This window comes from Parabacteroides sp. ASF519 (assembly GCF_000364265.2).
GTDB lineage: Bacteria > Bacteroidota > Bacteroidia > Bacteroidales > Tannerellaceae > Parabacteroides > Parabacteroides goldsteinii.
On record NZ_AQFV02000006.1, the window covers coordinates 1,095,758 to 1,153,428 of the forward strand.

Genomic DNA, 57,671 nt, shown 5'->3' on the forward strand with positions numbered 1-57,671 from the left:
ACGGTAGGCGGTGCGATATCGGGATATTGTTCGACGGGCAGGCTCGTCAATCCGATGATACCCATGAATACTATCACGATAGAGATAACGGCTGATAGTACCGGGCGTTCTATAAAGGTTCTTAATTTCATATTCCTTCTTTCAATTATTGTTTAACCTGAATCGGGGTTCCTTCACGCAACAAACCTACGCCTTCGGCAACAATCATGTCACCCGGCTTCAAGCCATCGTTCACGATATATTCCTGTCCGCCGTTTACACGGGTGACATTCACCTGGGCAGAGGTTGCTTTGCCGTCTACCACCTTATAGACATATACTTTGTCCTGTATCTCGAAAGTCGCCGTCTGCGGAATTACGATACTGCCGGATTTCTCGGTAGACAGGATGATGTTACCGGAGTTGCCGCTGTAAAGTATGCCGTCTTCATTCGGGAATACGGCACGCAGGCTTACGGTTCCCGTACTGCGGTCAATTACACCGCTGATGGTCTCCACTTTTCCTTTTACGGGGTAAACGGATTTATCGTTCAGTTGTAATTCCACTTCCGGCATCATTTCCAGCACTTTCTGTTTGGAGCCGTACTGGCGGGTAAGTCCCAGTAGTTGGTTTTCCGTCAGGGAGAAGTAGACATACATGTCCGAATTGTCCGAAACCGTAGTCAACGGCTTAGGCAGACTGGCGCTGACCAGTGCTCCGACGCGGTAGGGGAGTGTTCCGACAACTCCATTCGACGGACTTTTCACCTCTGTATAGGACAGGTTATTGCGGGCATTCAGTTCCAGGGCTTTCATCTGTGCCAGTTGGGCCTTGGCACTTAGCCAGGAGTTTTCGGCAGTCTGTAGGTCGAAAGCGGAGACTACATTTTGTGCATGTAATTCTTTTTTGCTGTCTAACGTCAGTTTTGCAGTGCTTAACGCTGCTTCTGCTGCTTCCACATTGGCTTGGGCTGTCTGTAAAGCCGCCTGATAAGGCACCTGGTCGATTACAAACAATAATTGTCCTTTGCGTACAGCCTGCCCTTCTTCCACACATAATTGAGTGATAAAACCTGAAACCTGCGGATAGATGTCGATGTCCTGACGTCCGCGGATAGTGGCAGAATAGAGACTGCTCAGGGTTTTGTCGGTTGTAGACACTTTTAGTACTTTGTACTCATTGTTCACCATCATGGCCGGCTGTTCTTTACATGAGCTGGCAACAAGGCATAAGAACCCTACCCCGATGCCACCCAGGCATCTGGTAATTAAATTTTTCTTCATTTCTACGTACTTATTTTATTTATAATCCCGGCAGCCGGATTGTTCCAAAATAAAAAACATCAATAGGGTGATATTCAAGTGAGAATAGTTTGTTACTCTTTGATATTTACTGCCTTAACTAATAACCGGTGCAAATGTCCGACTTTTTCTCAAATGAAGTGTGGTTGAAAATTGAATATTGTTGTTCCAAAATTGAACAGGGAATATCACACGAAACCATTTTGCTGACGTCAGCAAAATGGTCGGGATTGCTTTCAGATATATTTTTTATCTTTGCCGTTCATAGAAAATTATTCATGGAACAATCCGTTTTGCAGTTAACTATTGAGGACTTGCTTTCTTTTGGTATGAATTCCAAGTCCTATCAGGATAAATTGATTATTGTCGAATTTAGTGGCGGCGACCATAAGAATCCGGGATTCAAGGAAGGGGCTTCCATCCGGTTAGATGCATTTTCTATTTTTCTGGTCCGGCAGGGAGAGATTGATATTACGATAGATGATTTTACCTATCATTTGTCGGATAACCTGCTGTTGGATATTATGGATATGCATTCGGTAAAGGATTTCCGTATTTCTCCTGATTTCAGGGGATACCACCTGATTATCGAGCGAAATTTGTTTTCGGAGATTATGCTGAACAGTCGCCGTATGCCCGCTGCCTATATTGCTTCCCGGCATAGCCGCCCGATACAGAAACTGAATGAGGAAGAAGGCGTCTTGCTGGAAAAATGTCTGCACCGTATCGAACGGAATATTGAACGTACGGAACATGCCTGGCAACGGGATATTATTATGAATGAACTTCGCGGTTTTCTGCTGGAAATGAATAATATCGTTTACCAGGCCAACCGCGGAAATGTCAGTCCGAATCCTCCCAGCCGCGATTTGCTGTTGTTCCTGTTTATCCAGTTGCTGAACAAACATTGCCGGACAGAACATTCCGTCTCTTTTTATGCCGGCGAGTTATGTATTACTCCCGAATATCTTTCACGCATTATGAAAAGTTTCAGTGGAAAAACAGTCAACCAATGGATTAGCGAGGCGCTGATACGTGAATCCGAGATTTTGTTACGTAATCCGGACCTTACAATCCAACAGGTTGCAGATATGCTGAACTTTTCCGACCAGTCTTCGTTCGGAAAGTTCTTCAAAAAGCACCGGGATATTTCTCCGTTGGCATTCAAACGGCAATTTGCAAAAGACTAGGAAAGTTTTTTGCCTTTTGAGCTTTTGTCTATTGATTATCAAAATGATATTTATGTGTGGGGTGGATGAATTGTACGGGCTGGCGGGAATGTTGGTTTGTTTTTATGAGCCTCTCGTGAGGTTGCTTTTGCTCGTTGTGTCTTGATTATTGTGCTAACTTTAGCAGAATGCTGCATATTGTTTATGAACTATAGCTAATCTGTTATGTTTTCTGTTGCTATGTTGATATATTGCTATTCGCTGTGGATGTTGGTTTTTGGTTGATCTGGAAATAAAAACTGCCTAAAAACATGTAATTTTCTCTTTTAATAGTACTGATAGTTGTATTGCGGATGTCTTAATTAACAAATTTTTTGTCTAAAAAAGGCGCAATTTCTACTACAACAAAATTTTATCTCGTTTTAAACGAAGTTCGAATTTGTTTAAAACAAAATTTAATTCGTTTAAAACGAGATAAAAAGTAGCTATTAAATAATCTATGTGTTAATAAATGTGTAATGGGCTTTTTCTGGAATGACTAAATGGAAAATAAGTCTGTTTTCATTTAGGGCTGTTGTCTGCCATAATGTTTGTATATGTCTTATTCTATTGTCGTTTTGTTTTTTATATAAACGGGTTATAATTATAGAAAACGACTTTATTTTCTTTCAGTGATTTTTTGACATCGATCAATCGCTGGTTACTGCTGCCTCGGAACAGGAGGCTTTCGTCATGGAGGGCTTGTTTGAATTTGCCGTCTACCAGAACGTCTACATATTGAAGCAGTGCGGCCTGTTTCGGGTTTTCCAGCAGTCTCTCAAATGTATATCCGGTGTAACACCAGATGTTTTTCCGGCTTTTTTCTTTGATGGCTCGTGCCAGCTTGGTGAATTCTTCCGGCTGAAACATCGGGTCGCCCCCGCTGAAAGTTACGTCTGCAAAATCGTCTGCGAGAACCTTTTCCAGTATCTCTTCAGTAGGAACAGGTCGGCCCTTATTGATATCCCACGATTCAGGGTTATGGCAACCCGGACACTGGTTTGGGCAGCCGGCAGCGTAGATAGCGGTCCGGAATCCCGGACCGTCTACAGTCGTATCTTCTATAATATCAATAATCGATAACATCGTATTTTTCTAATTATGAATAATTCTGTCATTCAACTCCGCTAACTTGGCATTGTTCCAGCGGTCGGTTGTACCTACCAGATAGCCGGTGATGCGTTGTAGCTTGTCCAGATGTTTGCTGCCGCATTTGGGGCATTCGTCCAGATGGTTTGCTGCGTTTTCGTAGCCACAATCCAGACAGCGGTTGCGGTTATGGTTTACCGAGCCGTAGCCGATATTGTATTTATCCATCATGTCGACCACCTTCATGATCACTTCCGGGTTGTGGGTGGCGTCGCCGTCTATTTCCACATAGAAGATATGGCCGCCGCCTGTCAGTGCGTGGTAAGGGGCTTCTACTTCTGCTTTATGGCGGGCGCTACATTTGTAATATACCGGGACATGGTTGGAATTCGTGTAATAATCGCGATCGGTAATACCGGGTAACGGTCCGAATTTCTTGCGGTCTCTGGCGGTAAACTTACCGGAAAGTCCTTCTGCCGGAGTTGCCAGTACACTGTAATTATGCTGATAACGTTCCGAGAACTGGTTTACACGGTCACGCATATAAGTCACGATCCGTAATCCCAGTTCCTGTGAGGCTGTATCTTCGCCGTGATGTTTGCCGGTCAGGGCAACCAGGCATTCTGCCAGTCCGATGAATCCGATTCCCAGTGTGCCCTGGTTGATAACCGGGGCAATTGTATCGGTCGGTTTCAATTTCTCGCTGCCCAGCCATAAAGAGGACATCAGTAGCGGGAACTGTTTGGCATAAGCCGTTTTTTGGAATTCCATACGTTCATGAAGTTGAAGGGCCGTGGTTTCCAGCATTTCATCCAGCTTTGCGAAGAAACGGGCAATCCGCTCTTCCTTATTTTCAATGTCCATGCATTCGATTGCCAGGCGTACGATGTTGATCGTCGAGAACGACAGGTTGCCGCGTCCGATAGATGTTTTCGGTCCGAAACGGTTTTCGAATACGCGGGTACGGCATCCCATGGTTGCCACTTCGTATTTGTAACGTTCGGGATCGTCGGCTCTCCAGTCTTCATGCTGGTTGAATGTGGCATCCAGGTTCAGGAAGTTCGGGAAGAAGCGACGGGCTGTCACTTTACAGGCCAGTTCATACAGGTCATAGTTCCGGTCTTCCGGCAGATAACTTACGCCCCGTTTCTTTTTCCATATCTGGATCGGGAAAATGGCGGTTTCACCGTTGCCGACACCCCGGTATGTGCTTTTCAGCAATTCACGGATAATGCAGCGGCCTTCGGCTGACGTATCCGTCCCGTAGTTGATGGAGCTGAATACCACCTGGTTACCACCGCGTGAATGGATCGTGTTCATGTTGTGGATGAAAGCTTCCATGGACTGATGAACGCGGCTGACGGTTTTATTGATAGCATGCTGTACGAGCCGTTTGTCTCCGGTCAGGCCATCCAGCGGACGGGTTACATAATCGTCTATTTCTTTATTATAAAGGTGTGAATAGTCTACGCCATTCAGATCTTCCAGATTTTTGACTTCTTCGATATAGCTGTTACGCACATAAGGTGCCAGGTAAAAATCGAAAGCCGGGATCGCCTGTCCGCCATGCATCTCATTTTGTGCAGTTTCTAAAGAGATACATCCCAGGATACTTGCCGTTTCGATACGTTTGGCGGGGCGTGATTCGCCGTGTCCGGCCGAGAATCCATATTTAAGGATGCGGTCCAGCGGATGCTGTACGCAAGTCAGGCTCTTGGTCGGGTAATAATCTTTATCATGAATATGCAGGTAATTGTTGGCAACCGCCTCTTTTACCTCTTCGCTCAACAGGTAATCGTCAACGAACGGTTTGGTTGTCTCACTGGAAAATTTCATCATCATACCTGCGGGGGTGTCTGCGTTCATATTTGCATTTTCGCGGGTAATGTCGTTCGACTTGATATTGATGATTTCCAGGAACATATCGCGGGTTTTTGCTTTACGGGCAACACTGCGCTGATTGCGGTAGGCAATGTATTTCTGAGCCACATCCTTGCGGCTACTGTTCATTAGTTCCAGTTCGACAGCGTCCTGAATCGCTTCGACTGTCATTTGCGGTTCTCCTTTGAATGAAATATGATCCGTGATCTGGCGGATCAACTGCAAATCTTCTCCATTTTCCGTATGCAGCATCGCTTTACGGATCGCCGTTACTATTTTTTCCTCATTAAATCCGACGATACGTCCATCCCTTTTGATAACTGTCTGAATCATGATAATTGTATTGGTGTATTACTTTTTATTCTCCTGCAAAGGTATACTCAATTGTTATATAGTTTTCTTTTTGGAAAACTTTTAACGGGTTAAATTATGTCAAATGATTGATAGTCATATATGTTATTTGTAAAAACGGAAAACTTTGAAGATTTTGATGATAAAAAGTTTTCCCAAAAAGGCTGCTTGGTGATAATTGGGTATAATGTGAAAGGTATCAATTGTTTATGCAGAAAAACAGAGAAAACAGGGGCGATTCCGGTCAATCGCCCTGTCTGTCGATAGTACGAAATATCTATAATTGCTTATTTGGATTGCTATTTGTCTTTCAGTAATTCGATAAACATGGTTGTCGTCAGTAATATCCCAATGGCAACGCAGACTAGGATAAGTAATAAGTTTACATATTTCGCATTCGGCTTCGAGCCGGTGTGCAGGTTGTTGGCGAAATATTCTTTGAAGAAAAGATATAACGCCGGGACGGAAGCACTGGCCAGCAGGAAATCTTCCGGGATATTGAAGTAATATGTTTTTGACAAGCCGATCAGCGACCAGTGTGTCAGAAACAGGACTATGAACATGTTGATATTCTTAGAGAAGAACAACAGGAGTCCGATGGTGAAAACAACGACCGAACAAGGCATGATCGGCGAAGTTATTTCCGGGAAAGTCAGTCCCCGTGCCATCGATATCAGCGGATAGATAAACGGCATGGCAAACAGGAAGTACGCCAACCAGTCATATTTGCGGGTACGTTCGAAAGTGGTGTATCCTGACAAGGCATCCCACCCCCATAGTATCGCCATGATCGCCCAGAATAAGGCCATCACTTCGTTGTAGCTGCGCTCGGCACAGTAGATGTAGTAGTAGATGACCGATATCCACAGATAGACGGCAATCAGATAGATTTTCATTCCGTTCTTTACCCACGGCTGAGGGTTGCGGGTCAGCAGGACGGTCAATATTATCCCGATCAGGATAATTCCCAGTTGCCATTCCCAGGTTGCTGCATTGTAGAGTCCTATCGTTTTCCAGAAAATTTCCATAGAGTTATTCGTATGCTGATGATTTTATTTGCGTCGTGTTAATGAAAAAGCCTTACCCGGCAGGAGGAAGATCGGCAGTGTCGCACCGACCGTCAGCATGAAGATCGCGGTGAAGGTAACGAAACCGTTCGACATGAACATTTCAATATATTTCGCTTTCTGTACCGGTTCGTCCATCGTCTGGAGGAACATGATCAGCGAGAAAACCATGTTGTAGGCAAATTTGCCTGGGATCATCGGCAATAAAGCCGGGATATAAAGCACTGTCATCGGGCAGTAAATCCTGCCTCCCAGCCACAAACTACCGAATCCGATCACCAATGCCCCGAACAGGGAGGCGGTGGCGATATCCACACCAAAGAAAGTCATCAGGCAGAATCGGCAGGCATGGCCTACGGCAGCCAGCAAGGCAATGTAAGGAAACGCCCGCATAGGTGGGTCGGAAATCGCACCGAAACCAATACCTGCAATGGCTGCAAAAAGTCCGTCTAAAAGAATATCCAATACTATCATATCAAATTATTTTTTACCATCATTAATGTGAAAGAAAGCCCGATCGCGATACAGATAATCAGCATCAGTGCATTGACCAGCCGGGCAAAACCGGTCAGTATATACCCTTCGACAATATCGATGACCCCATTGATCAGCGGTACGCCCGGTATCAGGAACAGGACGCTCGTTGCCAGTGCAATGTCCGAGGTCGTGTCGAATATCAACGCTGTAGAGGCACAAAGCGATGCAATAAAGGCCGATACCACGAAGATTATGTAATGATTGAATTTCCGTATCTGCATCTGTTGTTTCAGGAAAAAACCGGTGATAGTCGCAGAAAAGACAATCCCCATCGAAGTAATATCTCCCCCGAACAGGCGGCAGAAAGAGGCATTGGCAAACCCTACCAGTATCAGAACGAAAAGCGGATCAATGTGCGGGCTGGCGATAATCTCCTCATATTTATCTTTTAATTCTTCCAGCGACAAATGTTTGTCATACGTTTCCCAACTCAGAGCGCTCAGTTTGGCGTTCTTCTCGAAACTTATCGGAAGGGCGGGGATATCGATCACCTCGCTGTATGTTTCTTTCGTATCATTGTCGGAGATCGTCAGAATAATATTTTTCTGAAAAATGCTGATTTTAACATCAGCGCCATATGCTTCTCCTATTCGTTTGGAACTCCGGACTACCCGGGATGTGTGTACCCCGCATCCCATCATATGGGCGGAGTACTCTGCGATGAATTTGGCTACGGGTAGCAAAGATTCATTTCTACTCATGTCGTATTTTTTATATATGAACCGGATTCTATTCCGGAATGTTTCTTTTTGCTGGCTGAAAAACGGGCGATAAACCTAAACCGGGGCGCAAAAGTATAAAAAACTTATTTTATATCATTGTTTTGTCTTTTATTTTTGTGGTTTTTCTCGTGGGCAAAAAAACGCAATGATTTAAATATAGAAATAATTGAGCTATCAGTTTATAGCGACGGGAGTAACCAATTCCCCTCTCAAGAGGGGAGACAGGTACAACCAGTCACTATAAATAGCTCAATTCTGATAAGATCTGAACCAATGACACTATCTTTGTTGGTTGTTATTGCCCAGAGCCTCCCATAATATCCAGCAATTCATTGGTGATGGCCTGCTGGCGGTTTTTGTTGTATTGCAACGTCAGTTCCTGGATCAGGTCGTTGGCGTTGTCGTTGGCTGTCTGCATGGCAAGCATGCGGGCGGCATGCTCGGAAGTGACAGTGTCGAGCAAGGTCGTGTAAATGTTCAGATGGAGCACTTTGGGGAGCAGTAAGGCAAGCAACTGTTCGGCAGACGGCTCCAGAATATAGTTGCTCGAAGCACTTTCCGGGTCTGCTTCCGGTAAGGAAACCGGAAGGAAAACCTTTTCGGTCAGTATCTGCTCCGCCATATTCTTGAAATGATGGTAGAGTAGTTCCACCCGGTCGACCTGGGCAGAGATATACAACTCCATCAGGGCAGTTGCCAGTTGCGAAGCATCCTCGTAGGCCGGTTTGTCGCCGATCGTAAGGAAGCTGTCATTGGTTTGATAACCAGCTTTATGCAATTCGTCCGCCACCTTTTTGCCGATCGGATAAATGCGCACGGTTATACCGTCCGCCTCATACTGGTGGAGATGGACTGTTAACTCTTTCCATATGTTCGCATTGAAAGCGCCACACAACCCGCTGTTGGAGGAAAAAGCGACGATAGCCACCTGTTTGACCTCGCGAACAGCTGCGTAGGGCGAACTCATATCACTTTCAGCCGACAGCGTGCCCCTTAATATGGCGCTCAGCTTACTCTCGTATTCGAGCATATGTTCGACAATCGTCTGCGTATGATGCAGTTTGGCAGAAGACACCATCCTCATGGCGGAGGTGATCTTCTGCGTGTTTCTGATCGACGCAAGACGGATTTTTATCTCTTTCAGTGATGCCATAGTCTAATTTCTGTTATCAACCTGCTTTATATGCCCCGCTGACCTGGTGGGCTGTTTCTTCCAGGATACGGCTGACTTCATCATTTATCACACCCGATTTTAATATATCGAGTACGTCTTTCTGATGATTGGTGATCAGAGTCTGTAAGAACGCATTCTCAAAATCGTGTACCTTATCCAGCGGAACCTCTTTCAGTAAACCTTTGGTACCGCAATACAGGATAGCGATTTGCTGTTCCACAGGCATCGGGTTATACTGGGGTTGTATCAATAGTTGTGTATTCTTCTGTCCTTTGTCGATCGTGAAGGCGGTTACCGCATCCATATCGCCGCCGAATTTTGTGAACGATTCCAGTTCGCGGAACTGTGCCTGGTCGATTTTCAGCGTACCGGCCACCTTCTTCATCGCTTTCAACTGTGCGTTACCACCCACACGGGATACGGAAATGCCCACGTTGATAGCCGGACGGTTTCCCTGGTTGAACAGGTCTGTTTCCAGAAATATCTGTCCGTCGGTGATGGAAATTACGTTGGTCGGGATATAAGCCGACACGTCACCCGCCTGCGTCTCGATAATCGGCAGGGCAGTGAGCGAACCGCCACCTTTTACCTTATCTTTCATGCTATCGGGCAGGTCGTTCATCTGGCTGGCTACTTCCTGTTGGTTGATGATTTTCGCTGCACGTTCCAACAGGCGTGAATGCAGATAGAAAATATCACCCGGATACGCCTCGCGGCCCGAAGGACGACGAAGGATCAGGGATACCTCGCGATAAGCGACTGCCTGTTTCGACAAGTCATCATAGACAACCAATGCATGACGTCCGCTGTCGCGGAAATATTCGCCGATGGCAGCTCCGGCAAAAGGAGCGAAATATTGCATGGCAGCCGGGTCGGAAGCAGTGGCACTGACTACGATCGTGTAATCCATCGCCCCTTTTTCCTGTAAAGTGTTTACCAGAGAAGCGACTGTAGAACCTTTCTGTCCGATCGCCACATAGATACAGTAAACCGGATTGCCGGCTTCATAATTACTGCGTTGATTGATGATCGTGTCGATGGCGATCGAGGTTTTACCAGTCTGACGGTCACCGATAATCAATTCACGTTGCCCGCGTCCGATAGGGATCATGGCATCTACGGCTTTGATACCAGTCTGTAACGGCTCGTTTACCGGCTGGCGGTAGATAACGCCCGGAGCTTTTCGTTCCAGCGGCATCTGGCATTTCTTTCCGACAATCTCGCCTTTACCGTCGATCGGGTTACCCAGCGGATCGATTACACGACCGATCATGTTTTCGCTTACGTTGATGGAAGCGATGCGACGTGTACGTTTCACCGTGTCGCCTTCTTTTACCTGGTCGGTCGGTCCGAGCAATACGGCACCTACGTTATCTTCTTCCAGGTTCATCACGATGGCTTCCATTCCGTTGTCGAATTGCAACAATTCATTGGCTTCGGCATTGTCCAGCCCGTAGATACGTGCCACACCGTCACTGACCTGAAGCACAGTGCCCACCTCTTCCAGATGGATCGTGGTGTTGATACCTTCCAGTTGTTCGCGTAAAATGGCGGAAACTTCACTTACTTTTATCTGGTCTGTCATACGTTTTTCTTTTTTAATTTTTTTCGATTAGCTGATTTCTGATTTCCCGCAGTTGCCGGGCGTAACTGGCATCTATCCGGGTATTACCGATACGGAGCACGAAGCCACCGATCAGTTCCGGCTTGATCACTCCCATGAATTCGATGGTGTTGCCGGTTTCTTCCTTCAGCCGTTTCTTTAAATGTTCCTGTGTCGCTTCATCTACCGGAGCCGGCGTCTTGAACAACACACGGGTGATCTTTTTGTCTTTCCGGTACATATGGATATAAATATATGCCATTAGCGGTAACAAGCTCTCTCTCTTGTGCTGAAGTACCAGGCGGATAAAACGGGTGAACAACTCGCATACTTCCAGGCCGGCGGCGGTAGTCAGCAACTTTACTTTCTCCTCCAGGGGAAAGATGGGGTTGTCGAGCACCACTTTCAGTCCCGGCTCCTGCTCGAAACTGATGGTCAGCATCTTCATGTCATCATATACCCGGTCCTCCTGCCGCTTGTCTTTTGCCAGCGAAAAGAGTGCTTTGACGTACCGGGAAGAGATTGTACCTACGTCCATATCTTATGATTTACTAAACGAAACATTGTCGAGCAGCCCGTTGATGATCTTTTCCTGTTCATCGGTACGGCTGATTTTCTCTTTCATCACTTTCTCTGCAATGGCGACTGACAGGTCGGCGATTTCGGTGCGGACTTCGCGGATGGCTTTGTCCTTTTCTTCCCCTATCCGGCGTGTCGCTTCCTCCAGTTGCAGATGTGCCTCAGCGGATGCCTTTTGCCGGGCTGCGCTGATAATCTGTTCTTTTTCGGCCAGGGCTTGTTTCAGAATCTCATTCTGCTGCTCTCTTGCCTGGGCAAGAATCTTTTCGCTTTCGGCCTGGATGCCGGCAAGTTGTTCGTTTGCCTGGCGGGCCGATTCGAGGGAATGATCGATGTATTCTTTCCGTTGTTCCACGGCTTTGATGATTACCGGGAAACCATATTTGGAAAGAATAACAAAGACGATTCCGAAAGAAAGGATCATCCAGAATAAAAGCCCTGCGTCTGGTGTGAGCAATGACATAGTTTACTTTTATTTATTGGAACAATCCTAAGAAACATACTACGATCGCAAACAGGGCAACACCTTCTACCAAGGCACCCATGATAAGCATGGACGTACGGATGTCACCGGCTGCCGACGGTTGGCGGCTGATACCTTCGACGGCACCTTTACCGATCAATCCGATACCTATACCTGCACCGATAGCAGCTAATCCTGCTCCTACTGTTGCTCCAAGTTTAGCGATGCCTGCACCGGCTGCTGCTTGTAATAAAATTGCTGATAACATAACTCTCAATCTTTAAAATTAGTAATCTTATTATTAATAAATATGTTTGTTCATTCCCGTACTTTGGCCAATCCGATATAGTTGGCCGACAACAGGGTGAATATATAGGCCTGAAGGCATGCCACCAACAGTTCGAGGCAGTTCATAAACACGGTGAACAATACGGATACGATTGTCATCGTGCCGTTTATGGCTGTTCCCATCGAGGCGGTGATGAATATCAGGCAAGTCAACGCCAGAATGATTGTATGTCCGGCCATGATATTGGCAAACAGACGGATCATCAGGGCGAACGGCTTGGTGAGTATGCCGAAAAATTCCACGAAGGGCATGATCGGCAACGGTAACTTCAGGAAGATAGGGGCATTGGGCCAGAATATCTCCTTCCAGTATTCCTTGGTAGCGAACAGGTTCACTGCCAGGAACGTACATAAAGCGAGCACGGCGGTAATGGTGATATTACCGGTGATATTGGCTCCTCCCGGGAAAATCGGAATAATACCGATCAGGTTGTTTATCAGGATGAAGAAGAAGACCGTCAGCAGATAAGAAGAGAAAGGCTTATATTCTTTGCCGATTCCTTCCTTCACTACGCCGTCATGTATGAACATGACCGCCATCTCCATCAACCCGGTAAATCCTCCGGGGGCTTCATACGGATGCTTTTTATACCAACGGGCGGTACGCAGCACGATGAAAAGCAGTAAGCCGCAACTGAGAAGCAGGCCGCATACGTTTTTGGTAAGCGACAAGTCCCAGGGTTTTACTTCTTCGCCTCTGCTGTTTTTCTCTACCACCTTTCCGGCATGTTTCCCTTCCTTGGAGATGTAATAGTTATGATGCACATTACCATGATGCAGGTGTGAGGAGAGGAACAAGTCCCATCCGCGTTCTTCGCTTTTCAGCAGGACGGGCAGCGGTATGGAAATCTCTTTTCCGTTCCACTCCGTGATGTGCCAGGTGTAGGCATCCTTGATGTGTGAGAATACGATATCCTGCACATCTACCTCACCTTGTTTCGCATCCGTGGAGGCGCTTACCGGAAAGCTGATGCAAACCAGTAACAAGAAAGTAAACCAAAACAGGCCGTTATTTTTTATTCTGTTCATCTTTTTCTTTTTTCTCACTAATCATTCTCTTTTTCTCAAACAGATACAATGTATATGTTTCCAGTACAAGATAAATGAAATAGAACAACATCATCGTGAAGCCGAAGGCTTTCAGGTTCTGTCCGACCAAAGCGGCATAAAGCCACAGGAAAACCAGTGCGAGCGTGAATTTGCAGAGGCGGACTACCATATAAGTAACAACTGTGACGTCTCCGTGTTTCCGTTTGACATGATCCAGAAAATAGATCATTAACATACTGCTTAACCAGTAAAACACCGGTATCGACGGATACCACTCAAAATAATGCGAAGGCCAGATGGTGTATAACAAGCCTCCCAGGGAGACGCCGATAACTACATTAATAAAGGTAGTCAAGCCCATTAGCTTCATTCTTAATCTACCGCTCATGATCGTATTTTTTTATTCGATGCATACGGACAGGATATCGTCTTTTATCTCGACGAATCCGCTCTGTATTTTTATTTCTTGTTCTTTCTTTTCATCTGTCTGGTACCGGATAACGCCTTCTTCCAGGGCTGCGATCATCGGAGCGTGATGGGGCAGGACGTCGAATGAGCCTGCCGTACCCGGAAAGGATACATAATCTGTCTCTCCTTTGAATAAAACACCACCAGGGGATATGATTTCCAGTTCCATACGTTTTTAATTTGCTTGTTCTGCCAGTTTCTTTCCTTTTTCAATCACATCTTCAATCGTTCCTACATTCAGGAAGGCCTGTTCAGGGATATCGTCGGTTTCACCGTCCATGATCATATTGAATCCGCGGATGGTGTCTTCGATAGAGACCATTACGCCCGGTACGCCGGTGAATTGTTCCGCCACGGCGAAAGGCTGCGACAGGAAACGTTGTACACGGCGGGCGCGGTTAACCGTCTGGCGGTCCTCGTCCGAAAGTTCCTCCATACCCAGGATGGAGATAATATCCTGCAACTCCTTGTTACGCTGGAGTATCTGTTTCACACGCTGTGCCGTTTCGTAATGTTCCTTGCCTACGACCAGCGGGTCGAGGATACGGGATGTCGATTCCAGCGGGTCGACTGCCGGATAGATACCCAGTTCGGTAATCTTACGGCTCAGCACGGTGGTAGCATCCAGGTGCGTAAAGGTCGTTGCCGGTGCCGGGTCGGTCAAGTCGTCTGCCGGCACGTAAACAGCCTGCACGGAGGTGATGGAACCTTTTTTCGTAGAGGTGATACGTTCCTGCATGGCTCCCATTTCGGTAGCCAGTGTCGGCTGATAACCTACTGCCGACGGCATACGTCCCAACAGGGCGGAAACTTCGGAACCGGCCTGCGTGAAACGGAAGATATTATCTATAAAGAACAGTATATCGCGAGTCTCGCCTTCCGGAGCCAGGTCGCGGAACGATTCGGCGATGGTCAATCCCGAGAGGGCGACCGACGAACGTGCTCCCGGCGGTTCGTTCATCTGTCCGAACACCAGTGTCGCCTGCGATTTAGCCAGTTCTTCGTGGTCTATCTTCGACAGGTCCCAATGACCGGCTTCCATACTTTCCTTAAATTCTTTACCGTAACGGATTACATTCGACTGTATCATTTCGCGCAGCAGGTCGTTACCTTCACGGGTACGTTCACCCACGCCGGCGAAAACAGAAAAACCGTTATTCTTTTTGGCAATGTTATTGATCAGTTCCATGATAAGAACCGTCTTTCCGACTCCGGCGCCACCGAACAACCCGATTTTACCTCCTTTGGAATAGGGTTCCAGCAGGTCGATCACCTTGATACCGGTGTAGAGCACCTCTTTGCTGGTTGTCAGATCTTCAAACTTCGGCGGCTCACGATGGATAGGGAGAGCTCCTTTTTTATCCAGCATTTTCATCCCGTCGATCGGATCGCCTGTCACGTTCATCAAACGCCCCTTTACCTGATCGCCGACCGGCATGGTAATGGGCGAACCGCATGATACGGCTTCCATTCCTCGTTGCAGTCCGTCTGTCGTATCCATAGCGACTGTACGGACTGTGTTTTCCCCAATGTGTTGCTGAACTTCCACGATCAGTATTTTCCCATTAGGACGGGTTATCTCCATGGCGTCATGAATACGGGGTAGCACTATTTTCTCTTCTTTTTCATTATCGAAGTGAATATCCACGACTGGACCGATAACCTGTGAAACATAACCTTTTGTTTCTCCCATACAATTCTTTTTAAACCTCGTCAATATATTTTTTCAACCGTGCAATATTACGAAAACAACCTGTCGGAAACCCGAACATATTACTTTTTTGGCTTTTTTGCATTTAGTTAAACTTTAAACTAATTTTATAGTCATTCTGAAATGAACCAATTGTTTTGTGATATGGAACAATTTGAGGAAAAATTACGCTGTTTTTTGAAGAATAAGGAGTGGCATTTTGTGTGCGGAGTGGTTTGGGGGATGGTGGTCTGATCTGTTAAATTATATTACCAGGAGTAGTATTTTAAATTATCAGGTATAGTAATTGATATTATTTGTATTTTTGTCACCGGATTATGGTGTAACGGTTTGGCTTCCGCTGACCGTTAGTAATAGGGAATCCGGTGCAAGTCCGGAGCTGTACCCGTAGCTGTAAGTTCTGCAACCCCGGCAAATCTTGTTGCCACTGAGGATTTTAGGATCCTTGGGAAGGCGGCCGATCATGGGAGAACAAGTCAGAAAACCTGCCATTATTCTATATATACAATGCCTCGGGTAAGGTGTTGATGGAACTTGATATATGCGTACATTATTTATTATAGTATTTATATGCCTGTCAGGCATATTTCTGTGCGTGCCTGTTCTGCACGCACAGCAGATCGATACGACTGTTTATCACCAGCTGAAAGGTGTTGAGGTCGTGGAAAAGGCGCGTCCTTCCACAACCCGCGAAGCTACACCTTTACAAGTTATGGACCGAGCCGGTTTCGATCGGCTGGGGTTGCATGATTTGTCGGAAGCAGTAACACATTTCTCCGGTGCTGCCGTTAAGGATTACGGTGGAATAGGAGGGTTGAAAACAGTTTCCGTACGTAGCCTCGGAGCACAACATACGGCTGTCAGCTATGATGGCGTAACGATCACCGATGCCCAGAGCGGGCAGGTAGATATAGGCCGTTTCTCGTTGGATAATGTGGAGAGGGTGTCGTTGTCGATCGGACAGACAGATGATATTTTCCAGACGGCACGGATATATGCGTCGGCAGGAGTGTTGAATATAAAAACGATGCAACCGGATTTTACAATCCGTCCGTTTCATGTAAAGGCACAGGTAAGGGCCGGTTCATTTGGTTTGGTTAATCCGTATCTGCGTTATGAGCAGAGGCTTGGAAAGCATTTTTCAGCAACAGGGCAGGTCGATTGGCTCCGAGCGGATGGTAATTATCCCTTTATCCTGAAAAACGGGATGCAGGAAGATAAGATGAAACGTAAGAATAGTGATATAGAATCTGTAAGAACAGAGTTGAATATCTTTGGCGATCTGGGCCGGGGCGGTAGTCTTTCTTTAAAAGGTTATTATTTTGATTCGGAACGGGGATTGCCTGGTTCGGTAATTTTGTATAACGACTATTCAGGCGAGCGTTTGTGGGATAAGAATGCTTTTGCACAAGCTTATTATCTGAATCGTTTTAATTCTCATTTTGTATTGCAGGCACAAGCTAAGTTTAATTATACCTGGAGTAAATATGTGAATGTGAACAATAATTATGAAGATGGCTCGCGGGTAGACCTTAATACTCAACGTGAATATTACGGTTCTGCATCAGCTTTATATTCTCCTCTTGAACATTTGTCTTTTTCGTTAACTACCGACTTTTCTCTTAATACATTGGATAATAATATCCCGAACTGTCCTTTTCCTACACGCTATACTTCTTTGTCGGTACTGGCTGCCCAATATCAGGACAGCCGTTTTACAGCAACAGCCAGTTTGTTGAATACGTTCATAAGGGAAGAAGTGCGACGGGGCGATCGTCCAGATGACCGGAAGCGCCTTTCTCCTGCAGTTAGTATCTCCTGGCGTATTTTTTCTGATCAGAATGTTCGTATCCGTGCTTCTTATAAGGATATTTTCAGAGTTCCGACATTTAACGACCTGTATTATCTCCGGATAGGGAATACAAATCTGAAACCCGAGCGCGCTACCCAATATAACCTGGGTCTTACTTGGAGCGGTGAACTCTTTTCGTTTTTGCCTTATGTAAATGCAACTGTCGACGGATACTATAATCGTGTTCGCGATAAAATAGTTGCACTTCCTACCCTGTACATATGGAAAATGATGAATATGGGAGAAGTTGCAATTAGTGGCATCGATGTGAATCTGTCTGCCGAAATACCGCTTTGGCAGCAGTTTAACCTGATGTTACAGGGGGGCTATACCTGGCAGAAAGCGATCGATATAACAGACGAAACAGCAAAAAACTATCGCAATCAGATCCCTTATACTCCTCGTCATGCGGGTTCAGCTTCTTTGTCCGTTAATAATCCGTGGGTGAATGTTACTTATAGTTTGACTGCAGCCGGCGACCGGTATGCTCTGCCACAGAATATAGAAGATAATTTGATAAAACGGTATGTAGAACAGACTATCTCTATTAATCGCGAATTTTCAATCCGTTCCTGTAAGCTTCGCCTGCAGGGGGAAATTGTTAATATAGGAAACATCACGTATGATGTTATTAAATTTTATCCGATGCCGGGACGTTCCTTCCGGGTAACGGTTTTGTTCAGCTTTTAATGTGTAAACTAATATATTTAAATATTTATTTTATGGAAAAGAAAAAGTTTCTGTTTGTTTCTGCCTTGTGTGCATTGATGGCAATGCCTTTTGTTTCTTGTAGTGATGATGACGATCCTAAGCCGGAAATTCCCGGGGAACAGGAAACGACAGGTGTTTATATACTGAATGCCGGGAAAATGAACTCTAATAATGCGACGCTGGATTATTATAATCCTGAAACGAAAGACTTGACAACTAAAGTGTTTTCCTCAATAAATGGTTGTGGATTAGGTGATACGGCCAATGATATGCTGATTTATGGTTCCAAAATGTATATTGCAGTGAGTACTTCGGCTAGTATAGAGGTAACAGACCTTGCAGGGAAGTCGTTGAAAAAGATCAGCCCGAAAGATGATGCTGGTGTTCCCCAACAACCGCGTATGCTGACTACTTATAACGGAAAAGTGTATGTGACCTTGTTTGACGGACATTTGGCTTGTATCGATACGACTTCTATGGATATTACACAGAAGGTAAAAGTTGGACCAAATCCTGAAGGTGTTTGCGGACTGAATGGTAAATTATATGTAGCAAATTCGGGTGGATATAATGAAGTGCCCGATTCTACTTTATCTGTTGTTGATGCAGCTTCGTTTACTGTAACATCAGAAGTAAAAGTGAATGCAAACCCTAAAACGATTCAGAAAGATAGCGAAGGTCATCTGTATGTGCTTTCTTTAGGTGATTATCATATTATGGAAAACAACACATTACAACGTTTAACTGTTTCAGGAGACAACGTAACCAGTTCTGTTATCGAATCAAATAGCCAGATTGTTTCTACAATATGCAATGACATGGTGTATATATACAGTGCAAAACAAGAGAATTGGGTGGTTACAGGCTATGAATTCAAAGTGTATGATGCCAAAAAGGACAAGATGGAAGAGAAAGGTTTTATCACTGACGGTACAGTTGTGGATAAAACTTATTGCATGAGTTCCGATCCTGTTACTAACAATGTTTACATCGGAACTTCTGACTATACAAATACAGGCGATATGTATATTTTTACATCTGAAGGTAAGCTTATTAATAAGTTAGTACTTTCCGGTCTTAATCCGATGGGTGCTTATTTTATAACAGCGGAATAATCCGGTTGTTTTGAAATATGAAGCAACTCTTGTTTATATTACTGATTTTTTGGACTGTGTCGTGTACCCAGTCTGGGAAGTCGGTGTCTGGGAATGAGGCCCATTCTTCTGATTCCATCCTCTATGCCCGTGGTTTCACCATACAGCACTTCACTGACTATACATCGGTAGAGGTCCGCGACCCTTGGGACAGCACCCGCATCCTGCAACGTTATCTGTTGGTGGATCGCGGTGCGTTGATGCCCGGTGATTTGCCTAAGGGGACAGTTGTACGGACACCGGTGAAGAATATCGTGGTTTATACCTCCGTTCATGCGGCTATTATCGACCAGTTGGAGGAAGCCGATAAGGTGATCGGCGTGTGTGAACCCCGGTATATGGATACGCCTTCCATTCAAGAGGGTTTGCGTGCCGGAAAGATTGCCGATCTGGGAGAGGCGACGGCGCCGAATATCGAAAAGATTATAGATATAGGGGCAGAGATCATTATAGCTTCTCCTTTTCAGAATGCAGGATACGGACCTGCCGAGAAACTGGGTATTCCTATCATTGAGGCCGCCGATTACATGGAGTCGTTGCCGTTGGGACGGACTGAATGGATACGTTTCTATGGCTTGTTATTCGGTAAGGAAGCGATGGCGGATTCAATCTTCCGGGAAACGAAAGGCCGTTATCTGGAACTGAAAGAGCTGGCAAAGACAGTCACTAACCGTCCGACAGTCATCTCCGAAAAGAAATTCGGTTCTTCCTGGTATATGCCGGCAGGCGATAGCTATGTCGCCCATCTCTACAACGATGCCGGAGCCGATTATATCTTCAAAGACCTTCCCGGAGCGGGCAGTACCCCTTTGGCTTTTGAAACCGTACTCGACAAGGCGATCCATGCCAATATGTGGCTGATCAAATATAATCAAACAAACGACATGACCTATAAAGACCTTCGTACCGAGTATACGCCCTATGAAAACTTTGATGCCTTTAAGAACCGCCGGATTTATACCTGTAATACGGGAATAGTACCCTATTACGAGGAATTTCCGATACATCCCGATTACCTCCTGAAAGACCTTGTATGGGTATTCCATCCGGAGTTATTGCCGGGTTATACGCCCCGGTATTATCGGAAGATGGAGTAATCCTACTAATTATTAAGACTAACCTATGGACTAACTAATTCAAAGGTTACGACTTAGTGTTTTCAGGGTGTACACCGTAGTTGATTATGGTGTACAGGATAACTAGCCAAGGTGTACAGGGTAATCCACTACCCTGTACACCCTGATAGTAGTGGGTAAGGACTTTCGTTCTAGTGAGTAAGGAGTTTCGACTTAATAAGTGGTAGCCTTCCTTTTAGTTGTAGGGTGGGTAGGGGATAATAAAACAAAATCCCCGGCTCAGAGATTGAGGCCGGGGATTTTCTGTAGTTTGGCATTTGAATTATAGGGAGTTGTTATTTTGGTCCGTTATGCGTAACCGTTCAGCATTCCGTAGAAATACATCGGTTTCAACATGTAAACTTTCAGTAACCAGGCCGCCCATTGTTCCTTGGATGTGTCCAGCATGCTGAACGGGAACGAGTGAACCGGCTTTTTATCATAGTCGAACTCGCACAACAGTACGTGTCCATAGTCTGTTACGATCGGGCAGGCAGCATATCCGTTGTATTTCTCAACAGGTTCTTTGCCTTCCATCAACGAGATCAGGTTTTTGGCAGCGATCGGCACTTGCATGCGTACTGCCGCAGATGTTTTACTGGTCGGTATCCCGGCAACATCTCCCAGGGAGACGATGTTCGGATAAGTTTTGTGAACCAGTGTCGCTTTATCAACCATCACCCAGGCATCGGCAGCCAGTTTGCCTTCCGTCCATCCCAGACCGGCCTCGCGAACGAAATCGGGAGCCGACATAGGCGGAGTGAAATGAAGGAAATCGTAATCTTCCACGAATGGAGTATATACTTTCTCTTCTCCGACTGTTTCAACCTTTTCAAAATGTACCTGTTTGGCTGCCGTATCGACACCTTTCACGCGAACGTTGAGATTGATGGGAATATTACGTTCCTTGTAAATCTCCAGCAGACGGGGAGTATAAAACGGAATATCGTACAGCTCTTTCGCTGCTGTGAAGTAATCCAGTTTCAAATTGTCCCGTGTGCCTTGTTTGCGGCTGTAATCTTCTGTCAGCAAACAAATCTTTTTCGGTGCTCCGCCACATTTATGCTTTGTGTATGTATCTGTGTAGATACCACGGCCGCCTGTCTTTGCGAATTCCTGAAGCGCTTTCCAGGTTTTTTGTGCACCTTCGTAATCATATATACAGTGAGCATTTCCTGCTCCTAATGTATCGTGTGTAATCCCTTCCACCTTTTCCCAGTTAATCTGTATGCCTGGTGTCAGGACCAAAAAGTCATAAGCGACTTTTCCATTGTTGTTCGTTGTTACCAGGTTCATGACCGGGTCAACGGCGGCAACAGAATCTTTAATCCATTTTACGCCGTCGGGAATGCAATCTTCCTGCTTCTTCCATACTTCGTCCGGTTTATAAACACCGGAGGCGATCAATGTAAAGCCGGGTTGGTAGAACTGTCGGTCGCTGGGGTCTATCAATGTAATGTCCGGGCTATCCAACCAGTGCATCAAACGTGCAGCCATACTAATTCCGGCAGCCCCTCCACCGATTATCAGGATTTTCCCTTTTGCATTGCTAGAGAATGCATGAGCTTTTTGTGTACCCACAGCAGTTATAACTCCTGCTGCTGTTAATATTTTGAGGAAATGGCGGCGACTGATACCCTGCCTTTCCAACTCTTCCAGTTGTTCTTCCAAATCGTGCTTCATCATGTCTATAGAAATTAAGATTCAATTGCACTGGCAAAGGAAACACATTTAGAAACATAACGATTAAAAAGTACTACTACACTACTTGCGCAAATGTTTTGTGTGAGAGGAAATACTACATCAAGCCTTTCTCATGTCTACTACAGTGGCGGGTAATTAATTGTATAATAGCAGTTTGGAGGAATACTGATTCTAGAAAATACTTTTTAGAAATTCATGAGGAAATCAATGAGATTCGTATCGCTGTCGAGTGACAGGCGCTTTCTTAACCGGTACCGTCGTAATTCTATCGCACGGACTGATACGTTTAACAATGATGCGATTTCTTTGGTGGAAAGATTCATGCGGAGCAGGCAACAGATACGTAAGTCGCCGGTGGTAATGTCGGAGTATTGTTGGCGTAACCGGTCAATGAAATTCTGATGGGCGCTGTTGAAATGCGTCTCAAACAACAACCAGTCCGCCTGGTCGTTCAACGATTCTTCCATCAGGTTTTTCATCCGGGTGTACAGTTTGTTCGGATACCGGTCGCCCAATGTCTCTTTCTGTTGCTCCAGTTCGTCAAGCAGTTTCTGTACCGCCTGGTTTCTTTTTACCAGGGCAGAGGTTTGCAGGGTCAGTTCGTTATTCTTGTTTTGCAGCTCGGCTTCCAGCATCCGGCTTTTCATCTGCTGGATTTTCTGTTCTTCCGCCTGCCTTTTTGCATCCAGCTTGCTCTTTTCTTCCCGTTGCAGGTTTTTCAGATGGTAGCTGAGTGTGTATTTGCCTATTACGGCGATGGCGATGATATAGATCAGCCACGCCCATATCGTGTTGTACCAGGCCGGGCGGACGGTGATCGGAATGGCGATTTCAAGGTACGGCCCTTTTACTACATATTTCCGGATCTTGAGTACGTATTTTCCTTCCGGAAGTTGCAGGAAAGAGATCTCCCCGCCTTTTTGCCAGGGCGACCAGTTTGAAGAAACACCCTCTATCATATAACTGATCTGATGGTTCGGGGTAAAGATCGTGCTTCCTACATAGACGGAAAGTTCCTGGAAATTATGGGGGAGGGTGATCTTTTCCGAATTGACCGGCAAGTTGTGTACGCCATCTTTGTCGATATACTTTATTTCGGATATTTGCAGGGGCGTGGCAGGGCCGAGGCTTCCCTCTATCAGGTCGCGTATATTGATCAGCAAGGCTCCCTGCATGGCCGAGATCAGGTGAAGCGTGTCATTCAAAGGATATATCCTCCGGTCTCTGCTCACCATATTCATATTGTAGTTATTGAGCAGAATGCGGCATTTCAGTGTCCCTTTCCCGTTATCGTTATGGAACAGGCCGGCTTCGTTTTTGGCACAAAGCCAATAGGTGTTATCGCCGATAGGATAGATCTGTTCCGCATGGGCAAACTCTCCCAATGATTCGGTGTCGTAGAATACATTGCTGACACGGAGCGAGTCGTACACACTGTTCTGTGGCAGGAGGTGGAATGTCTCTTTCTTTATATCGACCGGTTCAAAATGATCACCGGCGTCTAATGTCCTTTTGAAATATCCGATATTCGTCTGGATATATAATGTGTCGTTGAAGAGCGTAGCATTTTTCAGTTTTCCTATCTGGCTTCGCTTCCCCAGCAAAGTGATCGAGGGGTCGAATGTTATCTGTGAGATGCCATTGTCGAAAGCCAGCCATATCTGTTGCGCATCCTGGATGCAGATGGCGCGCACGATATTGTCGGGTAATGACTGGTCGTGGGTTGACAGATGGCGCAGGATAGTCCCTTCCGGGCTTGTTATATATAATCCGTTGTTGGTGGTACCGATAAAATACAGATCGTTTATTGTCGTAAAGACAGAGGGTTGTGCATGCAGTATCTCGTCGGGCAGGATGAACGGAATGGGAGCGGGCGGTTCTTTAAACTTGACTTCTGCCGGTATCGTGGAGAGCTTATGGTAACGCATAACACCTAAATGGTCGAGGGTCCATCCTCCGAAAGAACCTTCACTGATGGTATAGATCGTGTCGTTGAGGAATGTTACGCCGTTTATAACCGATTTATCGGGTGTTTCATAAAGCTTCCAGGTGTTTCCGTCAAATGTGAGCAGTCCGGAATTATTGGCTACATAGAGCACGCCGTCGGAGGCTACCGACAGTCCCCAGTTCTGACAACTGGCTTTATAATCATCTACCGAGAAGTTTTTTACGAATAAATTAGGGACGACTACCGATGCATGCGCGACCATGAATGTCACCATGAATATCAGGAATAATAACGGTAGTCTGTACATGGGCATGATTTAAAATTAAACAGGTAGAGACAAGGTAATACCCTGTCTCTACGTATTATGGTCACAAATATAATAAAAATATTTGCTTATTTGTAATCTTGCCAGTCTTTGATCTGGATATCTTTTACATCCATCGTGCAGAATGCTTCGATAAATGCGCTAGCCAGACGAGCGTTGGTGATCAATGGTATGTTATGATCGATCGCAGCACGACGAATCTTGTAACCGTTGGTCAGCTCGCGTTTGCTATGATCTTTCGGGATGTTTACAACCAGTTCGAATACGTGGTTGCTGAACATATCCATGATATTCAGGTCGCCCTGTTCATCCGGCCAGCATACGGCAGTCGCTTCGATTCCGTTCTCATTCAGGAACTTGGCGGTTCCGGCAGTACCATAGATCTTGTATCCCTTTGTGCTCAGCAGGCGGCAGGGTTCCAGCAAATCTACTTTGCTCTTGGCTGCTCCCGAAGAAACCAGGATATTCTTTTTAGGAATGTTGTTGCCAACAGCGATCATGGCAGACAGCAATGCTTCGTTGAAGTCGTCGCCGATACAACCTACTTCACCGGTCGAGCTCATATCCACACCCAGTACCGGGTCGGCTTTATGCAGACGGGCGAATGAGAACTGAGATGCTTTTACACCGATCCAGTCGATATCGAAAGCGCTCTTGTCCGGTTTGGTATAAGGAGCATCCAGCATGATGCGTGTAGCCGTTTCGATGAAGTTGCGTTTCAGCACTTTGGATACGAACGGGAAGCTACGTGATGCACGCAGGTTACATTCGATTACCTTCACGTCGTTGTTCTTAGCCAGGAACTGGATATTGAACGGACCACTGATGTTCAGCTCTTTGGCGATCATCTTGCTCACCTTCTTGATGCGGCGTGCTGTTTCGAAATAGATTTTCTGGGCCGGGAATACCAGTGTAGCGTCACCTGAGTGAACACCGGCAAACTCGATATGTTCGGAGATTGCATATTCAACCACTTCGCCGTTCATGGCTACAGCGTCGAATTCAACTTCTTTCGCTCCTTGCAGGAATTCGGATACGACAACCGGATATTCTTTGGAAACCTTGGCGGCCAGATCCAGGAATTCGATCATCTGTTCCTTGTTGTGGCAAACGTTCATCGCAGCTCCTGAAAGTACATATGACGGACGGATCAGGATCGGGAATCCTACCTTTTCGATAAATCCGTCGATCTCTTCCATACTGGTCAGCTCTGCCCAACGCGGCTGGTCGATGCCCAGTGTATCCAGCATCGCGGAGAATTTGTGACGGTTCTCAGCGCGGTCGATCGACAGCGGAGAAGTACCCAGCACCGGAACATTCTGGCGATACAGTTTCATTGCCAGGTTGTTCGGAATCTGACCTCCCACGGATACGATTACACCCTTCGGCATTTCCAGGTCCATTACATCGAGTACACGTTCGAAAGAAAGTTCGTCGAAATACAGACGGTCACACATATCGTAGTCGGTAGAAACCGTTTCCGGGTTATAGTTGATCATGATCGACTTATAACCCAACTTGCGGGCTGTCTGGGCTGCATTGACCGAACACCAGTCGAATTCTACGGAAGAACCGATGCGATAAGCACCTGAACCCAGGATAACCACGCTCTTGTCGTTCTTGTAGTAAGGAATATCATGTTCGCTGCCATCGTATGTCATGTACAGGTAGTTCGTCAGTTCCGGATGTTCGGAAGCGATTGTGTTGATACGTTTTACGCTCGGCAGAACGCCCAGTTTCTTACGCAGGTTACGTACACGGATGTTTTCTTTTTCCATGTTTCCTTCCGGATTTTCAACGTAACGGGCGATCTGGAAGTCAGAGAAACCTAAACGTTTCGCTTCTTTCAGTACATCTTCGGGCAGATCTTCGATCTTATTGTATTGAGACAATACTTTCGTATAGTCTACGATATTTTTCAAACCGTTCAGGAACCACGGAGTGATCTTTGACAGTTCGTGGATACGTTCTACGGTATACCCTTCTTCCAGCGCTTTTGCTACGGCGAAGATACGCAGGTCGGTCGGGTTTGCCAAGGCGTCGTCCAGGTTGTCGAATTCCAGGTCGTTGTTTCCTACGAAACCGTGCATGCCCTGTCCGATCATACGCAGACCTTTCTGCATGATCTCTTCGAAGCTCTTACCGATCGACATGATTTCACCTACAGATTTCATGCTTGAACCGATCAGGCGGCTTACGCCAACGAACTTAGTCAAGTCCCAACGCGGGATCTTCACGATCATATAATCAACTTCCGGAGCTTTGTATGCCGAGTTCGGAGTACCCATTTCGCCGATTTGATCGAGGCTGTAACCCAATGCAAGTTTAGCGGCAACGAAAGCCAGAGGATAACCGCTTGCTTTAGATGCCAGGGCGGAAGAACGGCTCAGACGAGCATTCACTTCGATCACACGGTAGTCGCAAGTATCTGAATTGAATGCGTACTGGATGTTACATTCACCTACGATACCCAGGTGGCGGATCGTCTTGGTAGACAGTTCTTTCAGCAGATCCAGCTCCTTGTCGGTCAGTGAGCAGGTAGGGGCAACCACAATACTTTCACCGGTATGTACACCCAGCGGGTCGACGTTTTCCATGCTTACAACCGTGAAGCAATGGTCGTTTTTATCGCGGATTACTTCGAATTCAATTTCTTTCCAGCCTTTCAGCGATTCTTCCACCAGGATCTGTGAAGAATAAGCGAAAGCGCTTTCTGCCAGTGTGCGCAGTTCTGCTTCATCCTTGCAGATACCGCTACCCATACCGCCCAGTGCGTAGGCAGAACGGATCATTACCGGGAAACCGATCTTGTAAGCAGCTTTCACTGCATCTTCCATCGTTTCAACAGCCTGGCTGATCGGAGTTTTTACGTCGATTTCATTCAGTTTCTTTACAAACAGGTCGCGGTCTTCTGTGTACATGATAGCTTCAACAGAAGTTCCCAGTACCTTTACGCCATATTTGGCAAGTGTGCCGCTGGTGTATAACTGAGTACCGCAGTTCAGGGCAGTCTGGCCACCAAAAGCCAGCAGGATTCCGTCCGGTTGTTCTTTTTTGATTACTTCTTCAACAAAATACGGAGTGATAGGCAGGAAATACACCTTGTCTGCTACCCCTTCCGATGTTTGGATAGTTGCAATGTTCGGATTCAGCAAAACGGTACTGATACCTTCTTCTTTCAGTGCCTTCAATGCTTGTGAACCGGAATAGTCAAACTCTCCGGCCTGTCCGATCTTCAGGGCACCCGAGCCCAGAACAATCACCTTTTTGATTCCAATCTTCGACATAGTAATTGGGTTGTTTTGTTTATTAATATATTATAGAATGTTATATCTTACTTAATCGCCACTTGCGGGACACAAAAAAAATGCGTTAGTAAAAATAACCAACGCATCTTATATAAAGAAATTATTATCCCGTAAATTAAAGAAATGAGCTTCGATATCCGGCGTTGAACCGGAAATAAACATCGGATTACAAGTATGTATCTTATTCGTCATGAAACTCTTCCTTCCAAAATTTCGGCAAAGATAGGGGATATAATTTAAATGTGCAATAAAAACAAAGGGATTGTTCTATTTACTGTTTGCCATTTGTTGTAAAAGAAGTTGATAGACTTCTTCTTTCATCTGCCTGGCGGGCTTGAAGCAGGTGTCCGGCTGTTTGGTCAACACGGAATGGGCGGCTAGCCTGAGCTTGTCCGGGTGGTAGTAGTTTGTTTCCGCATATAATTTGGTTAGCAGATAATAAGTATCTATCTGTTCCGGAAGAATATGCAGGCATTGCAGTAAATATTTCTCAGCCAGCTTATAAAGTCCGAGTTGCTGGTGGCTTTGGGCAAGGATATAGTAGAATTCGGGATCAGCACTTAACCGGATGGCCCGACGACTCCAGATGATGGCATTCGAATACTGTCCGGATTGTTGCAGGCACCGGGCGCCTTCCAGCAGGAACTCGGTCCGGTGGGAGAGGCGCGGGTACAAGCTCATATATCCTTGTGCGGCAACCTTCTGTTCCTCCTTTTCTACCAGGATCCGCAAAGTCTTCCATTCTTTGTACGGTTCGTAATAACTTCGTTGTCCGAAAAACAGGATACAGGCGACTAAGGCAGCGAATGTCCCGATGTAAGGAAAACTTTTCACAGACGGTTTCTGTTGTTTTTCCGTCCGGGTGACACACATTGCCGAGAAGAAGATAAGCAGAACCCAGAATGACGGTAGTTGCAGCGGATAGGAATACATGGAGAAGAAAAGTAACGAAAGGATACCTCCCGTTGCCCCGACCTGTTTGTTTTTCAACCCGTAATAGAGGCAGAAAGCAATCCATAACGCAAAAAGGAGTAGTCCGGCGATACCGAATTCGAGTCCTATCTGCAAATAATCGTTGAAGGCGAAAGGGGGACAGGTCGCAGCCATCCGTTCCGTATCGGAGGCTTTCGTCGACGCTAGGTAGTCGGCCTGTGTCTGGGCGAATGAGACGGGGAAACCTCCCAGACCAGTGCCGGTGACAGGCTTGTTCAGTATGGCCTGGGTCGTTACGTTCCACATCAGCATCCTGTTGGCAGATTTCTCGGTATTGAAAACACTGCCCAATGTCGGAAGTCCGGAAATAACGATAAATAAGACAATGCAGCTGACGATCACTGTCTTATTATGCTTTATAACCCTTTTCTTCAATAACTGCCACCCTGATTTCCGGAGATAGAAGACCCAGCAGCATGAGATTCCGGCTGCCAGCCACGCTGAATGGCTTTTCCCGCCGGGAAGTCCTATCAGGATGAGTATGATCGTGAATGCCGACAGGTAGAATAGCATCGTCCTTGTTTCCCACCAAGCCAGTTTGTCGCAATCGCGAAACCGTAAAGCCAGGTTCAGGCATACAGGGAGTACGATTGCCAGATAACCGGAGAAGGGGGCGGGGCTGAAAATAAGTCCGTCACCTTTGAGTAGCGGATGGTTTGTCGATGCTCCCCCGTACAGTTGCCCCATTCCCCAGGCCGCTTCGAAGATACCTGTACATATAATAATGGACAGGAAGAAAAGCCTGAGTTCCGGGTGGGCTTGCAACGTGGCTCGCAGCATAAACCATAAGGTCGTAATTTGTCCGACGAAAAGAAGTCTTTCCGGTTCCGGGTCCAGCTCATAGTTGTAATTTAGCAAGGCCAGACCGGCAAAAAGTAATAAAAGTCCGTCGGGTAATGAGAAGGTAAAATTGCTTTTTTTCACTGTGGCTTCCATAAACAATACACTGAATGCAAGTAATAAAATAGAGAAATGAAACCAGAATACTTTACCTGTGATGGTTCCTTCAGCAATTTCGGGATTTGCAGCAAATACAATGCACAAAAGTAACGCTCCGCTCGTAGAGAGGGATAATAGTCGTAGATACTTAAATAAAACTTTCATCTTTAAATTATTTTTAGGGTGATATCGGACTTTCAACTTCTGCAACTTTTCTGCTCCTGCATAAAACATTTAAGACGTAAGAAGGGTTTGGATAATTAACAAATCGTCCAAGAATATCACAAAATTAGGAAAGAAAAACAGTTATTGGCGGTTAAGTATTAATAAGGTGATTATTTCTTCAAAGTAAAAATAGGCAGGTATATGAAGATACCGAGGATCGACATGGTCAATCCGCCGATGGTCCCGGCTGCCAGCGGAAACCAGAACGCTTCTTTATCGGGACCTAACATAAACGGAATAAACCCGAGTATGGTAGAGATCACGGTCAGGAAGATCGGTGTGATCTTGGCATTCCATGCTTTCAGGTAAAGGCGCCAGGCGGGCATTTTGGGCCTGGCTTCGCGAAGTTGGTTATATTCGTTTAATATATAGATACTTGCATTTACCGTGATACCGCATAGCAGGACAAACGACGCAAACCCTCCCTGGTCGAAATTCAGCTTGAACCAGTAGAATGTCAGGAACACCCCAATATAGGAGATAGGGATGACGAAGATAACAGCCAGCGGTTGTTTCAGCGAATTGAACAGAATACTGGTCGTAAAGAAAATAATGGCAATGATCAGCAGTAATAACAGATACTGTTTATTGTCTTTGGTGTTCCAACTCCAGTAATTACTATCCGATTTGGCAGTGTATCCCATTGGTAACGACGCGTTGAATTCTTTCAGTTCACGTTCTTGTATCTTGCTCCCCTGATTGGATGCGCCAATATATTCATATTGAAGGCACAGGCGGTATTGCTGGTTCACCTTGGCTACTTTCTGCGGCATCTGCCCTTTTTCGACGGTGGCCAGCTCCGACAGTTTATAAGGTTTGCCCTTAATGCTCTGGGGGACGTATTGCATGCTCCAGACATCATAATCTTTTGACTGGCGCGAACTTAGTTTCAACTTTTCCGTTTCATTGTCGACAACGATCGTACCGCTGTAGATATCTTTCCCGAACACCGGGTTGATGGAGGCGAACAGTTCGATCGGCAGGATATTTTCCTGTGCCATCCGTGCCTTGTCCAGATTGAAATAGAATTCCTGATAATCGTCTTTCCACCAGGAGAATTCGGAGTTGATCAGTACTTCCTTGATACGGCGGTAAGTAAGCAATCTTGCTTTTAGCTGTTCCGCCCATTCATATAATTCGTCATAGTTATAGCCGAACATTTCAATACGGAACGAACCTGCTCCTTCCCGTACGTCGTTGCTGAAGCCCTGGTCCTGGAGTCCGTACACACCCCAGCTACCGCCGCCCAGTTCCAGCGCCTTGCTGATAATCTTGCTTTTCAGTGTATAAGGGAATCCGCTTCGCTCTGCCGCTTTGGTGAAATAAATACGTATGCCCGCCTGCCGCGCACTGTAAATGTTCGTCTGGAACTGGCGTATGTCCTTGAATGTGCTGAGGTAAGCCTCCATGCGTCCCATCAACTGATTCATCTGTTCCAGTGTAGTCCCGTTGGGAAGTGAGGCAGTGACCGACAGGACCGTTTCGTCGTTGCGGGTAAAATAACTGCCTTCATACACTTTTTGCACGAACAGGCGCAAGGTTCCTCCCAATGCTTTGTCCATTATCGGCTTGACTTTCTCCTTATAGGTCTCGCTTGAGACAATCTTGTTGTATTTTTCAATGAGTAGCGAGTCTGTAGCCGTATATACCTTGTCCTTGTCATCCATTTCTATTTTTTCGGGGAGCAGGAAGACCGGCAATCCGAAAGCCAGTAGCAACAGGAAACATGCGGTCTTTTTCCATCGGCAAAGGAAGCTGATCTGTGCATGGTAATATCTGTTGAAATAGACCGGGAACCGTTTGATTACCCTGTTGCCCCATTTCCGGAACCGGACGAATCGGCTGCTTTTAGCCCCAATTAATGAACGGACCTTTTTCTTGGCATGTTTCTTTTGTCCTAATCCTAACTTTTCGATCATAGCGGGAACGAAGAACAAGGCAATTGCCAGTGATACTGCCAGGTTGATGATCACCACGGCCGCAAAATCCTGTAGGTTCAACCGAATCTTTTCATCGAGGAAGAAAATGATGACAAGTGCACCGATAGTCGTCAATGTAGCCGTCAGGATGGAAAGGAAAGCCTTCCGGTTGTGGCGGTTACGTATATGGTCGGTCATTACGATCGTGTTATCTATCACCAGGCTTAACGAGATAGTGACACCGGCCAGTGAGTAAAGCTGCATTTCAAGTCCTGCCAGATAGAAGAAAATGACGGCAATACAAAGATTCACACTCAGGCTGACCACGATCAGGAACAGATAGCGCACATTCCGGGTGATCAGCAGGACGAACAATAAAAGAATCAGGATCGTAAGTCCCGTACGTACATATATCTTATCCAGTTCATTCTGGATAAACTCGGTCGCGTCATAACTGGTATGCACCTCATATCCCTGTGGTAATAACTGGCGGATATGTTCCATCTCCTCTTTCACCTGCTTGGCGAGTTCCAGCTGGTTGGCTGTCTCTTCCGCACGGATGGAGAGATAGATCGAGTTCAGTCCGTTGATACGGTAATAGCTTTGGGGAGCCTCTTCCTGGCGGGTGACTTTCAGCAACTGGTCCAGGCGTATCAGCTTCCCTTCTTTACTGGTGACGGTTATGTGGGAAGCCTCGAAACCCTCCCGTACATCTTCCGGTATCAGGGCGAGGCGAATCCATTCCTCCTGTTCGTTTGTATTGACATTGCCGGTTCCCAGGAATTCTTTGTTATAGTATTGAGCGATCGCATTCTGTATGTCATTGGTGGTAATACCGAGCGACACGAGTTGCCGGCTGTCATATTCCAGCCGCCATTCCATCGGTGTGGCCCCGCGTACATCGATCCGGTAAATACCCGGGATACCGGCGAGGCGCGGTTTGATCTGGTCCTCCGCAAACCGTTGGATAAAGATCGGAGTTGCCGCCGCATTCAGCGTATAGGTCATGAACGGACCGGATTCCTTGTCGTCCGGGCGGCTCATCTCCAGTATCGGATAACTTAACCCGTCGGGCAGGCTGGGCCATGTCTGGCGTACGATCGTGGATGCCTCGAAACGGGCGGCATCGATATTGGTATGTTTGTCCAGTTCCAGTGTCACATATCCCCAGCCATTTCCGGAAGTGGAGTTGATCTCCTTGATTCCCTTGATACGTGCCAGCATCGATTCCAGCCGCGAAGTGACCTCCATCTCGATTACACGTGCCGAGTTGCCGGGCATATTATAGCTGACGGTCAGCCGGGGCAATGTGCGTGAGGGAGACAGCTTGATCGGCAGGAGAGGGATGAAAGCCAGTCCTGTCAGCGCCACACAAAGGAAGGTGACGATGATCGTAAAGGATGATATCTTGGGAGATGTGCTCATTGAATCTGTTACTTATAGTCCGTGCGTAAAATCAAATTCCCGTGCCAGTGATATGCCGGTTTCAAAATCATGCAGTGTCAGTTTCCGTATTTTAAAATAACTCAGCCAGTAATTTTGCAGGGCGGAGATATAGTTGCGCTGTGCTTCCTGCTGGCGGTTCAGCGATAAGGTCAGGCTGTTGATGTCCGCCTTCCCGATCATAAACCGTTGCTTTGTCTCACTGTAAGCCATAACAGCCAGGTCGAGCGCCTCTTCTGCGCTTGAGATCAGGTTTTGCTGGATATTGAAGTCACCGACAGTCATGATCACGTCTTCCTCTACCGTCAGTTCCTCCTGGCGGGCGGAAATCTGTGTCACATTCAGATTATTCTTGGCAATGTTATGTTTCCCTTTTCGTACGCCCCAATCGACGAGAGGGATAGATACGGAAACGGATACCATATCTTGTTGCAGCGGGTCGCGATATGCGTCACTCAGTTTGGTCGCAACCTGGTTGAATCCTATGCTGGCGTTGATGGAGGCATTGAACATGGCCTCTTTTTTTGTCTTATCCACTTGCTGTTCGGCTTCAAGTACCTGTTGTTTGGTGTCAAGGAACTTCGGGTTGTTTTCGCGGGCAAGTGTCAAAGCTTCGTCAACAGAAATATGCATATCTTTCGGACGTCCCGGCAGGTTTAGTCGTATTTCCGTGTTTTTGTCGAAGTTGAGGAAAGAAGCGAGACTGAACATCGCTCTTTTCAGAGATATTTCCGCGTTTTGTAATGTATTTCGTGCGTTGACGGCATCCAGTTTCAATGTCAGTAGCTCTGCTTTGTTGATCGATGCAATCTTATGTCGCTCCTGTCCTGTCTGGTATAAGGTATCGGTTGACGCTACATTTTCTTTAGCCAGATCATATTCCGCCTGTGCCATGGCCAGGGCAAAGAAGTAGGAGGTAGCCTGTTCACTGATATTTTCAATATTGTACAGTAATTCCTTTTTCGCCTTCTCATATTTGAGTGGCTCGATTTTCCGTTCCCACCGGAAGGGGTTATATCCTAACAGACTTTGGTTATAACCGATTCGGATCGGCACGGTCGTAAACTGGTTATAAGCATTATCTCCGAAATTACGCATATACCCTAAATCCGAATCCAGGTAGAAAGTACCTCCCAACAAGTCGAAATTCTGTTTGATGGCGAGGCCGCCCTCTGCATAATAAGATTGCTGTTTTCTGTAAACATCGATATCATTCTCGGAATCATATCGTCGTGTGATATCGCGATAATACTGTGCCGGAGTCAGGTTCAGCGTCAGGCTTGGCAATCTTCCCGCCTTGAATGTCCTGTATTGCCAGTATCCGGCCAAAAACATATTCTTTGTCCTGAATGCCTCCAGCGAACTATCCGCCGCCAACGTGATTGTTCGCTCCAGCGACAATGTAAGCGGCTGGGCGTTCAGATAGACTGAGGTGAATAACAGGAATGATAATAGTATCTTACATATCTTCATAACGGCATTATATATAATTCGTTAAACTTCAGTTTGTTTTTGAGGGATCACTGCATTCGGGTCGTGCTTACGGTAAATGAACCAGTATACCAACGGAATGATGAACAGGCTGACGGCTGTACCGATCAGCATGGCTGAGATCATGGCGATGGAAAGGGGTTTTTGTAACTCGCTACCCATGTCGAATGAGAACAGCAACGGGACCATACCGAAGATGGTGGTCAGCGAAGTCATGATGATCGGGCGCAGACGGCGGCGGCCGGCTTCGTGGATCGCTTCCATCAACGGAACACCTTCCTTACGTAATTCATTGATCGCATCCAGTTTCAGGATGGAGTCGTTAATAATGATACCGCAGGTCACCACGATACCGATGGCACTCATCAGGTTCATCGTATGTCCGCAAATCCAGAGTACCAGCAGTGATGCAGCTACGTCGATCGGAATCTCGATCAGTACGATCAGCGGCTGCAGAAAGCTTTCGAACTGGGCTGCCAGGATGAAATACATTAGCAGGATAGAGATCAGCAGGATCACCACCAACTCATTCAACATCTGTTTGTTGGAGAAGAAACTACCGGAGAAATCGATCTCCCAGTTCTGTTCGCCTAACTTCTTCACCTCTTCCATCAACGGTTCCGCCTTCTTGACATCATAGAAGCTGAACGGGATATATTCGCCGTTCTTACCAGCCGTAACCGTCTTCAGGTCTTCCCCTTGCGTCACCTTAACCAGTGACTGCAACGGGATGTACTGGCTTTTTCCCTCTTTGTCGGCCTGCGTCCGGACCAGTGTCTGCTGTAAGACTTCGTTCACCGTCTTACCGTCGCCGGCCAGGGCAATCGGCAGATATTGCTGGTAGGAACGGAGGGTCGCCACTTCATTTTCTTTGAAAGCCGTTTTCAGCAGGCGGTATACTTCATTGTAATTTACATTATAAAGTAGTAACTTCTGCCTGTCGACCGATATATTCAGTTGGTTATCGAAGGCGACTCCCACCGGTGCAATACCGGTAGACGCTTTCATCTGCGATTCCAGTTTGTGCAATGCCTGAGCCTCCGGAGCTTCCGCTTTGTTGCGGGCATAAAATTCTGCGACCACGTCAGCTTCTCCCGTCACGAACAACTTTTCGAACACCGTGATCGGCGGAGAGAAGGAGAATACAGCCTGCGGATAATTAGTATCCAACCATTGCGTGATCTTTGCCTGCAAGGGAGAGATGGCAGATGATTTTTCTGTCTTGAAATATAATTCGGCTTCCGAAGAAGACAGTTCCCGGTCGCGGTTCAACAGGAATTGTTGTTGACCGACATAGGAGGTATATTCCTGTACATCGTCTGCGATCTGGGCAAACAGTTTGTTCACCCGTTCCCGGTTTTCGTCGATATGGATGTTTTCGTTCCACTCGATATGGGCGATCAGTTCGTTCTGGTCAATCTCAGGCATCCTGCTTTTAGGTACTTCATAAAACAGCAGGGCGCATAATGGCAATGTAACGAAGATAAATATGATATTCGACTTTTTATGACGGAACACGAAATTGACTCCAGCATCGTAGAAGCGGTCCAGCGTATGTTCTTTGATCAGGTTGTTGATCCGGAGATTGAATCCCGTATGTTTGATATCGGGAATGCTGTAAACCAGCTTGTAAAGTACCGGAAGCAACATGATACCCGTGAAATAGGAGACCATCAGCCCGACTGTCACCGCGAAAGCCTGGTCGTAGAATATAGCTCCTGCGATACCACTCATGAATACCAGCGGCACGAATACGGCGATTGTCGTCAGTGTGGAACTCAGCATCGGGGTGATCACTTCGCTGGTCCCCATGTTACAAGCCTCTTCCAGCGTATACCCTTTCGACCGGTACTGCATGATATTCTCCGTCACAATGATCGAACTGTCGATCATCATACCCAGTGCCAGGATCAGTCCGGAAAGGGAAATGATGTTCAGCGACATCTTGAACATATAGAAGAAAAGGAAGCTGATAATCAGACTGACCACCATACTCAGGCCGATCACTGCCGGACTCTTGATATCCCCCAAAAACAGGATAGCCACTATACATATAAATATAAAGCCGAGCGACAGGTTCTGTTTCAGGTTTGAAATCGTATAATCCAGCAACTCCGTCTGGTTCCGGCTGACGCTGAACTCTATATCCGGATAAACCGTTGCGAAATACGCAGTAACTTCCTGCAACGCCTCCTTCATGTTATCCATATTCTCGTCCGCCTGCTTGATCACAGCCAGTGTAACCGCCCGTTTCCCGTTTGAAAGTGAGGCGCCTGTCTCCTTTTCCGGTACCACCGCCACCTTCGCCAGGTCTTTCAGCTGGAAGATACGGTCATTTTTATGGAGATAGATATTTTGTACGTCTTCCGGTGTGCGCAGTAAAGTTGAGAATTTGATGTTGTATTCATAATATCCGTCCCGTACGGTCATACTTCCCGGCTCGATATTGTTCGAATTCAGGGCCGATTCCAGGTCATCCAGCGTGATACCGGCCATTTCCAGTGTTTTCATGTCCGGCACGATCTGCAACTGCCGTTTCATCATCCCCGTGATATCTACCATTGCCACTTCCGGCAACTGCTCGATACGCCGTTTGATAACCGATTCGGCAAACTGGCAAAGGTCCAGGAAAGCAGCCTCGCTGTCACCTGTTTTCAGCGTCAGATTCAGGCAAAAGACCGGTATGTCCGTTGCGCTCGCCTTGATCACCCGCGGACGTTCTATTTCGCGCGGCAGGTAGTTCATGGCAGCGTCTATCTTTTCGTTCACCTCGATGAATGCCAGGTCCGTGTTAGTTCCGAAGTCGAAACTCAGTCGGATGATGCCGGCACCGTCGCGTGTCTCGCTGTGTATATCGCGCAGGGCAGCCACCTGCATCAGCTGTTGCCGGATCGGTTTGACTACCGTATTCTCCAGTTCGCGGGCCGACGTATTCTGTCCGGACACCTGTATGGTGATCTCCGGTATCGCAATATCGGGCAACAACGATACCGGGATGGTAAAGTAAGTCACCAACCCCACGATAAAACAGGCTGTAAAGGCCATCAGTACCGCGATAGGACGTTGTAGTAGGAATTTGACCATAACAAATTTTTAATTTTCAATTATCGTTACCGGTGCCTCGTGTGCCAGATTGATATTACCGCTGGTAATGACGAAATCATCCTCTTTCAGGCCGTCCCCTTCCGAACTTGTAATCGTGTAGCTGTCTGCATTTTCCAGACCGGTATGTACATATACCCAGCTAGCCTTGGTTCGGGTGCTGTCGAGTTTGAACACCACTTGCTTTCCGGACCGGAGAACGACGGCACTTTTCGGTACGACCAGTTGTTTGCCCAGCGAACGGTGGATGCTGACACGGACGTTCATTCCCTCGAATAACTTCCCTTTGTCCGTTACCGCCGCTTTCACCTGCACCATGCCGTTTTCATCGACCAGCGGGTTTATTTCGGTGATGCGTCCTTCGGCTTTTGTGTCGTTCAGGGCAAAAGGAGTGACCTCCACCCGGTCGCCGTTCTTGATCAGAGGCAGTTCGCTCTCCAGAACAGTGAACGCTGCTTCCAGGCTGCCCGGATCGATGACCGTGCAGAATATATCGGAGGTAGAAGCTGTATTATATTGTTTGGCAAACAGATTGGCAACGATACCGTCGAAAGGAGCCGTCAGTACGGCATTCCGTTCTTCATATTCTGCCAACTGGTATTGGATAAGCGCCTGATCGTAACCGCTCTTTACCCGGACAAGCTGCATGGTGGCGGGAGGGACTTTGGCCGAGTCTGCCAGCGCATATCCCTGGCCGATCAGCACGTCTTGCAGTTCCAGTTTCGCCCGTTCCAGGGCATCTTTGGAAGTGGCCGTTTTGTTTTTCAGCCGGAAGGTCGACAATTCAGCCAGCTTTTGTCCTTTGCTTACCCGGTCGCCGTTCTTTACATGAATCGTAGCGATCGGTTCGGCCGACTGAAACCGCAGGTCGACATGGCGGCGTGCCGACAATTTGCCGTTACTCACCAGTTCATGGTTGAAGTCGGTAGCCTTTAGTGTCATCACGGTCACCTCGTTGGTTTCGTCCGGTAAAACCGTTTCAACAGTTTCTTCTCCTTCACTGCTGTCTTTTTTGTCACCGGAACAGGCTATCATCCCGGAGAGGAGCAGTATTGCCAGCAAATTGTAGTATTTCATATTCATATAAGCTATGATTCAAATTTTAATTTCCAAATATACAAAAATATTATTACGATGTTATCGTAAATAGCATATAAATAAATTAATTACGATCTGATCGTATGTTGTTGAGCATATTTTTAACATCTGTTCTCATTTCCCGGATAGCCGTGCTCTCTACTTTCGGTTCTTTTTTCAGTACGGCGTCAGCCGCTTTGATAAACTTATCTTCCTGAAAGAAAGTAGGTTCCGAGTAAAGTTTGGTAAGCAGGTAATACGGATAGATCCGTTCCGGTAACATATCGATCGCATGCAGCAATAAATTTTCCGCTTTTTGATAGTTTCCCATCGACTGCTCATTTTTTGCCGCCATATAATGTATCATCGGATCACCGCTCAACTTCATTGCCCGTTCCAATAACCGGTTCGCTTCTTCAAACCGTTCCGATTTGCTCAGGCACTGTGCTGCCTCGAACAGCAACTCCGGTTTATGTCCCATCAACGGCACCAGTTCCTCATATCCTTCACCTGCCGCCTCATAAGCCTTACTATTATACAACATCTTCAACGTATTCCATTTTTTATATCCTTCATAATACCCTTTCTGCTGCCGGAAAATCCACCCGCAACATATAGCCAGCACCCCTATCATAGTGACAGAAAGTATCTTTCTCCCCTCTCGAGAGGGGGTAGGGGGTGTGTCAGTGTCAACCGAAATATCAGCGTCAACCGGAGTCTTACTATTAGCCACCCCCATCAACACCACCAACACCACCCAGAACTCCGGCAACTGCAACGGATACGATGCCAGGCTGAACACCATCAGCGCCAATATCCCTCCGGCCGCTCCCGCCTGTCTGTTTTTCACCCCCCGGAACAAGGAATAGCTTAACAACAATACAAAAACCATTAAACCCACCAGCCCCTGTTCCAAACCAATTTGTAAGAATTCATTAAATCCGTATTCCGGACATCCGGCAACCAGCATCTCTGTCTCCGAAGCCTTTCCCGAAGTGAAATACTCCGCCTGTGCTTCTGCATAAGCAGCCGGAAAACCACCCGTCCCGGTTCCTGTCCAGGGCTGTTCCCTGATCGCTTGTCCCGTCACTTTCCATAAAAGTAGCCGGCCATTGGCAGAATCTTTCTTTAGCAGATAAATACCCGCCAATGCACCGGCTATGGAGATCAGGATCAAAATAGAAGATGCGATAGTTAAGGTCCGGTTTCCATTAATGTATCTTTTAGTCTTTTCCCATCCGATCCGTTGCACCCAATACACCCATCCGCATGAAACGGCAGCCGCTATCCATGCCGTCCGGCTCATCCCAGCAGGAAGCACGACGATGATCGCCAGTAAACCGATCCATCCTAGGTAATGCAGATAAATCTTTGTTTGTCGTAGGATCATCCACAGGCAAACCGGCAATACGATTGCGAGATACCCCGAATAAGGCCCCGGATTATAAAAATCCCCGGTCAGCTTGAACAAGGAATGGTTAGATCCCTCGAATCCATGTAACTGTCGCATTCCCGACACGGCTTCAATCCCTCCGGTCGCAACAACCACCGCCAGGAAAAATAGCTGTAACTGCGGCCATCCGGTCAATATGAACCGCAGTAGAAACCACAATACGACTAATTGCCCGCCAAACAACATTTTCTCCGGTTCGGCACCCAGTTGCCGGTTATAAGTAAGCGCAACGATAACCGCCAAAACCAGTACCAATCCGTCTGCGACCGAAAAGACAAACGGCTTTGCCGGTTTCATCAGAACAGCCGTCACCAGGCTGCATGCTGCCAGCAGCAACATCGCCAGATGAAACCAAAGAACTTTCCCTGTGACCAGTCCGTTAGCCAGCCCTGTGTCTGTGGCAAAAACGGTGCACAGCAGAAAAATTCCGCTGATGGCGAGTAATGAGTAACTTATTTTAATCATAATTAATATATCCTCATGCTGTCATTTTCCAGAAAAAATGCCCGCTGGTTATACATATGTATCGGTATATATAGCCATAATAAAGCATTTTCCGGGATATTGTTATATGTCAATGTCGTGTCGGTCTCCGATATATATTTTAGAGAGATAAAACTTTTGCTTTGCGTATCCCAGTAAGATAATGTATGCAGTTCCTTATAACCTGCCGGACGTTTGTGTATCGTATAAGACCTCTTCTTTTGCACCTCGGGGATGAATTTATGTATTTCTCCCTCTGTGCTGACATAAAATGGGGCTGTTATAAACCGTAGGGAGTTTTTGTTCGGAGCGTCTGCTATCATGAATATATTATCTCCAACGACATCGTTAAAATAGCAGATCGAATCTTTTCTGTAACCAAGAGCTATGTCAGTCCATTTATTATAGTTGAAATTGCATAAATAAACCTGGTTACTGTGTTTATTCTCTTTTAGATCTATGTCGATAGCGACTTTTATAGTGGTAGGCTTATCCAGATATTCAGTTGTAACATCCTGTATTAACGGACTTTTAAAATAAACTGCATAGCCATCGTCGTTTTTTCCGTAATCAGCAGTTAAAAACGGATCAAACCGCTGGCGATAGACTTTGGCAGGTCTAAGACTACGTGTTTCAGAAAATGATCGGGCATGAGTACCCGGTGCCAGATTTTCTCCAAAACTATGAAAGTGTCCGTTATCCAGCACGGCACACCAGCAATGTCCCCGATCCATTTTTACCCAGGTTGTCTGATCTATGGTAACGGGAATACCGACAGATCGCATAACATATGCTATGAAATTGCATAAGCCATCACAAGTGCCGATTCCCGAACGATATGTTTCGTCGATAGTCGGATATAAGTCGAGCCCGGTATCTTGATATCTAACTATTTTTTCTATCTTATTACGCAGTACGATACAAGCATCCAATGGCGTTTTTACATTCGCAGAGTCCAGTAGGGGAAGGAAACGGTCCATCAATTCTTTCCTCAGATTCGAGACTTCTTCATATTGTGCCCGATAAGGAAGGATATATCTGCAGAAGTCCGTAAATGAAATATCTTTTGCCCAGGGTTTTTTCCAGACGTTGAAAGCCAGTTCTATATTGTTTATAAGAAAGCGGCTGTCAATTGCCGATATGTCGTATTTATTATGTGTTTCAATTCTATATCCTTTGCCGGCTAAAGAGTCGCAATGCTTTTTCACAGCTTGAAACCCATCGAAAGCTGTAATATCCGGTCTATATTTTTCTTTTCCGGAGGAAGTATAATATTGTTCCCGTGTGAAATGATAAGGCATATTTTCGATCAGGAAACGGGCGGCAGCTAGCTTTGTCGAATCCTTTTTATAATGGTCGAGTACTTTTTCAAGCTCCTGCCGGTTTTCTTTCGCACGCTCAAGAGCCTGTTCCAGTTTTTTATCGTACTGTGAACTACAAGCCATTAATAAGATGGCTACTAAGATCTTTATACTTGTTGTAAATAAATTTTTCATGATTTTTGGTTTTAATGAATGACTTTTAAAAAGCGGTTCCAGCGAAACTTATCTGTATACGGGTCAACTGATTTCCAGATGATCCAGGCTTTTCCAACGATATATTCTTCAGGCAGTAATCCCCAATAGCGCGAATCCTGCGAGTTCATGCCGTTATCGCCTGCCATAAAATAGTAGTTTTTCTGAAAGCGGTAACCGTTGATTGGAGTCCCGTTCAGAAAAATTGTCGAGTCCTTATATTGAAGGCTTCCTTGTTGTTCCCATTCGATCAGTTTCCTATATAACCGGCAGTTTGTTTGATTCAACGTGATGGAATCTCCTTTTCCGGGAATATATAACGGTCCAAAATCTTTGATATTCCAGCTAATGATACTGTCGAATGGAAAACTATGAAATATACCATCCTCAAACTGTTCAGTTGTTGCGATTTTATTTTGTGATTCCATATTACCGAGAGACGTTTCTATGCCTTTCACATGAAAAAAGCCGTTTTGGATGGACAAAGTATCACTCGGTAATCCTACACATCGCTTGATGTAATATTTGAGAATATGCATTTCGATTTTATTCCAACTGTTTGGATGTGGGAAGTTAAATACGAGAATATCATTTCGTTGAATCTTTTTGATCCCTGGAATACGATAAATCTCTGTTTGTTCGTTTCGCATGGAAGCAAATAGGTTGAATACACGTGGTCCTATTGTTGGTTTTAAAACCAATATATTGTCACCGATTGTCAATTCCGGCTCCATGGAATCGCTGGGTATTTTGAAAGAAGAGAACAAGAACACTTGTAGCGTAAACCATAAAACAGTGACCATACATGACCAAAAGACGATGTCAACCGCTTTATTGATTAGATTGCGTATATGCTTCTGCTTCTTCATATAATAAAAAAGTTATTAACCAGATTAATTTGCTAGGGGATCTCCAAAAGGAGTCTGAAAAGATTTCTTCAGATTCAATCTCTTGGGTTATCGATGAAAATTCTATTGTGTGTTCACTTAATTGCTGCAAGAAAAAGAAAGAATAGACTGAAGGTTATATAAAATGGTATTAGAGTATTCATGTTATTGATTATTTTTTTAGATTATTATATGCCTTTATTAGGATTAATAAACATTCCCTTTCAGTGTGTATTTTATAGTCTTGTTGTTACTGCATTTTATTGTAACTAATTCATGGAAAAATCCTCTACTATAAGGCTCTATTAGTATTTTTACTTTTGTACTATCACCTTTATTTATGGGTTTCTTATCGTATGTGTATTTGGTGCATTTGCAAGTAGTATTTATTTCAGATATAACAATAGGGTTGTTCTCATTATTATGTATATTTAGTGTGATTGTTTTTTTCTTTGATATGTTGAGTTTTCCTAAATCAATTTCATTGATAGTGGTTTTTTTATTATTATAGTTGTTTGATAAACACTCAGGGCTTATTATTTGTTTCAAATATAACTCTTTTACTGAAATGCTAAATATCGGATTGCCAACAATAACTATATTGTTATCTTGGTCAAGTAAAAAAGTCTGTAATTCAATGTCTTTTGGAAAATTATTCGCCTTGTTGAATAAGTCATTTTTGTCAAAGCAAACAGGGTAATCAAATTCACTTTCTTCTAAAATGTAATTTATTTCTTTGTAGTTGTTAGAATTTATAATAAAAACAAACGAGATGTTATTTTGAGAAACATTACTGAATTCATTTATTAAATCTTTCCAAAGATGCATTTTTAATTTACAAGCGATACATCCAATGGAATCAATATAGGTTACTAATTTAAATTTCTTTTTTAAATTCAATGTTTCTTTCTTTTGAGATTTGTGATTGACAAATTGAATATTAGAAGGGAAAATAATGTTTTTTCCAATCAGTTTTGGTAAAATAGATTTATTAGTTTTGTTTTCAATGTTGCAACTACAAATTGAAAAGATTAATATAATATATAAATATAGATGTTTCATGCTTTATAAATTACTGATAAGTTTGATTTTTTGAAAACAAAGGACGTCATCGCTATAATTAGGGTTTTTGAAATGACTACAGCTAATATATAACCCATCTTTTCTAATTAAGTGAGCTGTTGGTACATAAGTGAACTCAGGAAATAATTTTTCTCCTATAATATTTAGATCTTTATCTAAGATTACAATCGTGAATAGCTTTTTTCCATAACGTGTAATTTCCAAATAACTATCTTTTGAGTCAACTTCTGTTTGTGGACATGCAAAACGATAATATACGTTTCTGTATTTATCAAATATAATATCTTCATATGTGGCTTCTTCACATCCTGCTTTTAGTATTTTGTTAAAATCATTATTGTTTAATCTATTTACTTTTACCTCTGGTATGTATTTACTTTTAACTTGCCTCTTTTCAACTTTTTTATGATCAAGAGAAGTTTTATAAATAATATCACTATAAAGAAACGAATAAATGAAATTTTCTCCGTCAAAAATACGTCTATACTGATATCCAAATCCAGCATTCGTTCCCAGATCTTCTAATGAAATGATTTTTGGATACTTTAATGGTGTTAATTCTATTGTGTTATTAGTTGTATCAATGATGGCTGATATACTACTTTTTTCCATTATTTCACTTCCATATGTTCTATTTAAATTTTGTGTAATGTAGAATTTATTATCAATTAATTCCATTCTTCCTAATGTATTTAGAACCCTAGTTAAAGGTTCTCCATTTTGTGCTTTTGAAAAATCAATTTTATTGATAATATTCCCATTCCCATCACTTTTATACAAGAAGGTAGTATATGGACTTAATAAGTAAATCTCATTTAAATTTTTAATATAGAAGTCGTTAATGTATCCAACAATACTGTTATCACCTTCTGTATTATATACTATTTTTTTATATATTTCTCCCTTTGAAATGTTGTATATAATTAATTGTGGTGTTTGTTTATTTACAAAAGCGATATATTCTGAACTGTCGAATTGATAGTAAGATATGTTATTTAAAGGAATATATGTGCTATCATCCAAATGTATATTTAAATATTCATTTGTTGCTTCCAAATCGTAAACAAATATATCAGTTTTTTTGTTTTTTTGATTGCAAGAGATAAAAAATATGAATGATAATATGTATAATAGTGTTTTCATATAAATCTGTAATTTAATAGAGAAAAGGCTGAATAGAAAGCTTGTCGCACTTGTTTTCAGTGTTTTATGATTGTAACAGCTTTTTATTCAGCCCGATATTCATTTTACATACCGCATGGGCATCCTAGACCAAAACCGTTATCACATTTTATGTAATTTCGGTCTTCCCAATAACAATTGAAACCACCTTCTCCTCTAGCTAATGCTTCTACATTAGCCAACGCCAAATCCGATAATTCTACTTCATTTTTGCTCTGGTTGAAGTTCCAGCTGGCTGTTAGAGCCATAGCAGCGATAATAGCTACCCCTAAGATCTTTTTTTTCATGATCTTTCTCTACTTTAAGTTATAATTTAGTTTATTTTCTATCTTTACTTATTATTTAAGCTCGGATAGTTTAATGATATTTTCTGTTGTGTCAGTTATATTTCCATCATGTACTTACCTTTCTGATCACCGAACGTTTCCCTTTATCTCAACCTTGACAGGTAAGTTGTTAATACTATTGTACTTAATTGTTATGACTTCATCGAAGAATCCTGTATCCTTTGGTGTCATCTTGATTCCCACGCGAAGGATTTCTCCGGGTTTCGTAGGTCGTTTGTCATACGTAGCTGCTGTGCAGCCACAGGTGGTGCTTGCGTCTACTATCACGAGGGGACTATCCCCTGTATTTTTAACCTCTATGGTTGTTTCTTTTATTTCAGATTTGTCGAAAGTACCAAAGTTAATTTCTGAAGGTGTGACTTTGGCAGTCGTTTTCGGTATGCTTTTATTGGGATTGTCTTTACCTGTAATCTGTTTCAAGTAAAGATCTTTCACTACTGTGTTGTGTATGGGATTTCCCAGAGCAACTATTTTATTATTTTTATTCAGCAAGAATGTTTGAAAAGTTATATCTGCCGGAAACTTGTTTAACTTGTTTAATCGGTCGTCAAAATCAATGCAGACAGGATGATCAAAACCATCACGTTTTAACAGATAACGTATTTCTTTTGTATCCTTCGGGTGTAAAAAGAAAAGAAAAGTAACTTTTCTTTGTGCTACTGAATTAGTGTATTCAATAAATGCTTTCCATTTATGTAGTTGTAGCTTACAACTGGTGCAACCTATTGAGTCAACATATACTAATACTTTATATTCTGATTGTGGAATTTGGAAATCAGTTGTGTCTGTCAGATAACGGGTGAAAATAAGATTGTCAGGAAATTTGATCTCTTTTCCCTGCCATTCATTTACCAATTCCGCAATTTGCTTTTCTTTCTCTTTCTGCTCGTTTTGGCAGGAAAAGAAGATTGGTAATAATACTAGTATGATTGGATTTAAAGTTTTCATCTTGTCCTTTAAATTTTAAATTCTATAATCGGATCATCACTTTCAACCTCGGTTGCGACGATTGTATTTGTTTTTTCGTTTATATCAATGCCATATATCGCTCTGTCAAGAGTGTATTTTTGAACAGGATTACCCTGTAAGTCGAAAACATAGATGAACCGACTTCCATCTTCCGGTTCTTTTCCTCGTTGATAGGCTGCTAGCATTTCTTTAAATTTTACTCCTTGAAATACAGCATAAATATGTTTATCTGTTACTTTTATGTCACTAAATCCCATAATGCCTATAGGAATACTTGAGCCATTTTTGCCTATTTTGAATTCAGGTTCTCCTTCCGGACCATATAAAACTTTATGAGTATTCTCTTTTAAATTGTAAATTTCTAGTGTTTCCCCTAGTTGCGTAGCCATAGCCAGTATGCCATTCTCCGGATTGTAATCCATAAAACTACGCCATGCCTGTGCTAATGCTGGACGGGATATTTCTTTATCGGCTGTTTCGCTGGGTATTTTACCTTTGCTTTGGAGCGGTTGACCATTGTTGTCTACTTCCCAAAAACGGTGCTCTCCCAGATAGTCCGGAATCAAAAAGCCCGATTCCATCGCATAAAAGTCTAGCGAACGGACTAATTTCTTATTTAATTTAATCTCCTCTACCCGCTCCGCAGAACCGGTAGAAGGAGTGATTTTCCAACGTGTAATCTCCATCTTGTTGGCATCGAGTGTCCACAAAGAGTCCAGAGAATTAAATTGGATGTTTTCTGCTGATAACATCTCTTCCGGGGCTTCCCCACGTTTTCCAAACGAAACAACGTGTTTCCATTCCGGATAGGTAAAGGCATGTAAGTAATGATCCATATTATGTAAATCCATTACTACCGCTATACTATCCCTGACCGCCACCCGGAACGGGTAGCGGAGCAGGATAGTATCCAGAGGAATTATCTGGGCACGTATTGCTTTCTCCTCGGGAAAAGTTGTATAACGGGGGTAGTGCGTACCGGGGGAACCGGTACAACAAATCAAGCCTTTTGTAATGACTATACCTATTAATATGTATAGGAGATGTTTCATGAATGCTAGTCTAAGCTGTAGTCATCGACAATATATTTTACTTTATTGCCACTGGGACAGTCAAGAGAACCAGTACCACGACAAAACCACATACTAGTTCCACCTTCACCAGCGGCCAAGGCTTCTATATTGTCCAAAGCTACATCTGATAAGGAAGTGTTTTTTTCTTCCATGAGATAAATACCTCCTGCTAGAAGTATTCCCATTACTGTTACTTTAATAAGAGTTCGTTTCATTGTTCTTTAATATTTTGTTCGCAAAGTATAGGAGGTCCCGTAAAAGACCAAATATTTGCACTGACATTTCACTGACAGCCTGAAATAGACCTGTTTTTGATCTGTTTGTACAAATTTATGCTTCAGATAGAGTAAGATTGCTTACTTTTGTAAGTAGTAATCTAAAAGAGTAAATAATGATTTTGCTAGTAAAAAAGAAGCTATTTGTTGGATGCTTGTCTCTGTGCATGTTGATGCTGCTTATCTATTTCGGATATATATTTCGCGAAAGACGAAAGTCTGTATTATCAGATATTCGTAGCCTATGCAACGAAGTTATACATCAAGATAAGGAAAATAGATTGCTAGAAACGGGTTCACAGTCTTTTTCTGGATATAGGTCGCTAGCAAGTGATAGTTCTACTATTTCATACTCTGGTGCTCAGGTGGAGAAGGTCGCTAAAAATACCAATTCTTCTGATTTAATAACTGAAGAAAAGCAGTATAGAGTTGATCAATCTTTCCTTTTAATGGAGAATCCTATTGATGTGGTAGTTTTGGACAGTCTGTTTAACTTGGCTTTACAACAGGGTGGCATGATCAATGTACATGCTGCATTGGCTTATACTGCAAATGATGATCAAACAGTATATAGTAATCCGGATTTGACTTTTTATAAGTCTGCTTGTGCTTTGCCACCAATTACTACAGGAGTAAAAGATGAAATTGTCTTACAGGCCTATGTAAAGATGCCTTTTTATTGTGTGATCAATAGGAGCAAAGGACATTTCATTATTGTCGGAGTTATCTTTTGTCTTCTTTTGGGTCTCTTAATTGCTACCAGGTATAGTAAGAAATTTGCGACGCCGGTTTGTGAAGAGCCCAGAAAGTTGATAAAAATCAAGGAGAATATACTGTTTGATGAGGGCAAAGGTATTCTTTATTATAATGTTGATATTAAGGTGTCGCTTGAAAATTATAAACTGAAACTTTTTGTTTTATTATTGAATAGTCCTGAACATTTTCAAACTTCAGAAGATATAAAGAAGATCGTTTGGGGAAAAACAGGGGCGACAAATGATACATTAAATACAACAATCAAGAGACTGCGAGCCGACTTGAAGCCAATTCCGGATCTTAAGATTGTGCATGGAAACGGAGGGTATCGCTTGGAGATCCTCTAAGATCTTACCACCATATCTGTGTACCGTTCTCATAAGTGAATATTCGTTCTTCATTTCCTCTGCTGTGGTTGTGGAGTAAATAGAGGGTTTGGGAAGGAATATCGTTGTATGTTACCTGTTCTTTATCTGCAATAACTTTTCCGGCAGATTTCCATTCTCCGGCTTCAGACCAATACATTAGTTCATAGGTATCGCCAATACGGATATTATTATCGTCATTTCTGAACTGATAATAAATAGTCGTTACTTTCTGAGGTCTTTCCAGGCTTAAGCCCGCCCAGGCCCCGTTGGGTTCTTTAGCATCATAAAATGTTAGCGGATCGTTATCGAATACCGCTTTCTTGGTCCGGTTCGGATCGTTTTGAAAAGAACCTTCCGTCCCTATAATTTCTCCTTCTAATGGTTTATCGCTTTTAGCTGTATAAAATCTGACTTCAGCCATATTGCAGCAACCATCTGTTCCTGACAGATATCGGAAGTATTTGAATTGTCCGGACTCCCGGATATTGATGATGTAAGAGTTCATTGTCGCTTCATGTGTAATGGTATATAGTGTGACTGAGTCTTTGAAATCAATGCGGTTAGCTCCCTGGAACTTTCCGTTCAATGTTCTTTTCTTATACCAGAACCACCATTTAGGGATGGAGTGCTTACGTGTTAAAGTCATATTTTGCCGATGTTCATAATCTGCTTTCAGAAAGTGCGTTTTGCCATTGTCCCCGACAATAAAAGGATCTGATGCCGGGACAAATACATTATTCTGATAATAACCTGCCATATATGCAATTCCGGATTCCAAATGTGTAAATACACCTTTATTGTTGTTTATCTCGGTCCAGGCTACTGGTATCCAGTTTTTGTTATCGAAAACACTGAGATATAGTATTTTCTCCTTTTTATTCCTGTTGGAGATTATAATGTTTGCTTTATCCTCGAAATATAGGTCGGATACGTTTTTCATGAATACACTGCTTAGAGTGGAGGGTATCGGTTTGTTCCTGTAAACTATGGGTAAGCTGCTTTTTTGTACGGAAAAGCATTTCCGGTAAATGATTCCCCTTTTTATCTCTGTCCCAGGATCGGGCTTTGAGCCGGGGCGCAGGTCGTATAACGCAAATTCGGTGTGTTTTCCGGCCGTATTAGTTACATAATTCCAGGAATGCCCTTTGTGCATTCTGTCAGGATGCTGGAGAATAAAGTCGATGCCTCCTGAGATACCCAATGCACGCATGATATAAACACTTAAATCACATCGGTCGTCACATGTCCCGAATCTGTTGTCTAATAAGGCTGTTGCCCCTAAATGTGGAAACTGATGTTTATAATTAAAGACCCAGGTTTGCTGTTCTATATGATCAAAAATGATTTTGCATGCTTTGACAGGGTCATTGTCTGTGTGTGATGAGTCCAAAAGTGGTTGGTAACGGTTATAATAAGTTTCTCTCCAGTCTTCTAATGGCTCATCTCCAATCCGGTACGGGAGTATTGTTTCGCAGAAATCGTCAAATGAGATGTATTTGCCCCATGGTCTTTCTTTCCAGACTTTAAAAGACAGATCTATATTCTTTATCAGATAGTCGGCAGTAATAATATGGGCATCATAAACTTTCCTGAATGTACTGTAAGAGAGTATCCCGAAACGTTTTTGGGCAATTCGTATTGCTTCGTCATCAGAGCATTTATTTTCTATAGCAATCTTATATAGATTGTTTTTATATTGATTGAGTTGTTCACTTTCATATGAAAAGTAGAACGGCATATTTTCAATTAAGAATTTTGCTGCTTTGAGTTTAAGCGAATCATTTTCGTAATGCTTCAATACTTTTTCTAGTTCGCTTCTGTTTTCTCCGGCAAATTTTAGAGCTTCATTCAATTGTTCCCTGTCCGATGGTCCGCAGGAAAATATAATGATCGGCAATAGTATGAAAATGAAATTTCTCATGTATACATTATTTGCGTGCAAATAAACATATTAAGTTCCATTCTCCCGGCTTTTAGTTAATGACATTTCACTGACAGTATTGATTTAAAAAGCTTTTGATTGGTTTGTTTTATTTTCTGACGCATCAGTATATACATATTTGCATTCTGCAAATACAGGTGTTTGCTCTATCTTATCTTCCAAATCCGTTTCATTGAGATCGTGGTGTGTCAATTGTCAAAAAGGTGTTTATTATGCTGTTTTTGCATTAAAAGGATTTATAATAAGCAGATAAACTTACGGGGGTATTTTTAACAGTGACCGTTTTAGTAAGTTTTCTTACACATTATTTAACATAATGCTTTTCTATACTCGTTTTTCGGTCAAATCGAATTTCGTTTAAACAAAAATTTATCTCGTTTTAAACAAAAATTCATCTCGTTTTAAATGAATATTTTTTCAGTTTAACTGAGATAGGAGTTCGGTTTAACAGAGAAAATGTTAAAAATACTTGAATTTTAAATAGTTCGTGTGTTTTTGGACTCCGAATTGTATGTTTTCTAGCATGTTTTTTCTACAGAAGGCGTCTGATAATGAGATGAAATGGTCTTTCATAAATTGCTTATAAATCAGTATTAGAGAATAAAAGGTTATAATAATTCCTATATTTCTTTCGTAATTAATCATTTATTCTCCTTTTATTGGCAATAGGATATAAGCGAACCTTCGGAGATTGGCTTGGAAAGTCCCTTGCACGTCCTCAGGTTCATATATTCAAACTATGAAGTACTTAAAATGTCATTTTGATAAAAAGGAGAACAGGGATAACGAAGTGATTACCTTGAAGCTGTTTGTAATTAATCTGGGTGAATGAGATCTACAATTAAATTATCGGAATCGTTTTTATCATGAATGTTGTCAACAAAAAGTATGATGCCGTTATTGATTGTATTCCATCCCGTGTAAGGGTTGAATCTGTTCGAAGCTAATTTACTTTCATATACTTTTTTGAAAGACTTGTCAAATAGCATCAGATACAAATCGCGTTCATATGCTATTGTGTCTAAATTTTTATGGGTGTCGAAGGTTGTACCGGCAAAATGTAAACGTGCATATATTTGATATTCCGGAATATACATTACATCGAAGAAATGCGGATTTTCAATGCCATGTATCTGCCATTTTGAATAATCTGTCGTTGAAGGACATTTGTTGGCTTTGTTGGAGGTGTATTGGCTGCTTGCATCAATAGTTGTTCGTTCTCCTGTAAGTGTATTGAGGGTATAAATATGTGATTCGATCGGATAGTTGTATAAAATTTCTTCTCCGTTAAAATTCACATTCGGTTCATTCATATTGGCATAGCCTTGACTGATATCCGGTTCTACGACTGAAGGGGAGAGATCAAATGTGATAGTCTTGCCGGTTTCATTCAAGAAAACTTCTTTCACCTTGAAACTTATTGGGGATGTCGATTTATCCTTAACCGCGAACAGTAGTGATTGGTGTTTCAGGTTATATCCTAAATGGGTAGTAGAGATTGCGTGGTTAGTATGAATGATTATTTCTTCATGCTCCTGGATATAGTCATGACAGTTTATGCGTTTTATAATATTACCTTTTTGAGAAATCAAAGAGATACGTTCGGAGTCATCGAATACCCAGATAGAATCTACGCTATGAGCATATATTCCGGCTAATCGGGAGATCATATTAGGACCATCGTTGTATAACGTTACTTGTGATATTTTCTGCGTTGTTAAATTGATATAATCCAATGCATGTTCTTTATAATTATATCCGACAAGTATTTTTGCCGGATCATTATGTACAGCAGATGACAGATAGTATGATTTTAGTTGTAATATGTCAGAAGAGGGAAAACGAATCTCCTTTTGCTGAATATCAATCAAATTCTTATCAAACTCTGTTGTCTTCTCTTTTTTCCCTGTACAGGATATCAATACAAGGCTGATGAATAAATAGTAAAGCTTAGAAAATTTCATAACTTAGTTTCAATAAAAAATAAGACGTTCAATCTGTTGTACTTGATAGTTTTGAATGGTCGTCCACATAAAACTGTCATTGTAGAGAGTGAATATTCGGTCGTTAGGAACCAAAGAATAATACAGGATTGTCATTTTCATCTTTGCATTCCGTCCGTAACTGATTAATTACATCTGATTTTATTTCTTGGTTTTCATTGAGATATTCAATTAACCAGGGCATGTCCATTGCATATATTACTTCTTTACCTGTCCTTCCGGTAGATTTATATATATTGGGTAATCCTTCCATTAATTTCGTATGGAGTGTAATTTTGTCTTTTTTTGTATCATATCTGGCAAAATAAAACTTTTCACCGTTCAAGGTGAAGAATAGATTATCATTGATAATGCTAAGGTCGCTTGGTCCGGGTATATATTTCTGTTGTTTTGCTTTTTTCAGATATTCTCCCACGTTGCTAATTTCGTTAAGCCTTTGGGGGGTGTTTGCTCCTTTATCCTGGAAATCCAGGATGATATAGGGGAATAACTCTTTTTCAGTGCTGGTCGCAAGAAATATGGTATCTGAAAAAAGACAGGAAACGAGAACTTTATCATCGCTTATTGGGGTAAAGAAGTTGCTTGATGCGAAGAACTTACTTTTTACCGGTTTCTGAAAAAAGTCTTTATTTTCTGATGTTTCTGTCAGATAGCGAACATAATAGTCCGCTTTTGAGCGGCTACCGGAATCAAATAAAAGGAAATCATTTCCTATTGCTTCCAGTGCAAAGAAAGGTTCCTGCATCGATATCTTTTGGAGGAAGTTACCCTCCAGATCATATTCTTTAATATTACGATAAAAGTCGAGGACAAACAGGCTTCTTTTATTTGCGTTTAGGGAGATATCCGTTGGATAGATAATATTTTCCGGTCCTTCTCCTTTATTCAACTTCCGGATGAACTTACCTTTATTATCAAATATATAGACGTTACCGTTGCCTAGGGAAGAAAGAATGTATAGCTTATCTTCAAATGGAATGACCTTATTTACATCTTCCAACAGACATTCATCTTTTGTTTCGAGTTTAACGAAACGAATATTTGTCAATGCCGGGCTGTCTGTTATAATAGATTTATCATCGGTGTTGATGGACAGGATAGTACCCTCCAGGTTTCCTACTTCTTTTTGATTGATACAGGAACCAAAGAACAATAAAAGGCTAAATAAGATATGGGTCTGTTTCATAAGAAAGATTTGTTTGAACAAATATATTGAAGTTCCTGGTCAAAAGCAAATGAATGAACCAATCTATGTATGATTTGATAGGTAAGGTGTGGAAAAAAGTATCCTTACAAATTTTCGTTTGGCAATTATTGAATGAAAGAAACTCAATTGTCAAACGAAAAGAACATATATGTGTTTTATTCGTTTGATATATATCAAACGTAAATTTGAATGGGAACTTTTTTAGAAAAGAATCCTGAGTGAATAGCTTTTATAACCCGCTTTTCCATAATTATGCACTGTATATAGTGCAAATATTGCTAAAGTTTGCTTCGTATACAAAGCAAACTAGTTATTTTTTGTTAGATTTTATTCTACTTTTATTAACTCTATCTTCTGAAAACAAAGGGTATTATCATCATAATCAGGATTTTTGAAATGACTGCAACTTATGTATAATCCATCTTCTCGGAGAAAATATATAGTATATCATCATACAGAAAAGAATAGATAAAACTTTTTCCATATAAGATATTTTGTACAGCTCTATGCCTCAGATTTCCATTTTTAGAAAATCGCGTACATGTAACTGTTTGATACCTTTGTCGTTTGTACCGGCATTGAATTCATCCATGCTGATAACATATTTAGGGTAATGGTCTGGAATATTCATTAAATTACCGAATTCTCTTTCCCTCGTTTTTTCGTCAAGAATTAGATAAGCAACTTGTATGTATATGCGGCTTCCGTTTTTTATTCCAACAAAATCAATTTCATAATTGCCTTGCTGACCTACTTTTACGTCATAACCGGAGCATAGTAGATGTAAATACACTGCATTTTCCAATAGTTTCTGAATGTCTTTATTCAAATCGCAACCTCTGATTACATTCCGCAGTCCTAAGTCTTCAAAATAATATTTGTCTCCGATCTCAAAAATTTTTAGTCCATTGATATCCAGCCGGGATACTTTGTGTATAAAAAAAGCGTTGAGTAATGGATTCAGATAGTTCAGAACCGTTTGGGTTGACACGGTCGTTCGTTGGGATTTGAGGTATTTGGATATATTGGAAGCTGAAAATAGATTCCCTATATTATCGGCCAAGTATTCAACGAGGTCGTTCAAAAATGAAACGTTCCGAATGTTTTCACGGGCGACGACATCTTTCAGCAAGATGGTCGAATATACATTCCGTAAATATTCAAAAGCGTATGCTTCCTCTGTTCCTATTACTCTCAGATAGGGCATACCTCCGATTGTCAGGTATTTATAAAGACTTTGATTGTTGTCATCCAAATTGAAAAAACGAAGAAATTCTTCGTATCCGAGGCTGTGGATAGGGAATTCAATGTATCTTCCGGCTAAATGTGTAGCTAGTTCTCCGGATAACATGGAGGCATTGCTTCCCGTACAGGTGATATCGCAAACACCTTCTGCCAGAAGACTTCTTAAAGCATATTCAAAGCGTTGTATTTCCTGTACTTCATCAATAAATAGAAAATTTTTTTTACCTTCCTGCAAGTTTGAATGTGCGTACTGGTATAAGTCATCATCTGTTTGAATGAACTCATGAGGCTTCAGTTCCCGATTTATATAAATGATATGCGAATCCGGAAGAGTATTTTCTATATAATCCATTAGCTGATACATAATATAGCTTTTCCCTACCCGGCGTTGTCCTATCAGGATTTTTATAATATCTTTCCCTAAAAAGGGCTTTATACGTTCTGTATAAACAGGGCGTTTTATATATTCCCGTTTGAAGTGAGTTTTATCAATCATAATGGATGCTTTTTGCAAATATACCAATTTTGTCAATTATAATTGATAAAATGGCTTTGAATTTGTGTTTTGTCAATTATAATTGATGAATTTGCTGGGGCAGGTAACTGGTATAGGGATTTTGATTATTCAATAATCCCATCCAGTTCCAGGCTGGCAAATTGTATCTCATCATCCATGCACAGAATGATCCGGTTATTTTCCCGGTCATAGCAGAAACTGGATATTTTATATTCAGTTTCCAGTGTTTGGATATAGTTGCCGTTGAAGTCGAAGACGAGTAGCTTGGTTGGGTAATAGGCATCCGTACGGTGGTCTCCTCCCGAATAACCTGTGATGATTTTGTTCCCACAGAAGACGGGTTGGCTGTAATGTGCTGTTTGCGTTGTTTCTTTTTCCCATTTAGGGCCGTATATATTGTATTTTAAATTTCCGTTCAAGTCACAAATAGTCATTAGGTCGTAACGGGAATAACATTCGACATATAATCCATATTCAGGGGAGACATCTGCTGTGATACGCTTCTTTTTTATATCAGGGTGTTCGTATTTCATTGGCTGGATTTCTCCTGTCTGCATGTTCCATTTGGCAACAAGTGATTTGAAATCATTAGTGCCTATAGGCTCTATGATACGTCCGATACATAATGTGTCGTTTATATATCGGTACGTATCAGGAAATAACCCGATTTTTATATCGGCTTTTATATTCGGGATATAGAATGGATTTGCCAGAACGCTGTCCAGGTTATAACTGAATATCTTTTGTTTGCCATGATCCGAGACATAAAATGTACGCTGGGCTTCGTCGATACCTACATGTCCCGGCATGGTAATTTCACCAGGACCTTGTCCTTTATAAGCTGTGCTGGTGATATAATGGAAGTCATTCTTATCAAATAGATGAATAAAGCGGTCGTATGAACTGTGATCGACTATAATTAGATATTTGTCAATAAGATAAGGTCGGGTAACCCGTCCAATCAGTACATCTTCGATCATTATCTCTTTTACCTTATCTTTTACGGAGATTACATTATCCCGTCTATTCTGGTATATTTCCGTATCTGTGTTTGAGGTGCAGCTCAAGCATAGTACGATCAATAATAAGAGGGAGACCTTATAGGGATTAAATAAGCAAGCGGCTGTGTTCATAACTGTTCTATTTGATATTAATTGTTTTAGAGTTCTATTAAATCCATTCTTCTGAAACTTAAAACATTTTCATTGAATTCCGGATTCTGGAAATTGTTGTCGGAAATATACAAGCCATCTTTGAGGATGAAGAACATCACTGGGATGTAGATATTTTCGGGGAATAATGTTTCTCCGATTACCTTAAAATCCTTATCTAAAATCATGATAGAAAATTTTTTTCCGGTTTTCATCAGGTCGGTAATATTCTCGTTGGGGCTTACCTCGCATGCCGGCTGGAAGAAGCGGTAATAGACTTTCCGGTATTTATCATAAATGATATTTCCGTATGAAGCGTTTTCGATAGATTCTTTCCGTATTGTTTTAATGTCGGGAGCAGTATGATTTTTAGGAGAACC

44 protein-coding genes and 1 riboswitch (2 of these 45 running past the window's edge) are annotated in these 57,671 nt (G+C 43.3%); of the genes, 5 read left to right on the top strand and 39 right to left on the bottom strand.

Annotated features, from left to right (window positions below; all coding sequences use genetic code 11):
* Positions 1 to 131, bottom strand: the start of a protein-coding gene (locus C825_RS04175; RefSeq protein ID WP_010801509.1) for an efflux RND transporter permease subunit. Its footprint begins 3,082 nt before the window's first position; only the first 131 of its 3,213 coding nucleotides appear in the window; it begins with the start codon at positions 129 to 131; its stop codon lies off the left edge, out of view.
* 14 nt (positions 132 to 145) lie between these two features.
* A complete protein-coding gene (locus tag C825_RS04180) occupies positions 146 to 1,261 on the bottom strand; it encodes an efflux RND transporter periplasmic adaptor subunit (RefSeq protein ID WP_010801510.1) in 1,116 nt (371 codons plus the stop codon).
* Between the two features lie 296 nt (positions 1,262 to 1,557).
* Here C825_RS04180 and C825_RS04185 point away from each other — a divergent pair, with 296 nt between their 5' ends.
* Entirely contained in the window at positions 1,558 to 2,469 is a 912-nt protein-coding gene (locus C825_RS04185) for a helix-turn-helix domain-containing protein (protein ID WP_228100131.1), read from the top strand.
* Positions 2,470 to 3,072: 603 nt separating this feature from the next.
* Here the strand turns inward: C825_RS04185 and nrdG are convergent.
* From nrdG to atpD, 14 genes are all read right to left on the bottom strand, one after another.
* Complete coding sequence (gene nrdG / locus C825_RS04190; protein ID WP_007655666.1) at positions 3,073 to 3,573, bottom strand: anaerobic ribonucleoside-triphosphate reductase activating protein; 501 nt, start codon at positions 3,571 to 3,573, stop codon at positions 3,073 to 3,075.
* 9 nt (positions 3,574 to 3,582) lie between these two features.
* Positions 3,583 to 5,790 carry an anaerobic ribonucleoside triphosphate reductase gene (locus C825_RS04195; protein ID WP_010801512.1) on the bottom strand — a complete coding sequence of 736 codons (2,208 nt, stop codon included), beginning with the start codon at positions 5,788 to 5,790 and terminating at the stop codon, positions 3,583 to 3,585.
* Positions 5,791 to 6,107: 317 nt separating this feature from the next.
* Positions 6,108 to 6,836, bottom strand: coding sequence for a DUF6064 family protein (locus C825_RS04200; RefSeq protein WP_010801513.1), 729 nt, complete (start codon positions 6,834 to 6,836; stop codon positions 6,108 to 6,110).
* Between the two features lie 24 nt (positions 6,837 to 6,860).
* A complete protein-coding gene (locus C825_RS04205; RefSeq protein ID WP_007655663.1) occupies positions 6,861 to 7,349 on the bottom strand; it encodes a threonine/serine exporter family protein in 489 nt (162 codons plus the stop codon).
* Positions 7,346 to 8,113 carry a threonine/serine exporter family protein gene (locus C825_RS04210; protein WP_007655662.1) on the bottom strand — a complete coding sequence of 256 codons (768 nt, stop codon included), beginning with the start codon at positions 8,111 to 8,113 and terminating at the stop codon, positions 7,346 to 7,348. The genes C825_RS04205 and C825_RS04210 overlap by 4 nt, the downstream gene beginning before the upstream one ends.
* Before the next feature lie 316 nt (positions 8,114 to 8,429).
* The gene (locus C825_RS04215; RefSeq protein WP_010801514.1) at positions 8,430 to 9,287 is read right to left on the bottom strand and encodes a F0F1 ATP synthase subunit gamma; all 858 of its coding nucleotides are present in this window, start codon (positions 9,285 to 9,287) and stop codon (positions 8,430 to 8,432) included.
* Between the two features lie 16 nt (positions 9,288 to 9,303).
* Positions 9,304 to 10,893, bottom strand: a complete 1,590-nt coding sequence (gene atpA / locus C825_RS04220; RefSeq protein WP_010801515.1) for a F0F1 ATP synthase subunit alpha — start codon at positions 10,891 to 10,893, stop codon at positions 9,304 to 9,306.
* 13 nt (positions 10,894 to 10,906) lie between these two features.
* Positions 10,907 to 11,449 carry a F0F1 ATP synthase subunit delta gene (locus tag C825_RS04225; RefSeq protein ID WP_010801516.1) on the bottom strand — a complete coding sequence of 181 codons (543 nt, stop codon included), beginning with the start codon at positions 11,447 to 11,449 and terminating at the stop codon, positions 10,907 to 10,909.
* A gap of 3 nt (positions 11,450 to 11,452) precedes the next feature.
* Entirely contained in the window at positions 11,453 to 11,953 is a 501-nt protein-coding gene (gene atpF, locus C825_RS04230) for a F0F1 ATP synthase subunit B (protein WP_007655658.1), read from the bottom strand.
* Between the two features lie 13 nt (positions 11,954 to 11,966).
* Positions 11,967 to 12,221, bottom strand: coding sequence for an ATP synthase F0 subunit C (gene atpE / locus C825_RS04235; RefSeq protein ID WP_007655657.1), 255 nt, complete (start codon positions 12,219 to 12,221; stop codon positions 11,967 to 11,969).
* 50 nt (positions 12,222 to 12,271) lie between these two features.
* The gene (atpB, locus tag C825_RS04240; protein ID WP_044215193.1) at positions 12,272 to 13,330 is read right to left on the bottom strand and encodes a F0F1 ATP synthase subunit A; all 1,059 of its coding nucleotides are present in this window, start codon (positions 13,328 to 13,330) and stop codon (positions 12,272 to 12,274) included.
* Positions 13,311 to 13,739, bottom strand: coding sequence for a hypothetical protein (locus C825_RS04245; RefSeq protein WP_007655649.1), 429 nt, complete (start codon positions 13,737 to 13,739; stop codon positions 13,311 to 13,313). Before C825_RS04245 ends, atpB begins: the two co-directional genes overlap by 20 nt.
* A 12-nt stretch (positions 13,740 to 13,751) precedes the next feature.
* A complete protein-coding gene (locus C825_RS04250; RefSeq protein ID WP_007655647.1) occupies positions 13,752 to 13,988 on the bottom strand; it encodes a F0F1 ATP synthase subunit delta/epsilon in 237 nt (78 codons plus the stop codon).
* A 6-nt stretch (positions 13,989 to 13,994) separates the two neighbouring features.
* A complete protein-coding gene (gene atpD / locus C825_RS04255) occupies positions 13,995 to 15,512 on the bottom strand; it encodes a F0F1 ATP synthase subunit beta (protein WP_007655645.1) in 1,518 nt (505 codons plus the stop codon).
* A gap of 319 nt (positions 15,513 to 15,831) precedes the next feature.
* A riboswitch (cobalamin riboswitch) is annotated at positions 15,832 to 16,037 on the top strand.
* A 34-nt stretch (positions 16,038 to 16,071) separates the two neighbouring features.
* On the opposite strand from atpD, the gene C825_RS04260 reads away from it, so the two are divergent.
* From C825_RS04260 to C825_RS04270, 3 genes are read left to right on the top strand one after another with little or no spacing between them, the layout of a single operon-like run.
* Positions 16,072 to 18,072, top strand: coding sequence for a TonB-dependent receptor plug domain-containing protein (locus tag C825_RS04260; protein WP_010801518.1), 2,001 nt, complete (start codon positions 16,072 to 16,074; stop codon positions 18,070 to 18,072).
* A 32-nt stretch (positions 18,073 to 18,104) separates the two neighbouring features.
* Complete coding sequence (locus C825_RS04265) at positions 18,105 to 19,208, top strand: YncE family protein (protein WP_010801519.1); 1,104 nt, start codon at positions 18,105 to 18,107, stop codon at positions 19,206 to 19,208.
* Positions 19,209 to 19,225: 17 nt separating this feature from the next.
* Entirely contained in the window at positions 19,226 to 20,344 is a 1,119-nt protein-coding gene (locus tag C825_RS04270; RefSeq protein WP_010801520.1) for an ABC transporter substrate-binding protein, read from the top strand.
* 327 nt (positions 20,345 to 20,671) lie between these two features.
* On the opposite strand, the gene C825_RS04275 is transcribed toward C825_RS04270, so the two are convergent.
* The 17 genes from C825_RS04275 to C825_RS04355 all read right to left on the bottom strand — a co-directional run bounded on the left by C825_RS04275 (position 20,672) and on the right by C825_RS04355 (position 48,042).
* The gene (locus tag C825_RS04275) at positions 20,672 to 22,048 is read right to left on the bottom strand and encodes an NAD(P)/FAD-dependent oxidoreductase (protein WP_007655629.1); all 1,377 of its coding nucleotides are present in this window, start codon (positions 22,046 to 22,048) and stop codon (positions 20,672 to 20,674) included.
* A gap of 203 nt (positions 22,049 to 22,251) precedes the next feature.
* Positions 22,252 to 24,321, bottom strand: coding sequence for a ligand-binding sensor domain-containing protein (locus tag C825_RS04280; protein WP_010801521.1), 2,070 nt, complete (start codon positions 24,319 to 24,321; stop codon positions 22,252 to 22,254).
* Positions 24,322 to 24,407: 86 nt separating this feature from the next.
* Positions 24,408 to 27,626 carry a carbamoyl-phosphate synthase (glutamine-hydrolyzing) large subunit gene (gene carB / locus C825_RS04285; protein ID WP_010801522.1) on the bottom strand — a complete coding sequence of 1,073 codons (3,219 nt, stop codon included), beginning with the start codon at positions 27,624 to 27,626 and terminating at the stop codon, positions 24,408 to 24,410.
* A 288-nt stretch (positions 27,627 to 27,914) separates the two neighbouring features.
* Positions 27,915 to 29,744: an O-antigen ligase family protein gene (locus C825_RS04290; protein WP_010801523.1), complete on the bottom strand. Its 1,830-nt coding sequence runs from the start codon at positions 29,742 to 29,744 to the stop codon at positions 27,915 to 27,917.
* Positions 29,745 to 29,914: 170 nt separating this feature from the next.
* A complete protein-coding gene (locus tag C825_RS04295) occupies positions 29,915 to 33,148 on the bottom strand; it encodes an efflux RND transporter permease subunit (RefSeq protein ID WP_010801524.1) in 3,234 nt (1,077 codons plus the stop codon).
* Positions 33,149 to 33,160: 12 nt separating this feature from the next.
* Positions 33,161 to 34,639: a TolC family protein gene (locus C825_RS04300; protein ID WP_007655624.1), complete on the bottom strand. Its 1,479-nt coding sequence runs from the start codon at positions 34,637 to 34,639 to the stop codon at positions 33,161 to 33,163.
* Positions 34,640 to 34,660: 21 nt separating this feature from the next.
* Entirely contained in the window at positions 34,661 to 37,741 is a 3,081-nt protein-coding gene (locus C825_RS04305; RefSeq protein WP_010801525.1) for an efflux RND transporter permease subunit, read from the bottom strand.
* 9 nt (positions 37,742 to 37,750) lie between these two features.
* On the bottom strand, positions 37,751 to 38,836 hold the full coding sequence (locus C825_RS04310; RefSeq protein ID WP_044215204.1) for an efflux RND transporter periplasmic adaptor subunit: 1,086 nt from the start codon (positions 38,834 to 38,836) through the stop codon (positions 37,751 to 37,753).
* Positions 38,837 to 38,921: 85 nt separating this feature from the next.
* On the bottom strand, positions 38,922 to 40,754 hold the full coding sequence (locus C825_RS04315; RefSeq protein ID WP_010801527.1) for an O-antigen ligase family protein: 1,833 nt from the start codon (positions 40,752 to 40,754) through the stop codon (positions 38,922 to 38,924).
* A 2-nt stretch (positions 40,755 to 40,756) separates the two neighbouring features.
* Positions 40,757 to 42,268, bottom strand: coding sequence for a transglutaminase domain-containing protein (locus tag C825_RS04320; RefSeq protein WP_010801528.1), 1,512 nt, complete (start codon positions 42,266 to 42,268; stop codon positions 40,757 to 40,759).
* 11 nt (positions 42,269 to 42,279) lie between these two features.
* Positions 42,280 to 43,155, bottom strand: a complete 876-nt coding sequence (gene lepB, locus C825_RS04325; protein ID WP_010801529.1) for a signal peptidase I — start codon at positions 43,153 to 43,155, stop codon at positions 42,280 to 42,282.
* Between the two features lie 225 nt (positions 43,156 to 43,380).
* On the bottom strand, positions 43,381 to 44,235 hold the full coding sequence (locus C825_RS04330; protein ID WP_010801530.1) for a DUF1573 domain-containing protein: 855 nt from the start codon (positions 44,233 to 44,235) through the stop codon (positions 43,381 to 43,383).
* Between the two features lie 3 nt (positions 44,236 to 44,238).
* Positions 44,239 to 45,399: a DUF4221 family protein gene (locus C825_RS04335; RefSeq protein ID WP_010801531.1), complete on the bottom strand. Its 1,161-nt coding sequence runs from the start codon at positions 45,397 to 45,399 to the stop codon at positions 44,239 to 44,241.
* A 104-nt stretch (positions 45,400 to 45,503) separates the two neighbouring features.
* Complete coding sequence (locus C825_RS04340; RefSeq protein ID WP_010801532.1) at positions 45,504 to 45,725, bottom strand: NVEALA domain-containing protein; 222 nt, start codon at positions 45,723 to 45,725, stop codon at positions 45,504 to 45,506.
* Positions 45,726 to 45,851: 126 nt separating this feature from the next.
* On the bottom strand, positions 45,852 to 46,733 hold the full coding sequence (locus tag C825_RS04345; RefSeq protein ID WP_010801533.1) for a DUF1573 domain-containing protein: 882 nt from the start codon (positions 46,731 to 46,733) through the stop codon (positions 45,852 to 45,854).
* Positions 46,734 to 46,741: 8 nt separating this feature from the next.
* Positions 46,742 to 47,806, bottom strand: coding sequence for a BF3164 family lipoprotein (locus C825_RS04350; RefSeq protein ID WP_010801534.1), 1,065 nt, complete (start codon positions 47,804 to 47,806; stop codon positions 46,742 to 46,744).
* 5 nt (positions 47,807 to 47,811) lie between these two features.
* Complete coding sequence (locus C825_RS04355) at positions 47,812 to 48,042, bottom strand: NVEALA domain-containing protein (protein ID WP_016213073.1); 231 nt, start codon at positions 48,040 to 48,042, stop codon at positions 47,812 to 47,814.
* Positions 48,043 to 48,218: 176 nt separating this feature from the next.
* Between C825_RS04355 and C825_RS04360 the strand changes: the two genes are divergently transcribed.
* A complete protein-coding gene (locus C825_RS04360) occupies positions 48,219 to 49,205 on the top strand; it encodes a winged helix-turn-helix domain-containing protein (protein WP_010801536.1) in 987 nt (328 codons plus the stop codon).
* 4 nt (positions 49,206 to 49,209) lie between these two features.
* On the opposite strand, the gene C825_RS04365 is transcribed toward C825_RS04360, so the two are convergent.
* The 6 genes from C825_RS04365 to C825_RS04390 all read right to left on the bottom strand — a co-directional run.
* On the bottom strand, positions 49,210 to 51,147 hold the full coding sequence (locus C825_RS04365) for a discoidin domain-containing protein (protein WP_010801537.1): 1,938 nt from the start codon (positions 51,145 to 51,147) through the stop codon (positions 49,210 to 49,212).
* Positions 51,148 to 51,983: 836 nt separating this feature from the next.
* A complete protein-coding gene (locus C825_RS04370) occupies positions 51,984 to 53,132 on the bottom strand; it encodes a hypothetical protein (RefSeq protein ID WP_010801539.1) in 1,149 nt (382 codons plus the stop codon).
* Between the two features lie 103 nt (positions 53,133 to 53,235).
* Positions 53,236 to 54,357, bottom strand: coding sequence for a DUF4934 domain-containing protein (locus tag C825_RS04375; RefSeq protein ID WP_010801540.1), 1,122 nt, complete (start codon positions 54,355 to 54,357; stop codon positions 53,236 to 53,238).
* A gap of 532 nt (positions 54,358 to 54,889) precedes the next feature.
* Positions 54,890 to 56,119, bottom strand: coding sequence for an ATP-binding protein (locus C825_RS04380; protein WP_010801541.1), 1,230 nt, complete (start codon positions 56,117 to 56,119; stop codon positions 54,890 to 54,892).
* 125 nt (positions 56,120 to 56,244) lie between these two features.
* A complete protein-coding gene (locus C825_RS04385) occupies positions 56,245 to 57,273 on the bottom strand; it encodes a 6-bladed beta-propeller (RefSeq protein ID WP_010801542.1) in 1,029 nt (342 codons plus the stop codon).
* A gap of 26 nt (positions 57,274 to 57,299) precedes the next feature.
* Positions 57,300 to 57,671 carry the 3' end of a DUF4221 family protein gene (locus tag C825_RS04390; protein WP_010801543.1) on the bottom strand. It continues 780 nt past the right edge of the window, so only the last 372 of its 1,152 coding nucleotides appear in the window; its start codon lies beyond the right edge, outside the window; its stop codon occupies positions 57,300 to 57,302.

Coding starts and splice junctions, on each gene's coding strand:
- C825_RS04305 (WP_010801525.1), bottom strand. CDS start 37,741: ATGGTCAAATTCCTACTACAACGTCCTATCGCGGTACTGATGGCCTTT.
- C825_RS04290 (WP_010801523.1), bottom strand. CDS start 29,744: ATGAAAGTTTTATTTAAGTATCTACGACTATTATCCCTCTCTACGAGC.
- C825_RS04360 (WP_010801536.1), top strand. CDS start 48,219: ATGATTTTGCTAGTAAAAAAGAAGCTATTTGTTGGATGCTTGTCTCTG.
- C825_RS04370 (WP_010801539.1), bottom strand. CDS start 53,132: ATGAAATTTTCTAAGCTTTACTATTTATTCATCAGCCTTGTATTGATA.
- lepB (WP_010801529.1), bottom strand. CDS start 43,155: ATGAAGAAGCAGAAGCATATACGCAATCTAATCAATAAAGCGGTTGAC.
- C825_RS04340 (WP_010801532.1), bottom strand. CDS start 45,725: ATGAAAAAAAAGATCTTAGGGGTAGCTATTATCGCTGCTATGGCTCTA.
- C825_RS04300 (WP_007655624.1), bottom strand. CDS start 34,639: ATGAAGATATGTAAGATACTATTATCATTCCTGTTATTCACCTCAGTC.
- atpD (WP_007655645.1), bottom strand. CDS start 15,512: ATGGGAGAAACAAAAGGTTATGTTTCACAGGTTATCGGTCCAGTCGTG.
- C825_RS04210 (WP_007655662.1), bottom strand. CDS start 8,113: ATGAGTAGAAATGAATCTTTGCTACCCGTAGCCAAATTCATCGCAGAG.
- C825_RS04330 (WP_010801530.1), bottom strand. CDS start 44,235: ATGAAACATCTATATTTATATATTATATTAATCTTTTCAATTTGTAGT.
- atpB (WP_044215193.1), bottom strand. CDS start 13,330: ATGAACAGAATAAAAAATAACGGCCTGTTTTGGTTTACTTTCTTGTTA.
- C825_RS04245 (WP_007655649.1), bottom strand. CDS start 13,739: ATGAGCGGTAGATTAAGAATGAAGCTAATGGGCTTGACTACCTTTATT.
- C825_RS04310 (WP_044215204.1), bottom strand. CDS start 38,836: ATGAAATACTACAATTTGCTGGCAATACTGCTCCTCTCCGGGATGATA.
- C825_RS04315 (WP_010801527.1), bottom strand. CDS start 40,754: ATGATTAAAATAAGTTACTCATTACTCGCCATCAGCGGAATTTTTCTG.
- C825_RS04270 (WP_010801520.1), top strand. CDS start 19,226: ATGAAGCAACTCTTGTTTATATTACTGATTTTTTGGACTGTGTCGTGT.
- C825_RS04215 (WP_010801514.1), bottom strand. CDS start 9,287: ATGGCATCACTGAAAGAGATAAAAATCCGTCTTGCGTCGATCAGAAAC.
- C825_RS04345 (WP_010801533.1), bottom strand. CDS start 46,733: ATGAAAACTTTAAATCCAATCATACTAGTATTATTACCAATCTTCTTT.
- nrdG (WP_007655666.1), bottom strand. CDS start 3,573: ATGTTATCGATTATTGATATTATAGAAGATACGACTGTAGACGGTCCG.
- C825_RS04335 (WP_010801531.1), bottom strand. CDS start 45,399: ATGAAAACACTATTATACATATTATCATTCATATTTTTTATCTCTTGC.
- C825_RS04200 (WP_010801513.1), bottom strand. CDS start 6,836: ATGGAAATTTTCTGGAAAACGATAGGACTCTACAATGCAGCAACCTGG.
- C825_RS04260 (WP_010801518.1), top strand. CDS start 16,072: ATGCGTACATTATTTATTATAGTATTTATATGCCTGTCAGGCATATTT.
- atpA (WP_010801515.1), bottom strand. CDS start 10,893: ATGACAGACCAGATAAAAGTAAGTGAAGTTTCCGCCATTTTACGCGAA.
- C825_RS04380 (WP_010801541.1), bottom strand. CDS start 56,119: ATGATTGATAAAACTCACTTCAAACGGGAATATATAAAACGCCCTGTT.
- atpE (WP_007655657.1), bottom strand. CDS start 12,221: ATGTTATCAGCAATTTTATTACAAGCAGCAGCCGGTGCAGGCATCGCT.
- C825_RS04275 (WP_007655629.1), bottom strand. CDS start 22,048: ATGATGAAGCACGATTTGGAAGAACAACTGGAAGAGTTGGAAAGGCAG.
- C825_RS04195 (WP_010801512.1), bottom strand. CDS start 5,790: ATGATTCAGACAGTTATCAAAAGGGATGGACGTATCGTCGGATTTAAT.
- C825_RS04350 (WP_010801534.1), bottom strand. CDS start 47,806: ATGAAACATCTCCTATACATATTAATAGGTATAGTCATTACAAAAGGC.
- C825_RS04385 (WP_010801542.1), bottom strand. CDS start 57,273: ATGAACACAGCCGCTTGCTTATTTAATCCCTATAAGGTCTCCCTCTTA.
- C825_RS04280 (WP_010801521.1), bottom strand. CDS start 24,321: ATGTACAGACTACCGTTATTATTCCTGATATTCATGGTGACATTCATG.
- C825_RS04225 (WP_010801516.1), bottom strand. CDS start 11,449: ATGGACGTAGGTACAATCTCTTCCCGGTACGTCAAAGCACTCTTTTCG.
- C825_RS04205 (WP_007655663.1), bottom strand. CDS start 7,349: ATGATAGTATTGGATATTCTTTTAGACGGACTTTTTGCAGCCATTGCA.
- C825_RS04180 (WP_010801510.1), bottom strand. CDS start 1,261: ATGAAGAAAAATTTAATTACCAGATGCCTGGGTGGCATCGGGGTAGGG.
- C825_RS04295 (WP_010801524.1), bottom strand. CDS start 33,148: ATGAGCACATCTCCCAAGATATCATCCTTTACGATCATCGTCACCTTC.
- C825_RS04265 (WP_010801519.1), top strand. CDS start 18,105: ATGGAAAAGAAAAAGTTTCTGTTTGTTTCTGCCTTGTGTGCATTGATG.
- C825_RS04375 (WP_010801540.1), bottom strand. CDS start 54,357: ATGAAACAGACCCATATCTTATTTAGCCTTTTATTGTTCTTTGGTTCC.
- atpF (WP_007655658.1), bottom strand. CDS start 11,953: ATGTCATTGCTCACACCAGACGCAGGGCTTTTATTCTGGATGATCCTT.
- carB (WP_010801522.1), bottom strand. CDS start 27,626: ATGTCGAAGATTGGAATCAAAAAGGTGATTGTTCTGGGCTCGGGTGCC.
- C825_RS04185 (WP_228100131.1), top strand. CDS start 1,558: ATGGAACAATCCGTTTTGCAGTTAACTATTGAGGACTTGCTTTCTTTT.
- C825_RS04250 (WP_007655647.1), bottom strand. CDS start 13,988: ATGGAACTGGAAATCATATCCCCTGGTGGTGTTTTATTCAAAGGAGAG.
- C825_RS04320 (WP_010801528.1), bottom strand. CDS start 42,268: ATGAAAAATTTATTTACAACAAGTATAAAGATCTTAGTAGCCATCTTA.
- C825_RS04365 (WP_010801537.1), bottom strand. CDS start 51,147: ATGAGAAATTTCATTTTCATACTATTGCCGATCATTATATTTTCCTGC.
- C825_RS04355 (WP_016213073.1), bottom strand. CDS start 48,042: ATGAAACGAACTCTTATTAAAGTAACAGTAATGGGAATACTTCTAGCA.